This window comes from Microvirga guangxiensis, assembly GCF_900102135.1.
Lineage (GTDB): Bacteria > Pseudomonadota > Alphaproteobacteria > Rhizobiales > Beijerinckiaceae > Microvirga > Microvirga guangxiensis.
This window is the reverse complement of sequence record NZ_FMVJ01000015.1, coordinates 53425-104907: the sequence shown is the minus strand read 5'-3', so window position 1 is coordinate 104907 and position 51483 is coordinate 53425. Positions and strand designations below refer to the sequence as shown.

The 51483-nt window shown below is 62.7% G+C and carries 60 protein-coding genes, 1 other RNA gene and 1 pseudogene (1 of these 62 only partly in view); 33 read left to right on the top strand and 29 right to left on the bottom strand.

The genetic code is table 11. The features are described 5' to 3' along the window. Positions 1-376: 376 nt before the first annotated feature. The 4 genes from ffs to recR all read left to right on the top strand — a co-directional run bounded on the left by ffs (position 377) and on the right by recR (position 3362). Positions 377-473, top strand: an RNA gene (gene ffs, locus BLP10_RS20245) — signal recognition particle sRNA small type. A 115-nt stretch (positions 474-588) separates the two neighbouring features. After that, positions 589-2412 (top strand): DNA polymerase III subunit gamma/tau, encoded by a 1824-nt coding sequence (locus BLP10_RS20240; RefSeq protein WP_091138773.1) that lies wholly within the window; start codon positions 589-591, stop codon positions 2410-2412. A gap of 15 nt (positions 2413-2427) precedes the next feature. Continuing rightward, on the top strand, positions 2428-2748 hold the full coding sequence (locus BLP10_RS20235) for a YbaB/EbfC family nucleoid-associated protein (RefSeq protein WP_091138772.1): 321 nt from the start codon (positions 2428-2430) through the stop codon (positions 2746-2748). An 8-nt stretch (positions 2749-2756) separates the two neighbouring features. After that, positions 2757-3362, top strand: coding sequence for a recombination mediator RecR (gene recR / locus BLP10_RS20230; protein ID WP_091138771.1), 606 nt, complete (start codon positions 2757-2759; stop codon positions 3360-3362). A gap of 7 nt (positions 3363-3369) precedes the next feature. Here recR and BLP10_RS20225 read toward each other — a convergent pair whose 3' ends face one another. Further along, positions 3370-4947, bottom strand: a complete 1578-nt coding sequence (locus BLP10_RS20225) for a sensor histidine kinase (protein WP_091138764.1) — start codon at positions 4945-4947, stop codon at positions 3370-3372. 142 nt (positions 4948-5089) lie between these two features. Here BLP10_RS20225 and dapD point away from each other — a divergent pair, with 142 nt between their 5' ends. The 3 genes from dapD (at position 5090) to BLP10_RS20210 (ending at position 7793) form a co-directional block, all read left to right on the top strand. Next, positions 5090-5935, top strand: coding sequence for a 2,3,4,5-tetrahydropyridine-2,6-dicarboxylate N-succinyltransferase (gene dapD, locus BLP10_RS20220; RefSeq protein WP_091138761.1), 846 nt, complete (start codon positions 5090-5092; stop codon positions 5933-5935). A gap of 3 nt (positions 5936-5938) precedes the next feature. Next, complete coding sequence (gene dapE / locus BLP10_RS20215; protein WP_091138759.1) at positions 5939-7108, top strand: succinyl-diaminopimelate desuccinylase; 1170 nt, start codon at positions 5939-5941, stop codon at positions 7106-7108. Positions 7109-7202: 94 nt separating this feature from the next. Further along, entirely contained in the window at positions 7203-7793 is a 591-nt protein-coding gene (locus BLP10_RS20210; RefSeq protein WP_091138757.1) for a hypothetical protein, read from the top strand. Here the strand turns inward: BLP10_RS20210 and truA are convergent. Genes truA through def form a run of 4 tightly spaced genes read right to left on the bottom strand, consistent with a single transcriptional unit; the run spans position 7790 to position 10486 of the window. Beyond that, positions 7790-8533 (bottom strand): tRNA pseudouridine(38-40) synthase TruA, encoded by a 744-nt coding sequence (gene truA / locus BLP10_RS20205; protein ID WP_091138756.1) that lies wholly within the window; start codon positions 8531-8533, stop codon positions 7790-7792. The genes BLP10_RS20210 and truA overlap by 4 nt on opposite strands. A gap of 1 nt (position 8534) precedes the next feature. Next, positions 8535-9029, bottom strand: a complete 495-nt coding sequence (locus tag BLP10_RS20200) for a GNAT family N-acetyltransferase (RefSeq protein ID WP_091138755.1) — start codon at positions 9027-9029, stop codon at positions 8535-8537. 9 nt (positions 9030-9038) lie between these two features. Beyond that, on the bottom strand, positions 9039-9971 hold the full coding sequence (gene fmt / locus BLP10_RS20195) for a methionyl-tRNA formyltransferase (RefSeq protein ID WP_091138754.1): 933 nt from the start codon (positions 9969-9971) through the stop codon (positions 9039-9041). Further along, positions 9968-10486: a peptide deformylase gene (def, locus tag BLP10_RS20190; protein ID WP_091138753.1), complete on the bottom strand. Its 519-nt coding sequence runs from the start codon at positions 10484-10486 to the stop codon at positions 9968-9970. The genes fmt and def overlap by 4 nt, the downstream gene beginning before the upstream one ends. An 84-nt stretch (positions 10487-10570) precedes the next feature. Here def and BLP10_RS20185 point away from each other — a divergent pair, with 84 nt between their 5' ends. Then, positions 10571-11758: a DNA recombination protein RmuC gene (locus BLP10_RS20185; RefSeq protein ID WP_091138794.1), complete on the top strand. Its 1188-nt coding sequence runs from the start codon at positions 10571-10573 to the stop codon at positions 11756-11758. Between the two features lie 109 nt (positions 11759-11867). Continuing rightward, positions 11868-12371 (top strand): YciE/YciF ferroxidase family protein, encoded by a 504-nt coding sequence (locus BLP10_RS20180; protein ID WP_091138752.1) that lies wholly within the window; start codon positions 11868-11870, stop codon positions 12369-12371. A 64-nt stretch (positions 12372-12435) separates the two neighbouring features. On the opposite strand, the gene BLP10_RS20175 is transcribed toward BLP10_RS20180, so the two are convergent. The 4 genes from BLP10_RS20175 to yihA form a co-directional block, all read right to left on the bottom strand. Then, entirely contained in the window at positions 12436-13167 is a 732-nt protein-coding gene (locus tag BLP10_RS20175) for a pyrimidine 5'-nucleotidase (RefSeq protein WP_091138749.1), read from the bottom strand. A gap of 82 nt (positions 13168-13249) precedes the next feature. Further along, complete coding sequence (gene argB, locus BLP10_RS20170; RefSeq protein WP_091138747.1) at positions 13250-14152, bottom strand: acetylglutamate kinase; 903 nt, start codon at positions 14150-14152, stop codon at positions 13250-13252. A gap of 77 nt (positions 14153-14229) precedes the next feature. After that, positions 14230-14598, bottom strand: a complete 369-nt coding sequence (locus tag BLP10_RS20165) for a DUF423 domain-containing protein (RefSeq protein ID WP_091138744.1) — start codon at positions 14596-14598, stop codon at positions 14230-14232. Further along, positions 14595-15251 carry a ribosome biogenesis GTP-binding protein YihA/YsxC gene (gene yihA, locus BLP10_RS20160; protein ID WP_091138741.1) on the bottom strand — a complete coding sequence of 219 codons (657 nt, stop codon included), beginning with the start codon at positions 15249-15251 and terminating at the stop codon, positions 14595-14597. The genes BLP10_RS20165 and yihA overlap by 4 nt, the downstream gene beginning before the upstream one ends. Before the next feature lie 767 nt (positions 15252-16018). Between yihA and BLP10_RS20155 the strand changes: the two genes are divergently transcribed. The 3 genes from BLP10_RS20155 to BLP10_RS20145 all read left to right on the top strand — a co-directional run bounded on the left by BLP10_RS20155 (position 16019) and on the right by BLP10_RS20145 (position 18213). Next, positions 16019-16897 carry an S-methyl-5'-thioadenosine phosphorylase gene (locus tag BLP10_RS20155; RefSeq protein ID WP_091138738.1) on the top strand — a complete coding sequence of 293 codons (879 nt, stop codon included), beginning with the start codon at positions 16019-16021 and terminating at the stop codon, positions 16895-16897. A 24-nt stretch (positions 16898-16921) separates the two neighbouring features. Beyond that, positions 16922-17467, top strand: a complete 546-nt coding sequence (locus BLP10_RS20150) for an adenine phosphoribosyltransferase (RefSeq protein WP_091138735.1) — start codon at positions 16922-16924, stop codon at positions 17465-17467. Between the two features lie 170 nt (positions 17468-17637). Beyond that, the gene (locus tag BLP10_RS20145; protein ID WP_091138733.1) at positions 17638-18213 is read left to right on the top strand and encodes an HD domain-containing protein; all 576 of its coding nucleotides are present in this window, start codon (positions 17638-17640) and stop codon (positions 18211-18213) included. Here BLP10_RS20145 and BLP10_RS20140 read toward each other — a convergent pair. Further along, positions 18210-19226: a MaoC family dehydratase gene (locus BLP10_RS20140; RefSeq protein ID WP_091138730.1), complete on the bottom strand. Its 1017-nt coding sequence runs from the start codon at positions 19224-19226 to the stop codon at positions 18210-18212. The two genes, BLP10_RS20145 and BLP10_RS20140, sit on opposite strands and share 4 nt — an antisense overlap. A 45-nt stretch (positions 19227-19271) precedes the next feature. Further along, entirely contained in the window at positions 19272-19940 is a 669-nt protein-coding gene (nfi, locus tag BLP10_RS20135) for a deoxyribonuclease V (RefSeq protein WP_091138728.1), read from the bottom strand. Between the two features lie 158 nt (positions 19941-20098). Between nfi and BLP10_RS20130 the strand changes: the two genes are divergently transcribed. After that, entirely contained in the window at positions 20099-20524 is a 426-nt protein-coding gene (locus BLP10_RS20130) for a group III truncated hemoglobin (RefSeq protein WP_091138726.1), read from the top strand. 4 nt (positions 20525-20528) lie between these two features. On the opposite strand, the gene BLP10_RS23290 is transcribed toward BLP10_RS20130, so the two are convergent. The 7 genes from BLP10_RS23290 to BLP10_RS20095 all read right to left on the bottom strand — a co-directional run bounded on the left by BLP10_RS23290 (position 20529) and on the right by BLP10_RS20095 (position 26348). Beyond that, entirely contained in the window at positions 20529-20693 is a 165-nt protein-coding gene (locus BLP10_RS23290; protein WP_175493986.1) for a hypothetical protein, read from the bottom strand. Positions 20694-20783: 90 nt separating this feature from the next. Then, the gene (ychF, locus tag BLP10_RS20120; RefSeq protein WP_091138719.1) at positions 20784-21881 is read right to left on the bottom strand and encodes a redox-regulated ATPase YchF; all 1098 of its coding nucleotides are present in this window, start codon (positions 21879-21881) and stop codon (positions 20784-20786) included. Positions 21882-21885: 4 nt separating this feature from the next. Further along, positions 21886-22509 (bottom strand): aminoacyl-tRNA hydrolase, encoded by a 624-nt coding sequence (gene pth, locus BLP10_RS20115; protein WP_091138716.1) that lies wholly within the window; start codon positions 22507-22509, stop codon positions 21886-21888. A 90-nt stretch (positions 22510-22599) separates the two neighbouring features. Next, positions 22600-23214: a 50S ribosomal protein L25/general stress protein Ctc gene (locus tag BLP10_RS20110; protein WP_091138714.1), complete on the bottom strand. Its 615-nt coding sequence runs from the start codon at positions 23212-23214 to the stop codon at positions 22600-22602. A gap of 316 nt (positions 23215-23530) precedes the next feature. Then, entirely contained in the window at positions 23531-24463 is a 933-nt protein-coding gene (locus BLP10_RS20105; protein WP_091138711.1) for a ribose-phosphate pyrophosphokinase, read from the bottom strand. Between the two features lie 154 nt (positions 24464-24617). Beyond that, complete coding sequence (locus BLP10_RS20100; RefSeq protein ID WP_139165551.1) at positions 24618-25124, bottom strand: hypothetical protein; 507 nt, start codon at positions 25122-25124, stop codon at positions 24618-24620. A gap of 63 nt (positions 25125-25187) precedes the next feature. After that, positions 25188-26348 (bottom strand): benzoate/H(+) symporter BenE family transporter, encoded by a 1161-nt coding sequence (locus BLP10_RS20095; protein WP_091138706.1) that lies wholly within the window; start codon positions 26346-26348, stop codon positions 25188-25190. 109 nt (positions 26349-26457) lie between these two features. Between BLP10_RS20095 and uvrC the strand changes: the two genes are divergently transcribed. From uvrC to BLP10_RS20045, 10 genes are all read left to right on the top strand, one after another. Continuing rightward, on the top strand, positions 26458-28470 hold the full coding sequence (gene uvrC / locus BLP10_RS20090) for an excinuclease ABC subunit UvrC (RefSeq protein WP_091138704.1): 2013 nt from the start codon (positions 26458-26460) through the stop codon (positions 28468-28470). 73 nt (positions 28471-28543) lie between these two features. Then, positions 28544-29140 carry a CDP-diacylglycerol--glycerol-3-phosphate 3-phosphatidyltransferase gene (gene pgsA / locus BLP10_RS20085; RefSeq protein ID WP_091138702.1) on the top strand — a complete coding sequence of 199 codons (597 nt, stop codon included), beginning with the start codon at positions 28544-28546 and terminating at the stop codon, positions 29138-29140. A gap of 4 nt (positions 29141-29144) precedes the next feature. Continuing rightward, positions 29145-29396, top strand: a complete 252-nt coding sequence (gene moaD, locus BLP10_RS20080; protein ID WP_091138699.1) for a molybdopterin converting factor subunit 1 — start codon at positions 29145-29147, stop codon at positions 29394-29396. Between the two features lie 4 nt (positions 29397-29400). Further along, on the top strand, positions 29401-29853 hold the full coding sequence (locus BLP10_RS20075; RefSeq protein WP_091138696.1) for a molybdenum cofactor biosynthesis protein MoaE: 453 nt from the start codon (positions 29401-29403) through the stop codon (positions 29851-29853). Between the two features lie 74 nt (positions 29854-29927). After that, the gene (locus BLP10_RS20070; RefSeq protein ID WP_091138692.1) at positions 29928-30164 is read left to right on the top strand and encodes a hypothetical protein; all 237 of its coding nucleotides are present in this window, start codon (positions 29928-29930) and stop codon (positions 30162-30164) included. Between the two features lie 465 nt (positions 30165-30629). Further along, a complete protein-coding gene (locus BLP10_RS20065; RefSeq protein WP_091138687.1) occupies positions 30630-31676 on the top strand; it encodes an extensin-like domain-containing protein in 1047 nt (348 codons plus the stop codon). A gap of 83 nt (positions 31677-31759) precedes the next feature. Beyond that, a complete protein-coding gene (locus BLP10_RS20060; protein ID WP_091138684.1) occupies positions 31760-32212 on the top strand; it encodes a hypothetical protein in 453 nt (150 codons plus the stop codon). After that, complete coding sequence (locus BLP10_RS20055) at positions 32209-32871, top strand: ribonuclease T2 family protein (protein WP_175493985.1); 663 nt, start codon at positions 32209-32211, stop codon at positions 32869-32871. Before BLP10_RS20060 ends, BLP10_RS20055 begins: the two co-directional genes overlap by 4 nt. A 59-nt stretch (positions 32872-32930) precedes the next feature. After that, entirely contained in the window at positions 32931-33779 is an 849-nt protein-coding gene (locus tag BLP10_RS20050; protein ID WP_091138679.1) for a 23S rRNA (adenine(2030)-N(6))-methyltransferase RlmJ, read from the top strand. 65 nt (positions 33780-33844) lie between these two features. Next, positions 33845-34450 (top strand): glutathione S-transferase family protein, encoded by a 606-nt coding sequence (locus tag BLP10_RS20045; protein ID WP_091138676.1) that lies wholly within the window; start codon positions 33845-33847, stop codon positions 34448-34450. 56 nt (positions 34451-34506) lie between these two features. Here BLP10_RS20045 and BLP10_RS20040 read toward each other — a convergent pair whose 3' ends face one another. Next, positions 34507-35163: an outer membrane protein gene (locus BLP10_RS20040; protein ID WP_091138674.1), complete on the bottom strand. Its 657-nt coding sequence runs from the start codon at positions 35161-35163 to the stop codon at positions 34507-34509. A gap of 295 nt (positions 35164-35458) precedes the next feature. On the opposite strand from BLP10_RS20040, the gene BLP10_RS20035 reads away from it, so the two are divergent. Next, entirely contained in the window at positions 35459-36217 is a 759-nt protein-coding gene (locus BLP10_RS20035) for an SDR family oxidoreductase (RefSeq protein ID WP_091138672.1), read from the top strand. On the opposite strand, the gene pgeF is transcribed toward BLP10_RS20035, so the two are convergent. From pgeF to lgt, 3 genes are read right to left on the bottom strand one after another with little or no spacing between them, the layout of a single operon-like run. Beyond that, on the bottom strand, positions 36207-36974 hold the full coding sequence (gene pgeF / locus BLP10_RS20030) for a peptidoglycan editing factor PgeF (RefSeq protein ID WP_091138670.1): 768 nt from the start codon (positions 36972-36974) through the stop codon (positions 36207-36209). The genes BLP10_RS20035 and pgeF overlap by 11 nt on opposite strands. Before the next feature lie 13 nt (positions 36975-36987). Continuing rightward, positions 36988-38061: a class I SAM-dependent methyltransferase gene (locus BLP10_RS20025; RefSeq protein ID WP_091138668.1), complete on the bottom strand. Its 1074-nt coding sequence runs from the start codon at positions 38059-38061 to the stop codon at positions 36988-36990. After that, positions 38058-38915, bottom strand: coding sequence for a prolipoprotein diacylglyceryl transferase (gene lgt / locus BLP10_RS20020; RefSeq protein WP_091138666.1), 858 nt, complete (start codon positions 38913-38915; stop codon positions 38058-38060). Before lgt ends, BLP10_RS20025 begins: the two co-directional genes overlap by 4 nt. 136 nt (positions 38916-39051) lie before the next feature. On the opposite strand from lgt, the gene BLP10_RS20015 reads away from it, so the two are divergent. From BLP10_RS20015 to BLP10_RS19995, 5 genes are all read left to right on the top strand, one after another. Further along, positions 39052-39330, top strand: coding sequence for an accessory factor UbiK family protein (locus BLP10_RS20015; RefSeq protein ID WP_091138664.1), 279 nt, complete (start codon positions 39052-39054; stop codon positions 39328-39330). A gap of 246 nt (positions 39331-39576) precedes the next feature. Continuing rightward, positions 39577-40077 carry a type III secretion system chaperone family protein gene (locus BLP10_RS20010; RefSeq protein ID WP_091138662.1) on the top strand — a complete coding sequence of 167 codons (501 nt, stop codon included), beginning with the start codon at positions 39577-39579 and terminating at the stop codon, positions 40075-40077. Between the two features lie 87 nt (positions 40078-40164). Beyond that, entirely contained in the window at positions 40165-40992 is an 828-nt protein-coding gene (proC, locus tag BLP10_RS20005) for a pyrroline-5-carboxylate reductase (RefSeq protein WP_091138659.1), read from the top strand. Positions 40993-41047: 55 nt separating this feature from the next. Further along, entirely contained in the window at positions 41048-41749 is a 702-nt protein-coding gene (locus BLP10_RS20000) for a TetR family transcriptional regulator (RefSeq protein WP_091138656.1), read from the top strand. Positions 41750-41765: 16 nt separating this feature from the next. After that, positions 41766-42125, top strand: a complete 360-nt coding sequence (locus BLP10_RS19995) for a tRNA-binding protein (protein WP_091138654.1) — start codon at positions 41766-41768, stop codon at positions 42123-42125. Between the two features lie 190 nt (positions 42126-42315). Here BLP10_RS19995 and BLP10_RS19990 read toward each other — a convergent pair whose 3' ends face one another. Genes BLP10_RS19990 through BLP10_RS19980 form a run of 3 tightly spaced genes read right to left on the bottom strand, consistent with a single transcriptional unit; the run spans position 42316 to position 44964 of the window. Next, positions 42316-43683: an ATP-binding protein gene (locus BLP10_RS19990; RefSeq protein ID WP_091138651.1), complete on the bottom strand. Its 1368-nt coding sequence runs from the start codon at positions 43681-43683 to the stop codon at positions 42316-42318. Continuing rightward, positions 43680-44399, bottom strand: coding sequence for a response regulator (locus tag BLP10_RS19985; protein WP_091138649.1), 720 nt, complete (start codon positions 44397-44399; stop codon positions 43680-43682). Before BLP10_RS19985 ends, BLP10_RS19990 begins: the two co-directional genes overlap by 4 nt. Before the next feature lie 37 nt (positions 44400-44436). Then, a complete protein-coding gene (locus tag BLP10_RS19980; RefSeq protein ID WP_091138647.1) occupies positions 44437-44964 on the bottom strand; it encodes a MarR family winged helix-turn-helix transcriptional regulator in 528 nt (175 codons plus the stop codon). Between the two features lie 152 nt (positions 44965-45116). Between BLP10_RS19980 and BLP10_RS19975 the strand changes: the two genes are divergently transcribed. After that, complete coding sequence (locus BLP10_RS19975) at positions 45117-46004, top strand: branched-chain amino acid aminotransferase (RefSeq protein ID WP_091138644.1); 888 nt, start codon at positions 45117-45119, stop codon at positions 46002-46004. Between the two features lie 123 nt (positions 46005-46127). On the opposite strand, the gene BLP10_RS19970 is transcribed toward BLP10_RS19975, so the two are convergent. Further along, positions 46128-47387: a Y-family DNA polymerase gene (locus tag BLP10_RS19970; RefSeq protein WP_210183646.1), complete on the bottom strand. Its 1260-nt coding sequence runs from the start codon at positions 47385-47387 to the stop codon at positions 46128-46130. Positions 47388-47633: 246 nt separating this feature from the next. Between BLP10_RS19970 and BLP10_RS19965 the strand changes: the two are divergent. After that, a pseudogene (locus BLP10_RS19965) lies at positions 47634-47846 on the top strand (DUF3072 domain-containing protein); the annotation flags it as partial. Positions 47847-47970: 124 nt separating this feature from the next. Further along, positions 47971-49017, top strand: coding sequence for a Tim44 domain-containing protein (locus BLP10_RS19960; RefSeq protein ID WP_091138636.1), 1047 nt, complete (start codon positions 47971-47973; stop codon positions 49015-49017). 75 nt (positions 49018-49092) lie between these two features. Here BLP10_RS19960 and BLP10_RS19955 read toward each other — a convergent pair whose 3' ends face one another. Continuing rightward, positions 49093-49674 carry a type 1 glutamine amidotransferase domain-containing protein gene (locus BLP10_RS19955; RefSeq protein WP_091138791.1) on the bottom strand — a complete coding sequence of 194 codons (582 nt, stop codon included), beginning with the start codon at positions 49672-49674 and terminating at the stop codon, positions 49093-49095. Between the two features lie 138 nt (positions 49675-49812). Here BLP10_RS19955 and BLP10_RS19950 point away from each other — a divergent pair, with 138 nt between their 5' ends. After that, the gene (locus tag BLP10_RS19950; RefSeq protein ID WP_091138788.1) at positions 49813-50034 is read left to right on the top strand and encodes a hypothetical protein; all 222 of its coding nucleotides are present in this window, start codon (positions 49813-49815) and stop codon (positions 50032-50034) included. 3 nt (positions 50035-50037) lie between these two features. On the opposite strand, the gene BLP10_RS19945 is transcribed toward BLP10_RS19950, so the two are convergent. Together BLP10_RS19945 and BLP10_RS19940 are read right to left on the bottom strand one after the other, a co-directional pair. After that, entirely contained in the window at positions 50038-50760 is a 723-nt protein-coding gene (locus BLP10_RS19945) for a metallophosphoesterase family protein (RefSeq protein WP_091138786.1), read from the bottom strand. Beyond that, positions 50753-51483: the 3' portion of a nucleotidyltransferase family protein gene (locus BLP10_RS19940; protein WP_244510723.1), read on the bottom strand. Its footprint extends 85 nt past the window's final position; the window shows 731 of its 816 coding nt (coding positions 86-816); its start codon lies beyond the right edge, outside the window; the stop codon is at positions 50753-50755. The genes BLP10_RS19945 and BLP10_RS19940 overlap by 8 nt, the downstream gene beginning before the upstream one ends.

The following is a 51483-nucleotide window of genomic DNA, read 5'->3' as shown; positions in this document are numbered from 1 at the left end:
CGCGTCTCTGAGGGTTCGTCCCTGATGGCGCCGGAGTGCCGAGGCCGGATGGTGACGAAGCCGCGCGCGGGAGGCGTTGCGCTTTCCGAGCCCGGGCGGGTTTCCCGTCCCGACCCCATCTTCGCGCGCTCCGCCCGAGCCTGCGAAGCCAATGCCTTCCGCGCCATCCCTCGGTCACGACGGATAGCCAGCACCAGCCGGAAGTCACTCGCTCCAAACGGGCGCGAGGAGAAACGTCATGGCCGGAACTCTCAAGACCGAGTTCCGTCTGGCCTTCCCGGCCGAAGGGCCTGAAGAGGCTGTGCAAAGCCGGGATGGTTCGCAGGATGGGCGTTTCCAACTTGCGTTCCCCGTCTGAAACGCCCATATAGCCATTGGGAGGTTGGCGAGGGACGTCTCACTCGCCAACCGGGTCAGGTCCGGAAGGAAGCAGCCCTAACGAGACCGAACGGGTCTTCGTCCAGCCTCCCACCCTAAGTAGCATTTTTGGCGATGTGGACCCGGTTCGACGTCGAAAATGCGACCAGCAAAGAGAGATGCTTCCACGCAGTGGAAACACCTCCAGAGTTTTCCAAAGCCTTGCAGCCCATGGATGATACCACAGCCGGCACGCCCCTGAACGACGAGCCGGCTTTGCCCGGTTTCCCCGCTGCGCCAGCCCCTGCGGCTCAGGCTTCGCCTTACCGTGTCCTTGCCCGCAAATACCGCCCCCGCACCTTCGACGACCTGATCGGTCAGGAGGCGATGGTGCGCACCCTCTCGAATGCCTTCGAGACCGGGCGCATCCCCCAGGCCTGGATGCTCACCGGCGTCCGCGGCGTGGGCAAGACCACCACTGCGCGCATCCTGGCGCGCGGCCTCAACTATCAGAAGCCCGACGGCTCCGGCCAGCCTACCATCCACATGCCGGAACTCGGGGTTCATTGCCAGGCGATCATGGAATCGCGGCACGTGGACGTGCTGGAGATGGACGCCGCGTCCCATACCGGCATCGACGATGTGCGCCAGATCATCGACGGCATCCGCTATTCGCCGGTTTCGGCGCGCTACAAGGTCTACATCATCGACGAGGTTCACATGCTCTCGGAGAAGGCGTTCAACGCCTTCCTGAAGACGCTCGAGGAACCGCCGCCGCATGCGAAGTTCATCTTCGCCACCACCGAAATCCGCAAGGTTCCCGTCACGATCCTGTCCCGCTGCCAGCGCTTCGATCTGCGCCGCATCGAGGCTGACAAGCTCGTCGCCCATCTCGGCCGCATCTGCGAGGCCGAGGGCGTGCAGGCCGATCAGGAAGCGCTCGCGGCGATTGCCCGCGCTGCGGAAGGCTCCGCGCGCGACTCGCTTTCCCTCATGGATCAGGCCATCGCCCACGGCGCGGGCGTGGTCACGCCCGACACCGTGCGCGACATGCTGGGATTGGCCGACCGCACGCAGGTGCTCGACCTATTCGAAGCCGTGATGCGCGGCGACGTGCCCGCTGCTTTCGCAGGCCTTCGTTCGCAATACGACGCAGGCGCCGATCCGGCGGTGATCCTGTCCGATCTCGCTGCCTTCTCGCATGTGGTCACGCGCCTCAAGCTCATTCCCGAAGCGGCGAAGGATCCGGCGCTGTCCGAGATCGAGCGTACGCGCGGCCTCGATTATGCGCAGAAGCTCTCAGTGCGCACGCTCTCTCGCGCCTGGCAGATGCTGTTGAAGGGCATTCCCGAAGTTCAGTCGTCGAACCGTCCGATCTCGGCCGCGGAGATGGTGCTCGTGCGGCTTGCCTATGCCGCCGATCTGCCGACTCCGGACGAGGCGCTGCGTGCGCTGAAGGATGGCGCGCCGTTGCCGGCCGGCGGTCCCGCACCCACACCGTCGCGGCCCACGGGCGGACCGTCGATGTCGGGTAACATGGCGCTTGCGACATCGCAGCCCCAACCGCAGCCGCGTGCTCAACCGACACAGGCGGAGCCGACCATGCGGCTGCGCCGCTTCGAGGATGTTGTGGCGCTCGCGGGCGAGAAGCGCGAGATCGTGCTGAAAGCGGCGCTGGAGCGCGACGTCCGCCTCGTGCGTTTCGAAGAGGGCCACATCGAGTTGAGCCTTGCCGAGTCCGGCAACCGCACCATCGCCAACGATCTGGCGCGGGCGCTCCAGGCATGGACCGGCGAGCGCTGGATGGTGTCGCTGTCCTCCGAGGAGGGCGCTCCCACATTGCGCGCCCAGGCCGAAGCGGCCGAGCGCGAGCGCAAGGAAGGCGCAGCCAGCCATCCGCTCGTGCAGGCTGTTCTCTCCAAATTCCCCGGCGCGCAGATCGTCAACGTGATCGAACGCGCTGAGAAGGCCGGCGAGGATGCCGAGACGGAAATTTTAGGGGAAGCCGATGCGCTGGCCGCGCATGAGGCCGAAGCCGACGACGATCTGTTTTAATTCAAGGATACGGTCATGAAAGACATCATGGGACTGATGAAGCAGGCTCAGGCGATGCAGCAGAAGCTGCAAGATGCTCAGGCCGAGCTGGACACTCTCGAAGTCGAAGGCACTGCCGGCGGCGGTGTCGTTACCGTGAAGGTTTCCGGAAAGGGCAACCTGAAGGCCATCAGCATCGATCCGTCGCTCATGAATCCGGACGAGAAGGAGATCCTCGAGGATCTCATCGTCGCCGCCATGAACGATGCGCGCGGCAAAGCCGACCGCGCAGCGCAGGAGCGCATGGAAAGCCTGACCAAAGGCCTGCCGCTTCCTCCGGGCCTGAAGCTGTTCTGAGAGAGCCCATGGCCCAGCACGTTGCCGGTCCCGAGATCGAGCGCCTGATTCAGCTGCTAGCGCGCCTGCCGGGCCTAGGCCCGCGCTCGGCGCGTCGCGCCGCGCTCCATCTCATCAAGAAGCGCGACACGCTGCTCAATCCGCTGAGCGATGCCATGCGCATCGCCAATGAGCGGATTGTCGTGTGTTCGTCCTGCGGCAACGTGGATACGTCCGACCCCTGCACCATCTGCCGCGATCACAAGCGTGATCCGTCGATCCTCGTGGTGGTGGAGGATGTCTCCGATCTCTGGGCGCTCGAGCGCTCCGGCGCGGTCAGCGCGAAATACCATGTGCTCGGCGGCGTGCTCTCGCCCCTCGACGGGGTGCGTCCCGAGCACCTGAACCTCGACCGTCTCGTCGCGCGCGCGTCCGAGACCGGCGTCACCGAAGTGATCCTCGCGCTCAACGCCACGGTCGACGGACAGACGACGGCCCACTACATCACGGAGCTTCTCGCTCATCTGCCGGTGAAGGTGACGAAACTCGCGCATGGCGTCCCAGTGGGCGGCGAGCTCGATTATCTCGATGAGGGAACGCTCTCCGCAGCCATTCGCCAGCGCACGTCGTTCTGAAACGGCTTCAGGCCGGAAACACGAGACGGCAAGTTGTCCCGCTATTGCTTTCGAGTGTGAAAGTACCATCGAGCTGCGCGGCGAAAGCCCGGATCAATCTCATGCCGAGCGACGATTCGTTTTCCGTCCCGTCCCCGACGCCTCCTCCGTTGTCGCTAACGGATACTTCGATCTGGTCGCCGATGCGTCGTGCAAGCACCTGAATTCGCCCGTGCTGTTCGGGCATGAAAGCATGCTTGAAGGCATTGGTGATCGCCTCGGTGACGGCAAGAGCGAGAGGGGCCGCCCTTTCAAGATCGATGGAGATCGGCTCGGCATCGAGCTCAAGAGCGATGCCCCGCTCATCCGCTCCATAGGTCGATGAAAGCTCTTCGACGAGACGGCTGAGATAGTCCTGTAGATTGATCGTGCCGCCGGTTTCCTTGCGATAGAGAAGATCGTGAATCAGGCCGACGGATTGCAGGCGATCCTGGGTTTCCTGAAATGCAGTTTTCACATTCTGATCCGAAAAGCGCCTCGCCTGCATCTGCAGCAGGCTCGACGTGATCGCCAGGTTGTTTTTCACCCTGTGATGAATTTCCTGAAGCAGAGTGACCTTGTCCTCGAGTGCTTGCGCCAACTCGTCATTGACGGTCCGGAGCTGCTGCTGAGTCTGCTCGGTCTGCCGGCTGAGGCGAATGCCGAGCCATGTGAGCCAGGCGAAGGCAGCCAGGATGATGGCGGAGATCACGGCGCTCCAGTAGAGTCCCTTTGTCCAGGAGGCCAGCGCTGCGCTCATGGGAATGCTGGCCGTTACGGTTACGGGCCAACGCTCCAGCCGACGAAAGGATATGATCCGCGTGATGCCGTCGACAGGATCCTTTTCGCGATAGGTGCCGGCGAGCTGCGACTCTTTCTCGTTGAACAGAGCCGTATGCCCGACGCCGGAATCGATTTGCTCCTGCGTCAGGCCCGTTCGTGCAATCACGCGTCCATCGCGTCCCCAAATGCCCAGGGTCACATGCTCCGTGTCGGCATCAGGTCTGGAGAGGTCCTGAAGGAAGCTGGGTCGCAGCCCGATATGGGCCACCCCATCGAATTCGCCGTTCGTATCGGAGATCTGCTTGGAATACGTATAGAGAAGCTCATGGCTCAGACGCCCGACAATAGCGCCTCCGACATAGGTCTCAGCTCCTGCGCGATGCACCTTGAACCATGTCCTGTCCGCGAAAGACATGGCGCCGCTTACTTGAGCGACTGAACTGGCAACCAATTGACCCTGCCGGTCGACGAGGATGATGATGTGACCTGCCGACGATCGATGCATCACATCGACGAGAAAACCCTGAGCCTCGCTCAGCGCGCCAACGCCACCCTTGGATTGTACATATGCAACCACTTCGCTCAGGAGCAGGTCGCTCGTTTCCAAGGTGCGCTTGGTATACTCCTCCATCAGCAGCGCGAGATCCTGCGTCGCTGCCTCCGCGCGGGCGAGGGCGGTTCGGTACTCGATCCAAAGGAATGCTCCCCGAAGCACCAGCACCGCGAGCGCGAACAGGATCGCCGTCGCGTAGAGAACGCTTCGCATGTCGCGAACGGGAATCATGAGGGGAGGCTCTGTTCCTTTTTCACCTATCGTATTTAGGGCGAGCCAGCCGCTCTGCTAGCCTGTTGCGCGCTTGTGCAGGTGACAGGCTCATATCCCGTTGCTAAGCAGGGCGCGACAACCTTTTGCTCAGAGAGAAACCATGTCCCTGACCGATCTCGCCCGCACCGTCGATGCCGCCTGGGAAGACCGCGCCAATGTCGGCGTCTCTACCCAAGGAGCCGTTCGTGAGGCCGTCGACGAGGCGCTCCAGCTTCTCGATTCCGGCAAGGCTCGTGTGGCCGAGAGACAGGCCAATGGCGAATGGCAGGTTCATCAATGGCTGAAGAAAGCGGTTCTCCTGTCGTTCCGCCTGAACGATATGGGTGTGATCAAGGGCGGCCCGGGCGAGGCGACTTGGTGGGACAAGGTCCCCTCGAAGTTCGATGGCTGGAAGGAGCCTGAGTTCAAGGCGGCAGGCTTCCGTGCTGTTCCGAACTGCACCGTGCGCCGCGGCGCCTATATCGCGCCCGGCGTGGTGCTGATGCCGTCCTTCGTCAACCTTGGCGCCTATGTGGATGAGGGCACCATGGTGGACACCTGGGCCACGGTGGGCTCCTGCGCCCAGATCGGCAAGAACGTGCACTTGTCCGGCGGCGTCGGCATTGGCGGCGTGCTTGAGCCACTGCAGGCCAACCCCACCATCATCGAGGATAACTGCTTCATCGGCGCGCGCTCCGAGGTGGTGGAAGGCGTGATCGTGGGCGAGGGTTCGGTGCTGTCCATGGGCGTGTTCATTTCCGCCTCCACCAAGATCATCGACCGCAACACCGGCGAGGTCTTCGTGGGCCGCGTGCCGCCCTATTCGGTCGTCGTCCCCGGCTCGCTCCCCGGCAAGCCTCTGCCGGATGGCACTCCTGGCCCGTCCCTCTACTGCGCCGTCATCGTCAAGCGCGTGGACGCGCAGACCCGCGCCAAGACTGGCATCAACGAGCTGTTGCGGGATTGATCGATGGACAGCTTGCCCCTTTCCCTTGCCAAGGCGCTCCTCCGTTGCCCCTCCGTGACACCGGAGGAGGGGGGGGCGCTATCCTTCATCGAGAGCGTGTTGAAGGAGGCGGGGTTCGAGGTGCATCGACCGGTCTTTTCCGAGCCCGGTACGCCTGACGTCGAGAATCTCTATGCACGGTACGGGACTGGTAATCCGTACCTGCTCTTTGCAGGCCATACAGATGTGGTTCCCCCTGGCGATTTGAGCCGGTGGCGGCACGAGCCTTTCAGCGGCGAAATCGAGGACGGCGAGCTCTATGGGCGCGGCGCGGTCGACATGAAGGGCGGCATCGCCTGCATGATGGCGGCAGCCCTCGACTTCATCCGCGAGAACCCGGACTTCGATGGCTCCATCGGTTTCCTCATCACAGGCGATGAGGAAGGGCCCGCTGTCAACGGCACGGTCAAGCTGCTCGAATGGGCGAAGGGGCGCGGTGAGCGGTTCGATCATTGCATTCTCGGTGAGCCGACCAATCCCAACCAGCTTGGCGATATGATCAAGATCGGGCGGCGTGGCTCGCTCACAGGCAGGATCGTCGTGGAGGGCAAGCAGGGGCATGTGGCCTACCCGCACCTGGCCGATAACCCGATTCCCGGCATGATGCGTCTGATCGAGGGCCTTCTGCGTGAGCCGCTCGATCATGGCACACACCATTTCGATGCCTCGAATCTCGAAATGACGACAGTGGATGTGGGGAATCCTGCTTCGAATGTGATTCCAGCCGAGGTGCGCGCGACCTTCAACATCCGGTTCAATGACCTCTGGACGCCCGAGAGCCTGGAATCGGAGATCGCCCGCCGCCTGAGCGAGGCCGCCGGCAACAGCGTTCGTTACACGCTGCGGATGGAGCCCACGAACGCAATCGCGTTCCTCACACCGCCCAATGAGTTCGTCGGCTTCATTGCCGATGCCATTGAGGCCGAGACGGGAATCCATCCAAAGCTCTCCACCACGGGCGGCACCTCGGATGCTCGTTTCATCGTGAAGCACTGTCCAGTGGTTGAATTCGGCCTCGTTGGCCAGACCATGCATCAGATCGACGAGCGGGTGGCCATAGCGGACCTCGACCGGCTCGCTGCGATCTATCGCAAAGTGTTGAATACCTACTTCGTGCCATCCCTTAGGGGGTAAGCGCGGCAATATTAAACTAAAGTCTGATCCGGCCGGAACGTTTTCCGACTCATGCCGGTTTCCCGTGAGCACGCACACGCAAGCGAGGCTGCTCATGATCGTCACGGCAGATGAGGTCAATCGTTCGTTCCGAGGAACTCTCGACATGCTCCACAGCAGGAGCGAGGGGCTGAAATCCTTCGATATGAGCGAGAGAGGCTTCTGGCGCTCCTTTGCCGCGATCTGGCTGACGCTGCCCGCCTATATCGTCTCGCTCGCCTTCGAACGCCTGCGCCTCGGTTTGCTGCAGCCAGATCAGCCGCTGCTCGATAATGTCTGGATCGATATCGTGGTTGCCTTGGGGCATGTCGCGAGCTTCGTGGCTCTTCCCCTCGCGATGATCTGGGTCGCGCGGCGCTTCAACCTGACCAAGGCCTACGTACCCTTTGTCATCGTGACGAACTGGATCACGGCCATGGGGCTCCTCGTGCTGTCCGTACCGGCCATGCTTCTGCTGATCGGCTGGGCAACACCATCGCTCGCAGCCATATTCAGCCTGGCCTTCGCCATCATCATCGTGCGGATGCAGTGGTTCGCCACCAAAGCGACGCTCGGTCTTTCCAGCATTCCTGCTCTGGGCGTCGTCCTGCTCGGGATCGTCCTCAATTCCTGCGTGGGCAGCATCACACGGACGATCCTCGGCTAGTCGGGATAATCGACGCCGATCAGGTAGAGCCCTGTCGATGGAGCCATCGGACCGCAGCGGCTGCGCTCGCGCGCCTCGAGCGCCGCGCGGACATCCTCAGCTGACCAGCGACCTGCACCCACACGCTCCAGCGTGCCGGTCATGGAGCGCACCTGATGATGCAGGAACGACCGTGCCGAGGCATAAATTCGGATCTCGTCGCCGATGCGCTCCACATCCAGCCGGTCCAGGGTGCGGATCGGGCTGTTGGCTTGGCATTCCGCTGCCCGGAAGGTGGTGAAGTCATGCTTCCCGATGAGGGTCTGCGCAGCCTCATGCATGGCGGCGGCGTCGAGATGCCATGCCACATGCCATACACGTGAGATGTCCAGTGTCGGTGGAGAACGCCGATTGAGGATGCGATAGACGTAATGACGCTTGATCGCTGAGATGCGTGCGTTGAACGTTTCCGGCACGAGCTGCGCGGAGATAATCGCAACAGGTGCGGGTTTCAGATGTGCGTTGGTGGCGTCTCGAACCGTGTCGGGACGCCATTCTTTCGCCAGATCCACATGCACGACCTGATGTGTCGCATGAACGCCGGAATCCGTGCGGCCTGCGCAATGGATGCGTACCGTCTCGCCGGCAAAGCGCGCGATGGCATCCTCTACCGCCTGCTGCACGGAGAGGCCGTTCGTCTGATGCTGCCAGCCTGTAAAGGGCGTGCCGTCGTATTCTACGACGAGCTTATAGCGGGGCATATCACTTCAATTCTGCGAAGGCGCGGGCATAGGAAACCGGGCCGTGAGCCTCTTTTCCCTTCTCGGACAGAGCAAGGGCTTGGAGATAGGGCCCGTCATAAGGGGTTTTCAGCCGGCTTGCCAGCCTGGGCGTGAAGCCGAAGCGGTTGTAATAATCCGGGTCGCCGAGAACCAAGACCAGATCGTACCCCTCGCTTTTCAGCTGCTCGAGGCTGTGGCGAACGAGAACAGAGCCGACACCTTTTGCCTGAAAGGCTGGCCTGACCGCCAGCGGAGCCAGGGCCGCCCCTTTGATTGTGGGCGTCTCAGGCAGAGCGAGATGTGAGAAGGCGATGTGACCGGCGGGTTTATCCCCATGAGCGATCAAGGAAAGGATGAGATCCCCGTCATCGTGCAGTTGCCGCACAAGCTCGGCTTCGATCAGTTGACCAAAGGCTTCCGCGTAGATGGTGTAGACCGCAGACCAATCGGCCGCTTCCTCCACACGGACATCCATGGATGAACCTCACGAAAAGCGGGCGCCTGGAGCGATCCTCACGCCACGCAGAAACTCGTCGAAGGTGACAGGTCCCTTACCGGCGCGTTGAACCTGAATCAGACGGATAGCCCCATCGCCGCACGATACTGTACCATTGCCGTCGATAAGTGTCCCGGGGGCACCTGAGCCATTTCCCAGCGCCGCCTTCAGAACCTTCACCCGCTCCTCGCCCTTACCGAAATCGGCGGTGAAGAAAGCACCGGGGAAGGGTGACAGGCCGCGGATGTGATCGTGCACGGCCTGCGCCTGCTTCGACCAGTCGATCCGCGCATCCTCGTTCTTCAGCTTGTGGGCGTAAGTGACGCCGTCTTCCGGCTGAGGAGTGAAGCCCAAGCCGCCACGGGAGAGGGCAGCCAGCGCGCGCACCATCAGATCTGCGCCCAGCACCATCAGCCTGTCGTGGAGTTCTCCGGCGTTCATGTCGGGAGCGATCGTCACCTTCTCGACCATGGCGACGGGACCGGTATCGAGGCCCTCTTCCATCTTCATGACGGCGACGCCCGTCTCCTTGTCGCCCGCCATGATGGCGCGCTGAATAGGAGCCGCCCCGCGCCAGCGGGGGAGAAGGGAAGCGTGTAGGTTGAGACAACCGAGTTCAGGCGCCTCTAGTATAGCCTTCGGCAGGATCATGCCATACGCGACGACCACCGCTACATCCGCATCGAGGCTGCGGAATTGCTCCGCCGCCTCTTCGGTACGCAACGTTTTGGGCGTGAAGACCGGGATGCCGAACCGCTCAGCCATCTTGTGAACAGGGGATGGCTTCAGTTCCATGCCGCGCCCGGCAGCGGCCGGCTCGCGTGTATAGACCGCGACGACCTCGTGGCCCTGGCCGACGATTTCCGCAAGCGTCGGCACCGCGAAGTCAGGCGTGCCCATGAAAACGACGCGCAGGCTCATGCTCCGACCTCGCGCTTGGCAGCCTTCTTGAACTTGGTCATCACCCGATCCCGCTTGAGCTTCGAGAGATAGTCGATGAACAGAACGCCATTGAGGTGATCGATCTCATGCTGCACGCAGGTGGCCATGAGCCCATCCGCATCTTGCTCTAAGGTCTCCCCCTGGAGGTTCATGTAGCGGAAGCGCACCCGGTCCGGACGTTCGACCTCCTCATAATATTCGGGGATCGACAGGCAGCCTTCCTCGTAAACCCGCTTCTCCTCGGAAGCCCAAATGACTTCCGGGTTGATCAGCACCATGGGCTGGCGCTCATCCTCGGTCTTGGAAACATCCATGGTCACCATACGGATGGGGACCCCGATCTGGATCGCGGCCAAGCCCACGCCGGGGGCGTCATACATGGTTTCCAGCATGTCCTCGGCCAGCTGGCGGATCTCTTGCGTGATTTCCTTAACGGGCTCGGAAATCAGGCGGAGCTTGGAATCAGGGAGGATGACAAGGGGTCTGATGCTCATGATCGCGGGAGATAAGGGCTTCCAGGAGGATGGTCAAATCGTTCGTGATATGTTCGGATGCTGCCGTCAACCGGAAGCGTGACCATGAACGATATTGTCCTGATCCTCGGCTCCTATGCCCTGACCTGGGGGCATATCGTAATCGGCATGGCGGCCTTGAGCCTTCTTCTCCTGCTTCTCGTCACCGTGCTGCTTTTGAGGACGCGCCGCGAGAAAACCCTCGAGGCTGCGCTCGCGGAGGAACGGGACCGGGAGATGGACGACAAAGTAGCGGAGCTTACCCGCATCCAGGCGGAGATGACCGGACGGATGCAGACCATGGCGGAGGTCTTCGGTTCCCGTCAGAGCGACTTCGTGCGCATGATTTCCGAGCGTATCGATGGGCTCCAGCATCGGGTAGGCCAGGGGCTGGAGGCATCGACGCGTCATCAGAGCGAAAATCTTTCCAAACTTAACGAGCGGCTTGCCGTTATCGATGCGGCCCAGCAGAACCTCAGCAACCTTACCGGCGAACTCGTCGGCCTAAAGGATGTGCTTGCCAACAAGCAGAGCCGAGGCGCCTATGGCCAAGGCCGTATGGAGGCGATCATCCGCGATGGCTTGCCGGCGAATGCTTTCGAGTTCCAGGCGACGCTCTCCAACCGGACGCGTCCCGACTGTCTCGTGCGGCTGCCGGGGGATTCCCGTGGTCTTGTGATCGACGCCAAGTTTCCCTTGGAAGGCTTCACTTCCTTCCGTGAGGCGAAGGGCGACGAAGCGCGCGTTCGGGCTGCTGCGAGAGTGCGCGGCGACATGCTGGTGCATGTGAAGGATATTGCTGAGAAATATCTCATACCCGGCGAAACGCAGGATATCGCCATGCTGTTCGTGCCAGCTGAATCGATTTATGCGGATCTCGCTGAGCATTTCGACGATGTTGTGCAGAAAGCGCATCGCGCCCGCGTCGTCATCGTCTCGCCGTCTCTTCTCACGCTTGCGATCCAAGTCATGCAGGCCCTCGTGCGGGATGCCCGCATCCGCGAGGAGGCTCGTGTAATCCAGGTTGAGGTACAGAAACTTCTCGAAGACGTGAGCCGGCTCGACAGCCGTGTGGCCAAGCTTGATGCGCATTTCCGGCAGGCGCAGGACGACGTTGCCCAGATCCGCGTGTCCACGGAAAAGATCGTCAAACGCAGTGAGCGGATCGAAACCCTCGAGTTTGAGGATGGCGATGCCCAGGCCCGGGCCGAGATGCTGCGGCTTCAAGGGCGGGATCTGCGCATCGTCGAATAGGCTCGGAACCGCCTTTCCCTGACGACGTTCTCCAGGCTCTAGCTGCGCGCCGCGCGGACGCTGGCGCCCGCATCTCGGACGACATCGCAAATCGGGAAGGATTAAGGCTATGGGCCTCCTGTCTAAGGACATCAAGACGCTTGACGATCTCTTCGTTCATACCCTGCAGGACATTTACTACGCCGAGCAGCAGATCACGAAGGCGCTGCCGCAGATGATCGAGAAGGCTTCCGATCCTCAGCTGAAGCAGGCTTTCCAGACGCATCTGGGCGAGACCCAGCAGCAGATCCAGATGGTCGAGCAGGTCTTCCGCATGCACGGCCATGATCCGAAGGGCGTGACCTGCCCGGCCATCGACGGCATCATCGACGAAGCGCAGGAAATCGCCGGCGAGATCGCCGATCCGCAGGTGCTCGATGCTGCGCTTCTCGCCGCTGCTCAGGCTGTGGAGCACTACGAGATCACCCGCTACGGCACGCTCGTCGCCTGGGCCAAGCAGCTCGGCCGCGAGGATTGCGCCGGCGTGCTGCATCAGATTCTCGATCAGGAAAAGTCCACCGATCAGAAGCTCAATCGCATCGCAGAAAGCAAGATCAACACGCAGGCTGCGTAAGATCCTCTGCCTTGGAAAAACGAAATGGCCTCTTTGCGGAGGCCATTTTCATATGTGCGGGAATTTACTTCGCGGGCAGGGCATACTGGCGCAGAAACTCCGCGAGATCGTTGGTGATGTAGTCGATCTCCGGCGTCTTCACCGCTTCCTGCTCGAAGCTCTCGCGGAACGGATCTACCGTCTTCGGCACGATCAGTGTCGTGGTCATGCCGAGTTCGTGCGGCACAGTCAGGTTTTTGGCGATGTCCTCGAACATGGCCGAGCGCGCCGGCTCAACCCCATGCCTCTCGAGAAAGCTCTCATAGGCACGACGCTCAGGCTTCGGCACGAAATTCGACGCGGCGATATCGAACACATCTTCGAAGTGATCGAGAATACCGATCTTGCGGGCTACGTTCTCCGCATGCTTGCGCGACCCGTTCGTCAGGATCAGCTTGCGGCCCGGCAGCTGCTCGATGGCTTGGCCGAGGCTGGCATTGAGCTCGATATCGGTGTGATCGATGTCGTGCGCGAAATCGAGGAAGTCGTGCGGATCGATGCCGTACTCATCGACCAGCGCTTTCAGAGTCGTTCCGTATTTATGGTAGAAATACTTCTGCAGCGCCTTGGATGAGAGGCCATCCAGCCCGAACAGATCCGAAACGTAGAGCGTGATGCGCTCATCGATCTGGGGCCAAACTCGTGATGTGTGCGGATAGAGCGTATTGTCCAGGTCGAAAACCCACGTGTCTACATGAGAGAAAACGCGGGATTCGGGTGACGAGACGTGGTTTTCCAGAGGCGGTTTAGCGTTCATGGGTCCTAGAGACGGCAATGGGGCCGTGCGGCCCCACTGACTTCAATATAGTGATTGAGCGGCCTGCCGGGAAGGGGAGGTCTCAACCCCGGCGGATCAGGGTGCCGGCGCCGTGGTCCGTAAAGAGCTCCAGCAGCACCGCGTGAGGCACCTTGCCGTCCAGGATGACCACCGCCTCGACGCCCTTCTCCAGGGCATAGATGCAGGTCTCGATCTTCGGGATCATGCCATCGGTGATGGTGCCGTCGGCGATCAGGCGGCGGCAATCCTCGATGGTCATCTCGGGGATCAGGTTCTTGTTCTTGTCCAGGACGCCCGGAACGTCCGTCAGGAGCAGGAGGCGCTTGGCCGTCATCGCGCCGGCGATGGCGCCGGCGAAGGTGTCGGCGTTGACGTTGTAGGTCTGGCCATCCTGACCGATCGCCACGGGGGCAAGAACCGGAATCAGCTCGGCGCTGAGCACCTGGTCCAGAACCTCGCGGTTCACCTTTTCAGGCTCACCCACGAATCCGAGGTCCACCACCTTCTCGATGTTGGAATCGGGGTCCACGGCCGTGCGGGTCGCCTTGCGGGCGATCACCATGTTGCCGTCCTTGCCCGAAAGGCCCACGGCCTTGCCGCCTTCGGTGCCGATCCAGCCGACGATCTGCTTGTTGATGGAGCCTGCCAGCACCATCTCCACGACCTCGACCGTAGCCTGGTCCGTAACGCGAAGCCCACCCTTGAACTCGGACTTGATCCCGAGCTTTTCCAGCATCTTGCCGATCTGAGGCCCGCCGCCATGGACGACGATGGGCTTGATCCCCGACTGCTCGAGCAGCACCACGTCCTCGGCGAAATCCTCGGCCGCCGCGCGGTCGCCCATGGCATGGCCGCCGTATTTAATGACCACGACCTGCTGGTCGTAGCGCTGCATGTGCGGCAGGGCCTGCACGAGCACCTCGGCCTGCACATGAACGTCAGGGAGCTGGTTGGGATCGGACATAGGCGGCTCCAGCGGGTGGAAAGAGGACGAAACGGCCTGCGTTCTAGCTGAAGCACAGGCTCATGCAAGCAAGGACTTCAGCTTCGAAGGCGAAGGAGGGCGGATACAGCGACCAGAACCCAGCCGAGCATGAGCAAAATCCCACCCATTGGGGCGGCTCTCGGGAAGAGCGCGACCCCGGCGAAGGCTCGGCGGGAGAGGTCGCCGCAGAACAGGACGAGACCCAAGATCAGCACATAGCCTGCCGTCTGCGCGAGAGCCGGATGGACGGCTCCTGCTGCGATCAGGGCCGCTAAGGCGAGAAGTCCGGGAGCATGAAACAGCAGGAATTGTGCGGCGGTGGTGAGATTGCCGCCGGTGATGTGAGCGGCGGCGGCCGAGAGACCGACACCCAGAGCGCCGGAAAGGCCCGCCAGAGCGATCAGCAAACCGGTGGCTGGGCTCATAGAGCGCCTCGCTCGCTCAACAATCTCGCAATCCCGGCGCGCAGCTCGGGAATGCCGTGGCCCGACCGGCTCGATGTATGTAGGATTTCCGGGAAGGCCGCGGCACGCTTGGCGATCTTCTGCTGGGTGTCGGCGATGCACTTTTCCAGCTCGCCTTTTTTGAGCTCGTCGGCCTTGGTCAGCACGATCTGGTAGGAAACGGCGGCAGTACCCAGGGTTTCGAAGACGCCTTCATCCACCGGCTTGATGCCATGGCGGGCATCGATCAGCACGTAGACGCGGGCAAGGCTCGCGCGACCGCGCAGATAATCGTGGATCAGCTGCGTCCAGGCATGCACCTTCTCCTTGTCCACGGCGGCGTAGCCGTAGCCCGGCATGTCCACGAGGTGGAAGCGGTTGCCGATGTTGAAGAAGTTGAGCTGCTGTGTGCGGCCCGGCGTATGCGAGGTCCGCGCCAGGGTATTGCGGCCGGTCAGAGCGTTGACGAGGCTGGACTTGCCCACGTTCGAGCGCCCGGCAAAGGCGATCTCCACCTTCTCCATGGGCGGGAGCCCCTTGAGGGAATTCGCGGCCCAGATGAAATCCGCTTCGCCCGCAAAGAGCTTGCGGCCGATTTCAAGGAAGGGGTCGGTGTCGGGTGCTGTATCGGTCATGCAGTCCTTATCGCCGCTCTATGCGGGCTGTTCAAGGCCACGACGATGTCTGCGATGAAATGATGAGGCGGTGGGATGAATATCAAAGAGCAAGCGGGAGTGACCTCGCGAGCGTTTGCTCCGAGGTTTGGGGTCGAGGGAGGGCGCGAGGAGGCGTCCGGCTCGTGTGTCTAGTGTGTGAAGAACCCGACGGCTCCTCGCGCACGGTTTGTTTAGGCGGACATCGCATCTTGCAGCGATGGGCCTCCCGTCACAGGCGTGCGAGGCCTGCACAGGACCGTTCCGGCTCCCCTCATTCACGACGCCTCGCGAGCGCGCCCCCTCCTGGAGCCGGATGCCCACAGCTATAGCCCAGCTTAGGACAACAGTCAAGAACAAAGTAAGAACATAACATCCGCTGCCGTGCTTGGATGAGGCGCGTGTTTCCCTCCCCCTTGCGGGGAGGGGCAGGGGTGGGGGTCGATCGACCAGGTAAGACCTCAAACCAGTGAAGCTGTGATCTCCTATCCCGGTGGGGGAGGTCGAGCGCTGTCTGGAGAGGGCGGTCCCTCACCCCTGCCCCTCTCCCACCCAGGAGAGGGGGAAGGCTGTAGGGCTGTCGTGCGTTCTGGATGCCTACTGCGCTCCGACTATCCGCCCCCCAACCTAGTCCCTCCCCGCAAGGGGGCAGCGAACCGCGCATTGCAGCGGGCTTTGATGGGCCGGTTTGGATTTCCCCGCGCAACCGTTATGGTCCCATCCGAATCCCACAAGGGCGAGCAGGAAGCATGACGAAGGCGATCTTGGGCATTATCGGCGGCTCGGGTGTTTATGACCTGCCGGGAATCGAGGATGTGCGCGAGACGCGCATCGATTCTCCCTGGGGCGAGCCCTCCGACGTGCTGCGCATGGGCCGCATCGGTGAGACTGAAGTGGCCTTTCTTCCCCGTCATGGCCGCGGCCATCGCCTCTCGCCGTCCGACATCAATTACCGCGCCAACATCGACGTGATGAAGCGGGCAGGGGTGACCGACCTCATCTCCGTCTCCGCCTGCGGCTCCTTCCGGCAGGAGTATCATCCCGGCTTCTTCGTGCTGGTGGATCAGTATGTGGACCGCACTCACAAGCGCGAGAACTCGTTCTTCGGCAAAGGCTGCGTGGCGCATGTGCCCATGGCGCATCCCGTCGGTCCCTTGCTCCAGAAGAGGATCGCCAGCGCGGCTGAGGCGGAGGGCATCCCGTTTGCGGTCGGCGGCACGCTGGTGTGCATCGAGGGGCCGCAATTCTCGACCTATGCCGAGTCCATCACCTACAAGGAGCTGGGCTACGACGTGATCGGCATGACGGCAATGCCCGAGGCCAAGCTCGCCCGCGAGGCGGAAATCACCTACGCGACCATCGCCATGGTGACCGATTACGATTGCTGGCATCCCGAGCACGACGATGTGGATGTGGCGTCCGTGGTGGCGGTGGCTCATCAGAATGCCACGAAGGTGGCGCGCCTTGTCGCCCGCATCGCCCGCGATTTTCCGGCAGAGCACGAGCCATGCCCTGTGCGCTCCGACCGGGCGCTCGAGGGCGCCATCATGACGGCCTCTTCCGCGCGCGATCCTGAGCTCTTGAAAAAGCTCGATGCCGTCGCGGGCCGTGTGCTACACCCCGCTTGAACCATTATTCACGGCAGGTAATCCATGGACCAGCGCCTCCTCACCGATCTGAAAGCAGCGATCCGCTCGATCCCGGATTATCCGAAGCCCGGCATCGTGTTTCGCGACATCACGACCCTGCTCGGCGATGCGCGCGCTTTCCGCCGCTCGGTGGATGAGCTTGTGCATCCCTTCGCCGGCGGACGCGTGGACAAGGTGGCCGGCATCGAGGCGCGCGGCTTCATCCTCGGCGGCGCCATCGCGCATCAGCTCTCGTCCGGCTTCGTGCCGATCCGCAAGAAGGGCAAGCTGCCGCACGAGACCGTGCGCATTGCCTATTCGCTGGAATATGGCGTGGACGAAATGGAGATCCACACGGATGCCATCGGCCAGGGCGAGCGCGTGATCCTGGTGGACGATCTCATCGCCACCGGCGGCACGGCGGTCGCCGCAACGCAGCTGCTGCGCCAGATGGGCGCGAACATCGTGGCGGCCTGCTTCATCATCGACCTGCCCGATCTCGGCGGCGCACAGAAGCTGCGCGATCTCGGCGTCGAAGTGCGCAGCCTCGTGAGCTTCGAGGGGCATTGAAGTTCGCCGAAAGTGAGTCCTCATCCTGAGGAGCCGCTGCAAGCGGCGTCTCGAAGGAGGCTCCAGTGCGCTCTGAAACATCCTTCGAGACGCCCGCTCCGCAGGCTCCTCAGGATGAGGGCAGAGGGTTGTGGCGCCGGCTTGGGAGCTGAAGAGAAAAGGCTCATGTCATGACGGCTGATCGCATCCTGGGAGCCTTGGATTTTCTGCGTGAAGCGGAAAAGCTGAAATGCACCCTTCGGAGCGGCTTCACATCGGACGGACGGCCCGAGAGCACGGCCGAGCATACATGGCGCCTTTGCCTGATGGCGCTCGTCTTCGCAGACGAGTTCGAGGGCATCGATCATTTACGTTTCATCAAGCTCTGCATCGTCCATGATCTCGGCGAGGCGCTGAGCGGCGATATTCCTGCCGTCATGCAGACGGAAGGTTCCGGCAAGTCCGCTCAGGAAAGGGCGGATCTTGAAGTGCTCACGCGAGCGCTGCATCCTGAAAAGCGCGCTGAAATTCTCACGCTCTGGGAGGAATACGAAGCGGCGCAAACACCGGAAGCCGTGCTCGCCAAGGGCCTCGACAAGTTGGAGACCATTCTCCAGCACAATCAAGGCAAGAACCCTGCCGATTTCGATTACGCGTTCAATCTCGGATATGGGCAGAGACAGACGTCAGCTCATCCGCTGCTCGCGCAGATCCGCACCATTCTCGACGAGGAGACGCGCGCGAGGGCTGACCAGGCGCGCCGTTAACGCCGCCGCTCCCAGAACACCATGCCCTCGAAGCAGAACACTTCCTCGCCGTGCTGGTTGATGCCGCTGTTGTGGTGGAACACCAGTCCCCAGCCGGGCCGCGAGTTCGACACGCGCTTCGCCGTCACGGTGGTGCGATAGGTGATGGTGTCGCCCGCATAGACGGGCTTGAGCCATTTCAGATTCGTGAAGCCGGGGGAGGGGCCGAGCCGCGCCGGGCGCGCGCCGCGAGCAAGCGCCGTCTCGCGGATGCGGTTGCGATAGCCGACCATCTGTTTCATCCAGACGCTCGCCGTGTGCCACCCGGACGCGCAGAGCGCGCCGAACAGGCTGTCCTTCGCGGCCTCCGCATCCACATGGAAACGCTGCGGATCGAATTGTCTGGCGAATGTGATGATGTCGTCCGCCTCGAACCTGTAGGAGCCCAGCACCTCCGTCTCGCCGATCACGAGATCCTCGAAATAGGGATTGGAGGAGATATGCGGCAGCTCCCGCTCCGGCGTGCGATCCGGCATCGCAGAGGCGGCGGCAGCGAGGACGTTCGGTCCGGTGCCTTTCACCGGCTCCGCATCGCGGCGGCCGAACATGATCCAGTTCTTCTGCGTGAAGACGACCTCGTCGGCCTGATTGAGCATCTCGAACTGGAAGCGCACGAGACCGATGGAGGGGCGGCTCTTCGAAGGGCGGCTTTCCAAGATCGTCATGCGCGAGCGCAACGTGTCGCCGGGCCTCACGGGCTTCAGCCACTTCACCTCCTCGATGCCGGGTGAGCCCATGGAGGTGGAATGGAGGATCACATCGTCCGCAAGGAGGCGCATGTTGAGGGAGCACGTGTGCCAACCCGAGGCGATGAGCGTCCCGATGAAGCTGTCCTTGGCGGCTACCTCATCCACGTGGAAGGGCTGCGCGTCGTATTCCTGCGCGAAGGCGAGGAGCGCTTCCTTCGTGACGGTGTAGGGGCCGAGCATCTGCGTGGAGCCGGGCGTGAAGTCTTCAAAGGCGTAACGGGGCATGGCTCGATCTATGCGGTTCAAAGCGCTTCGCGTCAGTTCAGCCGCTCAGGGGCTGAATTGTCCAGCTGCGTTGTGCGCCAGTCGGATCGGTTCGGGCAAGCGATACTTTGGAGAGCACCGCATCACGAGTTCTGCAGCGGTGGGAATATCGGCCAGATGCCCGGGCGAGATGAACATCGGGTTCTTCGCGGTGCGCGTGCGCAGGGCAACCCCGATGGTTTCCTTCCTGTCGACGAGAGGGGCTGCAGATCCTTTCTCCTCGCCGAGGTCCTTGTAGCGCCCGCACAGCAGGGTCTTGCCGCAGCCGATGGTGGGGCGCTGCAGCCACAGGCCCATATGACTGGCGATGCCGATGCGGCGCGGATGCGCGATGCCCATGCCGTCGAACAGGAACACGTCGGGCTCGGATTTGAGCTTCTCGAAGGCCTCTTCCAGTACAGGCCCTTCCCGGAAGCTCAAGAGTCCCGGGACATAGGGAAACGGCGTCGGCCGCTGCGCGAGCACCGTCTCCACCGGCAGGAAGCCCGGATAGGTCACCACGACGATGGCAGCCTGCGACTGCTCGTTCTTCACGCTCACATCGACGCCTGCCACGAGCTTGACCGCATCGAGATCGATGGGCCGGTCGGACACGACCTCCCGTCGCAACTCCTGCTGGAGCGCGATGGCTTCGGAAGGGGAGAGGTCCCAGGAGTGGCGGTGGATCAATTGCATGGAGGATGGTTGAGCTTGGGCATTCGGAAGCTAACGCCCAGGGCGCGGGAACGATCCCATTCCTCCATGCGCCCGGTTCAACTCAGGAATGAACCGGATGGTTTCCGGCCACAACAGGGTGCATATAGCCTTCGAGAAACCGCATCGGGAGACACCCTTTGGCTCAGCACGCTCCTGCAGGCCGCAGCATTCCCATCATCACCCCTGCCGAAGGCGTGACGGAAGAAATGATTCGTGAGCTTGTCGTCACGTTCTACGACCGTGTGCTGAAGGACCCGGAACTCGGCCCCATCTTTCATCAAAAACTCTCAGGCCGGTGGAGCGAGCATCTGGCGATCATGGTGGATTTCTGGTCCTCGATCGCCCTGAGAACGGCGCGTTACAGTGGCAAGCCGCAGGCGGCTCATTTCGGTCTCGATCTCACGGCTGAGCTGTTCGCGCGCTGGCTCGGTCTTTTCGAGAGCACGGCGCGCGAGATTTTCGAGCCGGATGTGGCGGAGTTCTTCATCCTCCGCGCGCAGCGCATCGCGGAGAGCCTGCAGATCGGGCTCGGCATCGGCCCGAAGGCTCTGCGCTTGCCTTGAGAGCTTAACGCTCCCACCACTCCAGCTTGTCGTCGGCGCTTTTCGGCAGCAGGGACGAAATCGCGATCATGGCGAGGCCGCAGGCAACAAGTACGGCGACAAAAAATTCGGCCGTTCCAAGGCCGGGGGCAACAAGCGTGGTCATGGCGTTCTCTAAAATGTCCGGCATGGGTCCTATCTCCATGCGGATCAGCAAAGCAGATTTGTCCTGAACGCACCGAAAAGCATGCGTTCAGGATTCCGACAGATAGATGAATAGTTACGTGTTGAAGCGGAAGTGCATCACATCGCCGTCCTGGACGAGGTATTCCTTGCCCTCAAGGCGCAGCTTGCCCGCATCGCGCGCACCGGCTTCGCCCTTCAGCGACACGTAATCCGCGTATGCGATGGTTTCGGCGCGGATGAAGCCCTTCTCGAAATCCGTATGGATCACGCCGGCGGCGCCGGGAGCCTTGGTGCCCTTGGTGATCGTCCAGGCGCGGGCTTCCTTCGGGCCGACGGTGAAGTAGGTGATGAGGCCGAGCAGCTCGTAGCCCGCGCGGATCACGCGGTTGAGGCCGGGCTCCTCAAGGCCCACGGCCTCGAGATATTCCTTCTGCTCCTCGGGCGGCAGGACGGCGATCTCGCTCTCGATCTTGGCCGAGACGACCACAGCCTTGGCGCCTTCTTCCTTGGCGCGATCGAAGACCTTGGCGGAGAAAGCGTTGCCATTGTCGGCGGAGGATTCCTCCACGTTGCACACGTACAGAACGGGCTTGGAGGAGAGGAGGCCCAGCATCTGGAACAGGCGCTCTTCCTCCGGCTTGCGCTCCACCATGCGGGCGGGCTTGCCGTCGCGCAGCAGGGGCAGGCAGCGATTGACGAGGTCGAGGGTTTCCTTGGCTTCCTTGTCGTTGCCCTTGGCCTTCTTCTCGAGCGCGGTGACGCGCTTCTCGAGGCTGTCGAGATCGGCGAGCATCAGCTCGGTCTCGATGGTCTCGATATCGGCGATGGGGTCGATCTTGCCTTCGACATGGGTGATGTCCGTGTCCTCGAAGCAGCGCACCACGTGAGCGATGGCATCGACTTCGCGGATGTTGGCGAGGAACTGGTTGCCGAGGCCTTCGCCCTTGGACGCGCCGCGCACGAGGCCCGCGATGTCCACGAAGGTGAGGCGGGTCGGGATGATCTGCGCCGAGCCAGCGATGCCCGCAAGCTGATCGAGACGGCTGTCCGGCACGGCCACGTCGCCCACGTTGGGCTCAATGGTGCAGAACGGATAGTTCGCAGCCTGCGCCGCAGCGGTCTGCGTCAGCGCATTGAAGAGGGTGGACTTGCCCACGTTCGGCAGGCCGACGATGCCCATCTTGAAGCCCATGGCCTCACTCCTTGGTTTGGTTGGCCTTTTCTCCGGGCCGTTTCACGTCCGTCCAGCCTCTCGCCTCCATGGCGAGGTGGACCTTGTTCTGGAAGCTGCCGTCCTCACCCTTGGCGAGGAGGGCCGCGTTGTCCGCGATGATGCGGCAGAGGTCTTCGACCCAGGGCTCTTCCGACTTCGCGAAATCGCCCAGCACATGGCTCTGCACGAGCGGCTTGAGGCCGGGATGACCGATGCCGAGACGCACGCGGCGATAATCGTTGCCGCAATGGGCGGAGATCGAGCGCAGACCGTTATGGCCCGCATTGCCACCGCCGATCTTCACGCGCAGCTTGGCCGGCGGCAGATCGAGCTCGTCATAGAAAACCGTCACGTCGGCTAGCGGGATCTTGAAGAAGTTCTGCGCTTCTCCCACCGACTGGCCGGACAGGTTCATGAAGGTCTGCGGCTTGAGGATCAACACCTTCTCGCCGCCGATGATCGCATCGGCAGCTTCGCCCTGAAAGCGCTTGCGCCACGGGCCCGCGTTGTGCACGCGCGCAATCTCGTCCACGGCCATGAAACCGATATTGTGGCGGTTTCTGGCATAGCGGGAGCCGGGATTACCAAGGCCGACGAAAAGGCGCATCGCAAGGTATTCTCATAATGAAACGCTCCGGCCTTGCGGTCGGAGCGTTGAAGCCGGTCAATGGGCTTGAGCGCCCGATGAGGCCGATGATCAGGCAGCAGTGCCTTCAGCGGCAGCCGGAGCGGCTTCCTCTTCCTTCAGGCCGGTCGGGGCCACGATGGTGACGAGGGTAGCGTTTTCCGTTGCGGTCGCCTTGGCGCCCTTCGGCAGCTTGATGTCGTTCAGGTGGATCGTGGAGCCGATATCGAGACCCTCGACCGAAGCCTCGATGAAGTCCGGGATCGCGTCGGGCGAAACCGCGAGTTCAATCGAGTGCTCGACGATCTGTACCGTGCCGCCGCGCTTGACGCCCGGGCTCTTCTCCTGGCCGACCACGTGCAGCGGAACCACGACTTTGATGGTCTGGCCCTTGGAGACGCGCAGGAAGTCGATATGGACCGGGAAGTCGCGCACCGGGTCGAGCTGGTAATCGCGCGGAATGACGCGAACCGACTTGCCGTCCACGTCGATGTCGAAGATCGTGGTCAGGAAGTGGCCGGCGAAGATCAGCTGCTTCGTCTGGTTGAAGTCGAGAGAGATCGCCTGGGCGGGCTGACCGGCGCCGTAGATGACGGCAGGAACTTGGCCTTGGCGACGAACGGCCCGGGCGGCCCCCTTGCCGCTCCGGTCGCGCGCCACGGCCTTGATTTGCTTAATTTCGCTCATGGTCGTGGTCCTTAAAATGGGAGTTAAAAACCGATGGCCGCCGTAAGGCGGCCATGAGGTCCGCGCCCGTGCCTCCAAGGGTGTCGAGCGGGCGCGAGGCGGCTTATAGGGGAAAGTGCCTGAGAATGCAAGAAAGCGGCATGAAGGATCTAACAGAGATCACGCCTGCCTGAGATGCCTGCTCGTCAGACTTTGCCCTCATCCTGAGGAGGTCGCGCAAGCGACCGTCTCGAAGGAGGATCCAGTGGTCTCTGGAGGCGCCTCGCCCTTCGAGACGGACCTTGCGGTCCTCCTCAGGGTGAGGCTTCGGTTGCCTTTAGTCGAACAGGCTCGACACCGAGCTTTCCGTCGCCGTGCGGCCGATGGCCTCGCCCATGAGGGGAGCGATCGAGATGACGCGGATGTTGTGGGCCACCTTCACGGCTTCCGTCGGCATGATGGAATCGGTGATGACCAGTTCCTTCAGGCGGGAGCTTGCGATGCGGGCCACCGCGCCGCCGGAGAGGACGCCGTGGGTGATATAGGCGAAAACCTCCTTCGCGCCCTGCGCGAGGAGGGCGTCGGCGGCGTTCACCAGGGTGCCGCCCGAATCCACGATGTCGTCGACCAGGATGCAGGAGCGGCCATCCACGTCGCCGATGATGTTCATGACCTCGGACTCGCCCGGGCGCTCGCGGCGCTTGTCCACGATGGCGAGCTGGGCGTCGATGCGCTTGGCCAGTGCGCGGGCGCGCACCACGCCGCCCACGTCGGGCGAGACGACCATGCGGTTGCCGCCGTCGAGGCGTTCCTTGATGTCGCGGGCCAGCGTCGGGGCGGCGAAGAGGTTGTCGGTCGGGATGTCGAAGAAGCCCTGGATCTGGCCTGCATGGAGGTCCAGCGTCAGCACCCGGTCGACGCCCGCATGTGCGATGAGGTTCGCGACCAGCTTGGCCGAGATCGGCGTGCGGGCGGCGGGCTTCCGATCCTGGCGGGCATAGCCGAAATAGGGGATCACCGCCGTGATGCGGCGGGCCGAAGCGCGGCGCAGGGCATCGGTGATGATCAGGAGTTCCATCAGGTGGTCGTTCGTGGGGAACGAGGTCGACTGGATGATGAAGACATCCTCGCCGCGCACATTCTCCTGGATTTCCACGAACACTTCCATGTCCGCGAAACGCTTCACCTGCGCCTTGGCAAGCGGAACGTTAAGGTAGGCGGCGATGGCCTCGGCCAGGGGACGGTTGGAATTTCCCGCAACGAGCTTCATGCAAGCAACTTTGAGCTTTGAGTGACCTGTTGAGCCCGCTGCGCATCTTGCGACCGTTGCGCGGCCAGGCGCAAGGCTCTTAGCAGCGATATCAAACCGTCACAATACGAGTCGTGCTGAAGAAGTGCCGCATTATCGAAGTGCGGCCATGCGGTCACTGCAGGGCCACGGCGTTTTCGTCGTCCATGATTTCGGCCGTCTGGACGGATTTCGAGGCGCTCAGGAACTCGGCGATCTCATCCATGCTCGACTGGGCGAGCTTGCCGAGGGTTTCCTTGTCGATGGCCGAAATCGAGCCGGAGGCCAGCGTGACGGCACGGGAGCCCTCGAGCCGCTTGGCGCGGCGCTTCTGAGCATCGAACACGTCCCAGACATAGGAGACCTTGGTCTCTCCATCCTCGGCTGTTGCCGTGGAGAGATAGCCGCGAACCCGGTAGCGGGCCGGGGCGCTGGTGCCGACAAGATCGACCTTCCGGTCGGAAGCGGCGTTCGTCAGCTCGCTGAGAAGGGCGGTCTGAACCGGGGCAGGAGCCCCGTCGATGCTCTCGACGGCCACCGGAACGCCCTCAGGCGAGCCGCTCATAAGGGAGCCTTGGCAGGCGCCCAAAGCCATCGTGATCGCCAATGCGGCAAGCCGCCCCCCGTGTCTCGTCCCGGCCATGAAGGCTCCCGTTCTTCTTCCCGATTAATGTTACATTAACCGTAGCGGGAGCCTCCGTCCAGATCAGCCACGCTTGCGGAGCTGGACGATGAGGGCATCGAGGGCGAGGGCGATCAGGCCCGCGGCCAGGCCCCAGAAGGCGGAGCCGATTCCGTAAAGGGTGATTCCCGAAGCCGTGACCGCCAGCGTCAGCACGGCGGGAAAGCGTTGCGTATCATCGGAAAGCGCCGAGCCGAGGGCCCCGGCGAAGGCTCCCATGAGGGCAAGGCCCGCGACGGTCTTGATGAGTTCCGGCGGTAGGGCGGCGATCAGGCCGATGAGGGCGGCGCTGAAGGCGGCGAAGGTAAGGTAGCTCAGGGTGTAGAACGGCCCGACCATCCAGCGCTTGCCGGGATCGGGATGGGTGTCCGGCCCCGTGCAGATGGCCGCCGAAATGGCTGCGAGATTGCTGGTATGGGCCCCGAACAGGCCGGTCACCATGGAGGCGAGGCCCGTCACGGCGAGAATCGGGCGGGTCGGCGGGGTATAGCCGGAGGCCCGAAGGACCGCGAAGCCCGGCAGGTTCTGGGACGCCATGGTCACCAGAAAGAGTGGCAATCCGAGGCCGAGGAGGGCGGCAGGTTCCCAGGAGGGGGCGATGAAGGTCAGGGACGAGATGCTGAAATCCGAGGAGAGGGGGCGGGCAAGACCGCCGCCGAAGGCGATTCCTAAGCCCACGAACAGGACCGCCAGCACCGCCAGCGCCGGGTTGAACAGCCTGACCACCAGAAACAGCCCGACCAGGGGCAGGACGAGCCCCGGCGCCGCTTGGGCGCTCGCGAAAACCGCCATCACGAACTGGATCAGGACGCCCGCGAGCATGGCGGCGGCAATCGAGGTCGGGATCCTCTCGATCAGGCGGCCGAACGGCTTGACGAAAGCCGCCAGCACGATGAGCAGGCCGGTCATCAGGAAGCATCCAACGGCTGCCTGGATCGAGATGCCGCTGGAGGCAGCGATCAGCGCCGCGCCCGGCGTCGACCAGGCGGTCACCACGGGCATGCGATAACGGACGCTCAAGTACCCGCTCGTGGCTGCCATGGACAGGCACAGGGCCGCGACCCAGGACGTGGTCTGCGCCGCATCCGCGCCCACGGCCTGAGCCGCCGCGATGATGATGGCAATCGTGCTGCCGAAGCCCACAAGGGCCGCGACGACGGCTGATGTGACGATCGACAGGCGCATGACCGGCTCCCGGAGTTCTGCAGGCTTAGCCGTTTAGACCGAACGGGGCCCCCGCGCCAGTTCGTCCGCCATACTTTCCTCGAAGGCTGCCAGCGCTTACATCTCTCTCATGAGTCGCAATACCACCAACGACGTTCCGCCGGATATCCTGGACAATGAGGAGGATGACGACAGTGTAGCCGTCGAGAGCGGCTCTGATGTCGAGTTCGATCTGGAGGCGAACCCGAGTTCCGTCCAGCGCGGCACCGAGGTCATCCGCCGGTTCTGGACGACGCTGCCCAATGCGCCTGGCGTCTACCGCATGATGGATGCGAAGGGCGACGTGCTCTACGTGGGCAAGGCCAAGAGCCTGAAGAACCGCGTGGGGTCCTATGCGCGCGGTCAGGCCCATTCGAACCGTATCGCCCGCATGATCGGCGAGACCTCCTCGATGGAGTTCGTCACCACGGCGACGGAGACCGAGGCGCTGCTGCTCGAGGCCAATCTCATCAAGCAGCTCAAGCCCCGCTACAACGTGCTGCTGCGGGACGACAAGTCTCTGCCCTACATCCTGCTGACGGCCGATCACGCTGCGCCTCAGCTCGTGAAGCATCGCGGCGCGCGCAAGCGCAAGGGGAATTATTACGGGCCTTTCGCGAGCGTGTGGGCCGTCAACCGCACCATCAATGCCCTGCAGCGCGCGTTTCTTCTGCGTTCGTGCAACGACAGCTATTTCGAGAACCGCACGCGCCCCTGCCTTCTGTTTCAAATCAAGCGCTGTTCCGGCCCGTGCACGAACGAGATTTCGCCGGAGGAATACGCGGGCCTCGTCTCGGAGGCGCAGGGCTTTCTGTCGGGCAAGTCCAATGCCGTGAAGCAGCGCATCACGGAAGAGATGCAGCAGGCGGCCGAAGAGCTCGAGTTCGAGCGCGCCGCACGCTGCCGCGACAGGCTCGCCGCGCTTTCCGCCATTCAGGGCGTGCAGGGCATCAACACGCAATCGGTGGAAGAGGCCGATGTGTTCGCTCTCGACGAGCAGGCCGGGCAGTTCTGCGTGGAGGTTTTCTTCTTCCGCAACTGGCAGAACTGGGGCAACCGCGCCTATTTCCCGAAGGCCGACAAGTCGATGACGCCGGACGAGGTGCTCAGCTCCTTCCTGGCGCAGTTCTACGACGACAAGCCCGCGCCGCGCCTGATCCTTCTCTCGCACGAGATCGAGGACGCGGAGCTCATGGCGGCCGCGCTGTCGACGAAGGGTGAGAACCGGGTGGAAATTCACGCGCCTCAGCGCGGCGAGCGGCGCCAGCTGATCGAATATGTGCTGCGCAACGCGAAGGAGGCGCTCGGTCGCCGCCTGGCGGATACGGCTTCGCAGCAGAAGCTGCTTATCTCCCTCGGGCAGGCTTTCGGCATGGAGAAGGCGCCCAAGCGCGTCGAGATCTACGACAACTCGCACATCATGGGCACTAACGCGGTGGGCGCGATGGTGGTGGCCGGTGTGAACGGCTTCATGAAGCAGCATTACCGCACCTTCAACATGAAGTCGGAGGACCTGAAGCCCGGTGACGATTACGGCATGATGCGCGAGATGCTGCAGCGCCGCTTCGCTCGTCTCGTGAAGGAGGAGCCGCGGGCGTCCGAAGAGGATGCGGCCACCCAATCCGGACCGGACGACGGGTTTCCCGCCTGGCCCGATCTCGTCCTCATCGACGGCGGCAAGGGCCAGCTCGAGGCGGCTCGGCAGGCTCTGGCGGATGTGGGCGTGAGCGAGAACGACGTGACCCTCGTCGGCATCGCCAAGGGGCGTGATCGCGACGCGGGGCGCGAGACCTTCTTCAAGGTCGGGCAGCCTGCCTTCAAGCTGCCGCCTCGGGATCCGGCCCTTTATTTCGTGCAACGCCTGCGCGACGAGGCGCACCGCTTCGCCATCGGCACTCACAGGGCCAAGCGCAAGCGCGAGATGGTCAAGAACCCGCTCGACGAGATCGCCGGGATCGGGCCTACTCGCAAGCGGGCGCTTCTGCACCATTTCGGAACCGTCAAAGCCATTCAGCGCGCGGCCCTGGAGGACCTCATGAAGGCGCCCGGGGTGAACGCCGCCACGGCCCGGGCCGTATACGATTTCTTCCACGAGCGGGGGTAGCGGCTTGCGATAACGGCAATGTGGGTTTGCCACAGTTGACGGACCGCGCCGAGGCATGCTTCCTGCCTGACTTATGAGCACTGCACGTTCCATGCGCCGGTCCAAGGCTTTCAATCTTGCCAACCTGCTGACCTACGGCCGACTGGCGGCAGTGCCGGCCGTGGTCGGCCTGCTGTTCTGGCCCGAGGATCACTGGTCGCGCTGGTTCGCGCTCGCCATCTTCGCGGTGGCCGCCATCACCGACTACCTCGACGGTTATGTGGCGCGCACCTATGCCCAAGGCTCGGCTCTGGGCCGCATGCTCGATCCCATCGCGGACAAGCTTCTCGTGGCGGCCTGCCTGCTCATGCTGGTCGCCGACAAGACGATCCAGAGCTGGGACATCTGGGCTGCCATCGTCATCCTCTGCCGCGAGATCCTGGTTTCGGGCCTTCGCGAATTCCTGGCGGAGCTGAAGGTCGGCGTGCCGGTAAGCCGGGTCGCCAAATGGAAGACCACGTTCCAGCTTCTCTCCCTCGGCTTCCTGATCGCGGGACCGGCGGGCGAGACGGTGCTGCCCGGCAACGTCATGATTGGACGCATCCTGCTCTGGGGCTCTGCCCTGCTCACGCTCTATACGGGCTGGGATTATCTCAAGACGGGCCTTAAGCACCTTGTCGACGAGGAGTGAGCCGATGAAGCTCGTCTATTTCGCATGGGTTCGTGAACGGATCGGCAAGACGGACGAGACCATCGCGCTGCCGGAGGGCATCGCCACGATTGCCGATCTGGTGCGCTGGCTGAAGACGAAAGGCGAGGAATACGAATACGCCTTCGAGAACGAGGCCGTGGTTCGCGCCGCCATCGACCATGTGCATGTCAAACCCGACGCCCCGATTGCAGGCGCGCGGGAGATCGCCTTCTTTCCGCCCATGACCGGCGGATAGCCCCATGTCCGTCATCCGCATTCAGGCCGAGCCTTTCGACTCCGCAGCGGAGACGGAGGCTCTCACCGGCGGGCGCGGCGATATCGGCGCGACGGTTGCCTTCACCGGCTTCTGCCGCGACGAGGGCGGACGGCTTTCGGCTCTGGAGCTCGAACATTACCCCGGCATGGCCGAGGCCGAGATCGCCCGCATCGCCGGCGATGCGGAGGAGCGCTGGCCCCTGCTGGGGCTCACCGTGATCCACCGCTTCGGCCTGATCCGGCCCGGCGAGCCCATCGTCCTTGTGCTTGCGGCCAGCGCCCATCGTCAGGCGGCCTTCGAGGCCGCCTCGTTCATGATGGATTACCTGAAAAACCGCGCTCCGTTCTGGAAGCGCGAGCACCTGACGGATGGAACCACCGGCGCCTGGGTCGAGGCGAAAGCCGAGGACGATGCGGCGATGGAGCGGTGGATCTGATCGACAGCCGGCGTTCTTGACCCGATCTGCCGCCGGGAGGATCATGGGGCCGAAGATCGCAAGCGGAGGCGTCCATGCCCAGCGTCCTGGTCTTTCTTGCCCTCATGACCGGCGGTCCGGCCAGCGTCCAGAACGCGCAGGCGCCCGGGCATGATCCCCTCGATTGCTATTGCCGCGCGGAAGGCCGGTTCTATGCGGAAGGTGAAACGATCTGCCTGAAGACCGCGGAGGGGCCCCGCCTTGCCCAATGCGACATGGCGATCAACGTGATGTCCTGGATCATTACGCCCAAGGCATGCCCGGAGGCATGAAAAACGCCGCCTGAGCGAGGCGGCGTTGAGAAGAATGGAATTCGGTTGCGGGCCGGATGGCGGCCGCGTTCGCCTTACACAAGGCCTACGACGATGGCGCAAATGAAAGAGAAAGAAATACAGGCTGCTGCGATGTTGAGCTTGGATGCCCAATCGGAGTTCGACGTCAGGTACATGCGAAATCCCCCTGTCTGAATGAAGGGGAACTTATCAGGATCCGGGGGAACTGGAAAGGGCAGGGCTCGTTCCATAAATACTACTATTACTCTGCAAGGATGGTTAATGAATGGTTAACTCCTTGCACGGACTAAGAAGAAAGCTGCCCCGCCGAAGTAAAAAAATTTTGAGAAATCTTTATTTCCGGACGGTTTCGATCCGCAGGCGTACCCCTTGCCGGCTTGGCGCGCGAATCGAGCGGGGAGGATGTTGACGGGATGTTTACCGCCCCCTGGCTAAGGTCGGCCCATGCGTCGTGGGTTAGTTGCGTTTTTCGCCCTATCGCTTGTTGGGCTCGGTGTGACCGGTTGCGGGTTGTTTCGCTTCGAACAACGCGAGCCCTGGCGCACGCAGGCCGAGGAAGCCTGCCTGTCCCAGCGGATGGTCCAGCCCTCCGCCTACATGTCCATGTCGTCGAAGATCGACGGACCCGGCGTGTGCGGCATGGAATATCCCTTCAAGGTGGCCGCCTTCAACAACGGGGAGGTGGGCCTGAAGTCCAAGGTGACCCTGGCCTGCCCGATCATTCCGCGCATCGACACCTGGCTCGACGAGATCGTGAAGCCCGCCGCCCTCATGTATTTCGGTGTTCCGCTGGTCGACATCAAAGCGGGCTCCTATTCGTGCCGTCCCCGCAACAACCGGCGCGGCGCCAAGCTCTCGGAGCATTCCTTCGGCAACGCCCTCGACGTGATGGCCTTCGTCCTGGCGGACGGCCGTGAGATCACGGTCCTGAAGGGCTGGAGGAGCAACCCCGCCGAGCAGGACTTCCTGCGAGAGGCTTTCGTGGGGGCCTGCCGCTACTTCACCACCGTGCTGGGCCCGGGCTCCGATGCCCATCACGACGATCACTTCCATATTGACCTGGCGCGGCACGATGCGCGCGGCGAGCGCCGCGTCTGCAAGCCGATCATCAAGTTCACGCCGCGAATCGATCCCGAGCGGAGCCGCGAGATTCTTCAGAGCGTAAGCGCCCAGGGCGAGCTGCCTTCCACAGAATTGGAACAGGACGTGCCTGTGGAGAGCGCCGATGGCGGTTATGCTCCGCATGAGCCCATGGGCGCTCCTATGGGCGGCCCGATGGCGCCCGTGGTTTCGGCGCCGGTGCCGCCCCCGATGCCGCGCTATTCCGGCGCTTCCGGCAATGGGGTTCCCGACCTCTACACGCCTCCGCCCCCGCCGGGATATGTCAGCCAGGCGCCCCAGCAGACCTATGCGCCGCCGCGGCCTCCCGCAGCTCCGATGCGTTCCTCCGCAGGGCAACCCCTGGTGCTGAACAGACACGCTGGCTATTAAACCGCAAGCGGAGCCTTGACCTTCTCCGTCATCGCCCACATGGTCGATGTTACATAAATCGGTCTATCCCTTGGAGCAGTAGAATGAAGTGGCTGGCGGCTCTTATCTCTTGCATGGTGTTGAGCGCACCGGCGCTCTCGCGTGAGATAACCCCGGCTGAGCGGCGGGAAAGATCGCACGAGCTCTCCCTGAGAGACTACGATGCCGGTCTGCCGGCCTGCGCGGACCCGGCGGTTCTCAACAACATCGCCATGAATTTCGCGAACAAGGAGCGCCGTTTCTGGAACTCCACCGCTCAGATTCTGAGCTTCGAGCAGGTTCGTCAGGTCGCTTGGCGTCCGTGGGGCCTCGATTATATCCCCCGCCGCTTTTGCACCGGCACCGTCATCGTGTCCGACGGCTATCGGCACAAGGTGAACTTCTCGATCCGGGAGGACCTCGGTTTCCTCGGCATCGGCTGGAGCACTGATTCCTGCGTGGACGGCTTCGACCGCCACTATGCCTATGCGCCCCACTGCAAGCAGGCTGCTCCTTGATCCTGAAACGGGGTCTCGCCCTCGTGGGCGCGTGCCTTCTGCTCTCGCTCCCTGTCGCGGCGCAATCGCCGCGTGAGGCGAGGGGAGCCCCCATGGGGCAATTCGACTTCTACGTCCTTGCCCTGTCCTGGTCGCCCGGCTTCTGCGAAATTAGCGGCCGTAAGAACCGGCAATGCGAGCCCGGCAGCAATCTCGGCTTCGTCGTGCACGGCCTCTGGCCGCAGAACGAGCAGGGCTATCCGAGCTTCTGCGAGCCGAGTGGACGCTTCGTCCCCTCAACGGCGATGAATGAGGCCGAGGGCATATTCCCGGACGGCAATCTGGCCCGCTACCAATGGCGCAAGCACGGAACATGCACCGGGGAGAGCCCCAGCGGCTATTTCAAGGCTGTTCAGCGCGCCCGGGAGAGGGTGCGCGTTCCCGAGAGCTTCAAGGCCATGAGAGATCGCTCGAAGGTTCTGCCGAGCGAGATCGAGCGGGCTTTCATGAGCGTCAATCCCGGCCTCCGGCCCGACATGATTGCCATCTCCTGCGGGCGGCGGATCCTTCGGGAGGTCCGGATCTGCCTCGACAAGGATCTGCGCAATTTCCGCCAATGCCCCGAAGTCGACCGCGATGGATGCCGCTCAGGCGAGATTGCGATTCCGGCGGTGCAGTAAGGCATCCATCGGGCGCAAAACCGGGTCCACTTTTGCGCCCGATGCGCTAGACATGCGGAATGAATTACCGACACGCCTTTCACGCCGGCAATTTCGCCGACGTCATGAAGCACGCGCTCCTCGTGCGTATCCTCGCCTATCTGCAGCGTAAGGACACGCCCCTGCGCGTCATCGACACCCATGCGGGCATCGGGCTCTATGATCTAACGGCTGACGAGGCCGAGCGGACCGGGGAATGGGTAGAGGGCGTCGGACGTCTCGACGAGCCTTTTCCGGCCGAAGTCGAGGACGTGCTCGCCCCTTATCGCAAGGTGATCGCCGATGTGCGCGCCCGGCATGGCGAGACCATCTATCCCGGCTCCCCCGGCATCGTGCGTGAATTGCTGCGGCGTCAGGATCGCGGCGTGCTCGTGGAACTGCATCCAGCCGATTACGAGGTGCTGAGAGAGGCCTTCAACGCGGTGTCGAACCTGAAGGTGATGCATCTGGACGGCTGGACGGCGCTGCATGCGCTCATCCCGCCCAAGGAGAAGCGCGGGCTTGTTCTGATCGATCCACCTTACGAGAAAACCGGGGAACTCGAAAGGCTGGGCAGCGAGCTTCTGACGGCGCTCAGGAAATGGCCGACGGGCGTTTATGCGGGCTGGTATCCGATCAAGGATGTCGACGCGGTCGATGCGGTGGCTGCGCGGCTCAACGAGCAGAGCCCGCGTCCCGGGCTCCGGCTCGAACTCTATGTGGACGATCCCCGCGACCCGTCCCGCCTCAACGGCAGCGGCCTCTTCGTCATCAATCCGCCCTGGTCGCTGAAGGACGAGGCGGAAGTTCTTCTGCCGGCCCTTGCCGAGCGCCTCTCGCGCAGCGGCTACGGCGGCTATCGCTGTGAAGCCTTCGGTCCTCCGGCTTAAGATGCATTGCCGCTTCCGCGGAGAGGGTCCATGAATGCGGCCTCTCTGTTCGTTAGGAAGCGTCCATGCTCGTTCTTCGTTCGTCTCCCGCATCGCCCTTCGGTCGCAAGGTCAAGATCGCGGCTTCCCTCCTCGGTCTTTCCGAACGCATCCAGATCGTGGACGCGGATACCCTGAACCCCGAGGACAATCTGCGGCAGCAGAACCCGCTCGGTAAGATCCCCGCCCTTATTCTGGAGAATGGTGAGGCGCTCTACGATTCCCGCGTGATCGTGGAATATCTCGATTTCCTGGCAGGCGGCGGACGCATCTATCCGGCAGGGGAAGCGCGTTTCATGGCCCTGCGCGAGATGGCGCTCGCTGACGGCATTGCGGATGCAGCTCTGCTGCAGGTCTATGAGGGCCGCTTCCGGAGCGCAGATAAGCACGAGCCCAAATGGGTCGATCATCAGGCCGGCAAGGTGGAGCGGGGGCTCGCCTATGCGGAGGCGCATCTCTCGACGCCCGCAGGCACGCTTCATATCGGTCATATCGCGCTGGCCTGCGCGCTCGGCTATCTCGATCTGCGCTTTGCAGGCAGCTGGCGCGAGACGCACCCGAAGCTCGTGGCGTGGCTTGCCGATTTCGAAGCGCGCGTTCCGGCTTTCGCGAAAACCAAGGTGACGCCGTAAAATAAAAAAGGCCCGGGAAAACCCCGGGCCTTCTTCTATTGCCGAAGCGATGGATCTTAGTAGGTGCCGAAGCGGAAGTTCAGACCAGCGCGGACCACACCGAAGTCGGTCTCGCCGGTGCTGAAGGTCGTGCCGTTGAAGGTCACGTCGTCGTCTTCGAGGTTCACGTACAGACCTTCGACCTTAGCCGAGAGGTTGTTGGTGATGGCGTACTCGAGACCACCGCCGACGGTCCAGCCGCTGCGGTTGTCGGTGAAGGCGAAGCCGCCGGTTGCGTAGAGCAGGGCGCGGTCGAAGGCCACACCGGCGCGAACGCGAGCCGTGCCGAACCAATCGTCGGAATCGGCGGTGTAAACGCCAGCCGGACCGAAGTCGTAGGTGGTGCTGCCGAAGTCGGCCCACTGCAGGTCGCCTTCAACACCGACCACGAACGAACCCATCTGGTAGTTGTAGCCAACCTGGGCGCCGCCGATGAAGCTGGCGTCGTCGTCGCTGTCGCCGAAGAACGTGGTGTCGCCGAACACGATACCGTCGTCGTCATTGGCGTTGAAAGCAGCGCCGGCGTTCACACCGACGTAGAAGCCCGTCCACGTGAAGATCGGGGCAGCTGCCACGATCGGAGCCGGAGGGGCGGAACGCACGGGCAGGTCCGCAGCCGAAGCAACCCCGGCGAAGCCGAACAGAGCAACGCTAGCGAGAAGAATCTTCTTCATAGTTTCTCTTTCCTTATCGATGTCATACTCCGCCGGCTCCAGAGAACTCCTGGTCCCAACGGCGTACTACCCATTTATAGAGCGACAACCTGGCGAGGGCTGTGACATGACAACCACAGCTACCGAAAGGTACTGTGGCGGTAATGTGGCGATGAGCTTTTGCTTTCCCCTTATGGCCTCGCTGGAGTCCACAACGCATAACTAGGCAGTAAGTTCACTTCGACGAGTGAAAAATGTCATTTTCTTGGCAAATGACTCAAGTGACGCCGCATCGTAACGATTCAAGAGGTCGAAAATGAACAAGATTGCACTGGTCACCGGCGGCGCGAAAAGAATCGGCCGGAGCATCGTCGAGCGCCTCGCGCGGGAGGGCTACGGTGTTGCCATTCACTGCCGCCGCTCGACCGATGTGGCCGAAGAGATGGCGGAGCGGATCAAGGCCGCGGGCGGCCGCGCCGGCGTGGTGCGCGGCGACCTTGCCGATGTTTCCGCCGTCGACCGTCTGGTCAGCGATGCCGCAAACGCGCTCAGCGGCCCGCTGACCCTTCTCGTCAACAATGCATCCGAATTCGAGCCGGACGAGGTCGAAACTCTCTCTCTGGATCGCTGGGACCGGCACTTCGCCGTGAATCTGCGCGCGCCGATGTTTCTTGCACGCGATTTCGCAAAACAGCTTCCGCCGGACGGGCAGGGCTCCATCGTCAACATCGTCGATCAGCGCGTGTGGAAGCTCACGCCGCAATTCTTCTCCTACACGCTGACCAAGGCGGCTTTATTCACGGCAACGCAGACCATGGCGCAGGCGCTTGCGCCGCGCATCCGCGTGAACGCTATCGGCCCCGGTCCTACCCTGGCGAACGAGCGTCAGGGCGACGAGGATTTCGGAAAGCAGGCGCGGGCCGTGCTGCTCGGACATGGCGGCACGCCGGAGGAGATTGCAGAGGCTGTCGTGTATCTTGCGAATGCGCGTAGCGTCACGGGCCAGATGATCGCCGTCGATGGCGGCCAGCATCTCGCCTGGGAGACGCCTGACGTCGCCGGCATCAAGGAGTGAGCGCGATCGCCGAAATCAGGCGCCCGTAATCGGGCTCCTTGCGATGGGTGGTGCGGCGATAGCTGAAGAACCGCTCCTCATCGGAATAGGTGCAGAGACCCAGATCGGTGAACCCGCCGATCCCAGCCGCATTCAGGCGTGCGCCGATGAAGCCGGGAAGATCGAACATAGCATGATCCGGCTTCTCGCTGGCTTTGAAGAAGCGCTCGTGCCCCGGTGCTTCCTCCGCGAAGCGCTGCACGAATTCAGGGCCGACTTCGTAGGCCTTCTGGCTGATCGTAGGTCCGAGTACCGCGACGATCCTGCTGCGCTGCGCGCCGAGATTCTCCATGGCGGTGATGGTGGATTCGAGAACGCCCGTCACCGCGCCACGCCAGCCCGCATGAGCCGCGCCGATCACGCCGCTCTCGGCATCGGCGAACAACACGGGCCCGCAATCCGCCGTGGTGATGGCAAGCGCAAGGCCCGGCACTTTCGTCACCATGGCATCGGCCTTCGGGCGCTCAGGTCCCCAGGGACCTTCCACGAGAACCGCATCGGGTGAATGCACCTGATACACGCTGATCAGCGCATCGGGTTTGACGTGCAGAGCCTGCGCCATGCGGCGGCGATTTTCCTTCACGCGCTCGGTCTCGTCCGATGAGCCGATGCCTCCGTTGAGTGACGCATAGATGCCCTCCGACACGCCGCCCTGTCGCGTGAAGAAGGCGTGCCGGATGCCGGAAGATGCGGAGAGGGTAGGGGCTTGAATGAGCATGATGCGAAAAACTTCAGGAAGAGGACAGGGGCAGCAATCCGGGAACGGCTTCGAGACCGTTATGGGTAACGGCTAAAACCTTAAAGAGCTCTCCCATGCCTTTTTCGCCGCGCTCCGTGAGCCGCGCGAGGGCGGCATCGATGTCGGCGCTTTGCGCATGGGTCGCGCGCTTCTTGAGAGAGGTCGCGCGCGCTTCGATGCCGAGCGCCGTGAGGAAGTCGCCTTGCGAGGCAGGGCCATGAGCCTGAAGTCCTTGAGCGGCGGCAGCCTGCGCGAGACGGTGAAAATCCACATGAGTGGTGAGATCGGCTTCGCCCGATTGCGTGAGCGGATCGACATAAAGGTGCTTCTTCAATGCCTGCAGCGTGTCGCCGAAGGCCGGGCCCCAATAGCCGTAATCGATGATGAGGGCCGCACCCATGTTTTGCGCGATCCTGCGCGAGAGTTCCTGCATGATGTCGATGGACATGGCGGGCCATTCGAGCACATCGCCGATGCGCAGGATCTGACCCAGTGCTTGCTCTGCCTCGGCGCGCAGGCCGAAGATCAGGCTCTCGCCCTCGAGCCCCACGAGCCGTTCGCACCAGCCGCGCTCCGTGGCGATGAACTGGCGGACGGGGAGGGCATCGAAGAACTCGTTGGCGACCAGAAGCAGCGACCCTTCCGGCACATCCTCCAAACGCTCATGCCACTGAACCGGCAGGCCCGATGACGCGAGCGTCGCTTGCTGCTTCTGCTTCAGAACGGGGCTTGTCTCCACAAGATGCACCTGCACGGCATTCGCGAAATCGGGCAGCAGCTTCGTGGCGCGGAGAAGATCGGCCATCAGCGTGCCGCGTCCCGGCCCCAGCTCCACGAGATGTACGGGAGCAGGCCGGCCCATGCTGTTCCAGACTTCCAGCATCCAAAGGCCGATCAGCTCTCCGAACATCTGGCTGATCTCGGGCGCGGTGGTGAAGTCGCCGCCCGCGCCCAGCGGATCGCGCGTGGCATAATAATGCTGGAGGCACAGGCCCATGTAGCGTTCGACCGTGATCGGCCCCTCAAAGGCGATCAACTCACGCACATGCCTGTCGAGAGCTGTCATGCAGCCTCGACGGTCTTCGCGGGCCGCGTGTAGCCGCGCACCGCCATGACGATGAAGGCCGCACCGACAAGCGCCATCGGCACCGAGAGCAGCATGCCCATGGTGATGCCGCCGCCCAGGGCCCCAACGGACGAGCCGAAGAGGAAGCCCAACTGCGCATCGGGCTCGCGGAAGAACTCGCAGACGATGCGGGCTATCGCGTAACCCAGCACGAAGATGCCGCCGAGCAGGCCCGGCCGCCTGAAGCCGAACATCCGCACGGCGATCACCATGACGATGAACAGCAGCAGGCCTTCACCGAAGGCTTCATAAAGCTGGCTCGGATGCCGGGGCAGGGGGCCGGCATGCGGGAACACGACCGCATAGGGAAAATCGGGAGCGGGACGGCCCCAGAGTTCGCCATTGATGAAATTGGCGATGCGCCCGAAGAACAGCCCGATGGGCGTCACCACGGCTGCCATGTCGAGCATCGCGAGAGGGTTGAGCGAGCGCGAGCGGGCAAAGAACACGAGGGCGAGCACCGCGCCCAGGAAGCCGCCGTGGAACGACATGCCCCCATGCCAGACGGCCAGCGCTTCGAGCGGGTTCTGGAGATAGGCGCTGAAATTGTAGAACAGCACGTAACCGATGCGGCCGCCGAGAACGACGCCCAGCGCCACCCAGACGATCAGATCGTCGATATCCGTCGGCTTCGGCTGGCGCAGAGGGCCCCACAGCTCGGCCCTGGCGGCCAGGCGCTTGGCATAGAACCAGCCGCCCAGAAGGCCCGCTACATAGGCGAGGGCGTACCATCGGATCGCGAAGGGGCCGATGGAGAAGGCGACGGGATCGAGTATGGGAAATGACAGAGTCATATCGGCCCTTCAGTGAACATCCCGCCATTGGACCCTGTGGGGATGGATCGTCAACCCTGTTGCAGTTTCACGAAAATGCGCCCACATCTGCTTTTCCGGGGCTCTCTGGCCTCTCGAATGGTGTGGACCTCAAAACATGACCCAATCCTCCAATCGGATCTTCGATGAACTCGCCCGCTTCGCCACCGATGCCGCAGGTGCGGCGCAGGGCGTCAGGCGCGAGGTCGAAACCGTCGTCCGCAGCCAATTCGAACGCCTGATCAAGGACATGGACGTCGCCACCCGCGAGGAGGTGGAGGTGCTGCGCGAGATGGTGTTGGCCGCCCGCGCCGAAAACGAGCGTCTGGAGGCCCGCCTGAAGGCTCTGGAGGACAAGCTCGCCCAGGGCGGCGCCGCCGGTTCCACCGCCACCTAAACCTTTTGAGGTAGGCTGCTCTGCTTACAATGCATCCCTCCTGTTGTGGACAGGTCCGGAAGGTGCATTGTGGCGAGAGTCAAAATCTAAGACGGTGATTCATGAGCTGATTCGGGCCTGACGTGACAAGAATCCTGAATTCTGTAATGTATTCGGGAGGTCCTTCTCAAATATTGCCTGAATTATCTAATGTTATTGCCTGGCTATGTTTACCATAATTCAGGCCAATAAGTTTTTTGGATCGCCATGTCTCAGCATCACATCGAAATTGATCGCCTGGAGCACCCTCTCGACGTTCTCGAGAGGCTCGCTTCCTTGCGTCATTGGATCTTCGATCGTGCCGAGGCTGACGAATTGTCGGTTTCTGTGGCCGGGCGCTGGGCCGATTACGATATCGCCTTCACCTGGATTGAGGATGTCGAGGCCCTCCACGTGGCCTGCGCCTTCGACCTGAAGGTGCCCGAGCGCCGCCGGCAGGACGTGCTCCAGCTCATCTCGTTCATCAACGAGCAGCTCTGGGTCGGCCATTTCGACCTGTGGAGCACGGAGAACGTGGTGATGTTCCGCCACTCCCTGCTGCTGGCAGGCGGCGCCGATCCGACGCAGGGCCAATGCGAGACCATGCTGCGCGTGGCGGTGGAGGCCTGCGAGCGCTACTTCCAGGCTTTCCAGTTCGTGATCTGGGCCGGCAAGTCGGCGCGCGAGGCGCTCGACAGCGTGCTCTTCGAGACCGAAGGCGAGGCCTGAGGCTTAACAATATCCGAGCCTCGACAGGGCAGGGTGGCTTGTGAATAGTAGCGGCCCTCGCTTCATTCACACGCCGGATATCTTTTCATGCCCAACGATGCTCAACACCTTCCCTCGTCACTCATTCTTGTCGGGGCCGGCAAGATGGGCGGCTCCATGCTGGAAGGCTGGCTGAAGGTCGGCATGAAGCCTTCCGGCATGACCGTGGTCGATCCGCGCCCTTCCGAAGAGATGACGCGCTTCTGCTCGGAAAAGGGGATTGCGCTCAATCCCGCCCATCCGTCACCTGCCGATGTGCTCGTTCTCGCCATCAAGCCGCAGATGCTGGACGAGGCCGCTTCTGCGCTGAACACCTATCTCGGACCGCACTCGCTCATCATTTCGATTCTCGCCGGCAAGACGATCGGCGATCTGAAAGGCAGGGTGCCTGCTGCATCCGCCATCGTGCGCGCCATGCCGAACCTGCCCGCCAGCATCGGGCGCGGCGCAACGGGTGCTGCGGCGAATGCGGAGGTGAGCGAGACGCAGCGTCTCATGGCCGATGCGCTGCTGGCGAGCAACGGCATCGTCGAATGGCTGCCGTCGGAGGATCTGATCGACGCGGTGACGGCCGTGTCCGGTTCCGGTCCGGCCTACGTGTTCCATCTCGTGGAATGCCTCGCGGAAGCGGGCGCTGCCGCAGGATTGCCGCCGGAACTCGCGCAGCGCCTTGCGCGCGCCACGGTGACGGGAGCAGGCGAATTGCTGTTCCAGAGCGATCTGCCGCCCGCGACCCTGCGGCAGAACGTGACATCGCCCGGCGGCACCACGGCGGCGGCGCTCGAGGTGCTCATGCGCGATCCCGATGGACTCAGGAGCCTGATGCGCGAAGCCGTCGCGGCAGCCAAGCGCCGTGCTGAAGAGCTTGCGGGCTGACAGAAGGGATTTGGCGCCTACATCACTCGGTGGATTGCATGTTCAGGAGAATGCCATGACGCTGGAAGCCCCTTTCGACAAGCGCAAGGCCATCATCGATGCCCTGATGTGGCTTGCCGCCACGCGCGCCTGGAACGAAATCGAGATCAACGATATCGCGCGCGCCGCAGGCGTCACGCTCGCGGAGTTCCGCGATCTCTTTCCCTCCAAGGGCGCGGTGCTCGGCGGCCTTTCGCGCCAGATCGATCGCAAGGTATTGGAAGAGACGACGGACGATCTCGCGGGGGAACCAGCGCGTGAGCGCATCTTCGACGTCATCATGCGCCGCTTCGACGCGCTTGAGCCCTACAAGGAGGCGCTCCGGCGGATCTATCGCGACATGCAGTTCGATCCGCTGTCCTTGGCCGCTCTTCATCAGGTGGCCGTCAACTCGATGCGCTTCATGCTGGCGGCCGCAGGCATCAACACCGAAGGACCGCTCGGGACGCTCAAGCTGCAGGGCGCCGTGGCGGTTTATTCCAAGACCATGCGCACTTGGCTCGACGATGACGATCCGGCGCTTGCCAAGACCATGGCGCGGCTTGATCGCGAATTGCGGCGCGGCGAGCGTGTGATGGAAGGCGCGGAAGACCTGCGCCGCCTCACCGCTCCCCTGCGGGCCGTCGGACGCGCATTCAGGGAAGGCCGCCGCTCAGCGCGGCGCGAGCGCCGGGAAACGGGCGAAGGCGATGCGGATAATCCCGCCGCTGCGATCTGATCAATCGAGGGGCATCATGGATCAGGCACAATCGCTGACGCCGACGATCACGTTCGACGATTTTCTGAAAGTCGATATCCGCGTCGGACGCATCACCGCCGCGGAACCTTTCCCGCAGGCTCGCAAGCCCGCTTACAAGCTCACCATCGATTTCGGATCTGAGATCGGCACCAAGCGCTCATCCGCGCAGATCACGGTGAACCATGCGATGGAAGAACTCGTCGGCACATTGGTGCTCGCGGTCGTGAATTTCCCACCACGCCAGATCGGCCCCTTCATGTCCGAGGTGCTGACGCTCGGCGTGCCGGACGCGAACGGCGACGTGATGCTCATTCGGCCCGATAAGGATGTGCCGGTGGGCGGGCGCTTGTACTGACAAGCGTCATCCCGGACGAAGCGCAGCGAAGATCCGGGATCGGCTTCAGAATATAGCTTCATGCCATTCCCGCGCGGGCGCAAAACCATAGTCCCGACGGTTGAAGGAAGGCGCACGGCTCTCTCGCTTCATCCTGCACACGATCCCGGGTTCTGCTTCGCCGCCCCGGTATGACACTCTTCGAGAAAAGCTAAGCAGGCAGCCGCACCGTTGCGCGCAAGCCGCCGAGCGGGCTCTCAGTGAGCGAGATGTCGCCGCCGTGCGAGCGCGCGATGTCGCGGGCGATTGCAAGGCCCAGGCCCGAGCCGCCTTCATCCTGGTTGCGCGCTTCATCGAGGCGCACGAAGGGCTTGAACACCTCCTCGCGCAAGTCGGCCGGAATGCCCGGTCCGTCATCGTCCACATGCAGGGTGAGCCAGCGCGTTTCGTGATTGGCCGAAATCTCGATCCGGTCGCCATGACGGGCCGCGTTGGAAACGAGATTGAAGAGGAGGCGCCTGAAGGCATCCGGGCGAACCGTAATGATCGGGTCGCCCACGATGTCGAGCTCCGTCACATGGCCCTGACGCTCCGCATCGGACTGCGCTTCTTCCAGAAGCTGGCGCAAATCCGTTTCGCACGCCGTTTCGCCCGCATCACCCCCTTCGCCGCGCGCGAAGGCGAGATAGCCTTCGAGCATGCGGCTCATTTCGTCCACGTCGCGCTTGAGGTCTTCGATCTCAGGGCCCTGCTGCATGAGCGCGAGAGACAGTTTGAAGCGCGTGAGAATGGTGCGCAGATCGTGACTGACGCCGTTGAGCATCGTCGTGCGCTGTTCCATGTTGCGCTCGATGCGCCGCTTCATCTCAAGGAACGCATGACCGGCCTGACGCACTTCGCGCGCACCGCGCGGACGGAACTCGATCTCGCGTCCCTTGCCCAGCGCTTCGGCCGCTTCCGCAAGCCTCAGGATCGGCCGGATCTGGTTGCGCAGAAACAGGATGGCGATGCCGAGCAGCACGAAGGACGAGCCGCCCATCCAGACGAGGAAGATGTGCGAGTTCGACGCGTAAGCCTGACTCCGCCGCGCCAGCACGCGCATGACGGTGTCCTGGTTGAGCTTGATGCGGACTTCCACATAGTTGGAACGTCCCACCGTATCGAGCCAGTAAGGGCGGTCGATCTGGCGGCGCAACTCGTTGGAGAGGGTCTCGTCGAGAACCGAGAAGAACGGTTTGGGGCCCGGCGGCGGCAGGTCCGTGTTGTGCAGGATGTCCACATCGAGCTGCAGGCTCTCGGACGCGATGCGAGTGAGCGTCGTCGCTTCCCTGTCCTGCGGATAGCTTTCGTAGATCTGGATCAAGGCCGCGATGTCCGCCGTCACGGCGGAGGAGAGGCGGCGCGTCACTAATTCGTAATGCCGCTCCATGAACACATAGGCGACGACGGATTGCAGCAGTATGACCGGCGCGATGATGATGATGAGCGCGCGCGCATAAAGCCCCTTCGGCAGGAACCTGCCGAGCCAGCGCATCCCCCGGTCGAGTGGCGTGTAGTGAAGAGCCGCGCCGATTTTCATCGATCAATCACGAGGCGATAGCCGATGCCGCGCACGGTCTGCAGGAGAAGCGGATTGGCAGGATCCACCTCGATCTTGCGGCGCAGGCGGTTGATCTGCACGTCCACGGTACGCTCGTTCGCGGCGGCGCCGTTGCCGGAAAGCGCTTCGCGCGGAACGTTATCGCCGGTGGCCGAGCCGAGGATCGTCAGAATCTCGCGCTCACGCTCCGTGATGCGCACGACTTCATCGCCGCGCCGAAGCTCGCCGCGGTCGAAGCGGAAGGAGAAGGGGCCGAAATGGATAATCTCCGGCGCGTCGCCGGCCGATGCGCCTGCGATGGGAATCGCACGCTTGAGAATGTTGCCGAGGCGAAGCAGAAGCTCCCGCGGCTCGAAAGGCTTGGGGAGATAATCGTCCGCGCCGATCTCGAGGCCGGTGACCCGGTCGGACGTATCCGCGCGCGCGGTCAGCATCAGGATCGGCACCTGCGAAGTGGCGCGGATGCTGCGGGCATAATCGAACCCGGACTCCCCCGGCATCATCACATCGAGCACGAGAGCGTCGAACACGAAGCTCCCGGCGATGGAGCGGGCCTCCGCCGCGCTCGAGGCCGCCGTCACCCGATAGCCGTTCTCTGACAGAAAGCGCGTGAGAAGGTCGCGCAGACGACGGTCGTCATCCACCACGAGGACGTGGGGGGCGTGGTCGGGAATATCGATGCGGGTCGCTTCCATGGGCTCCGGGGCGATTGTTGAACGGCCCCCTGCTTTATCAGGTTTTATCCGGCCCGAATACGAGCTGCTGCACATGCGTGCGGTCATCGGAGTCGATGAGGCACAGGAGGTACCGGCTGATCGCCTCCTTGGCCTCGGGCTCCGCGTCCGCCAGCGCCCGCATGATCCGGCGCGTCTGGAGTTTGGCGAGCTTCAGGGCAAGGTCGCGCCCCTGGGGCGTGGCATGGAGCAGCCGCTGGCGACGGTCGGCCGTGCCCATGCGGCTTTCAATGAAGTCCTTCTCGATCAGCTCCTTGAGGACGCGGTTGAGGCTCTGCTTCGTGATTCTCAGGATGTCGAGCAACTCCGCAATCGTCAGCCCGGGCTGGCGGCTGACGAAGTGCAGCACCCGGTGATGCGCCCGGCCGAAGCCGTACTCGTCGAGAATCCTGTCCGGATCGCTGACGAAGTCGCGATAGGCAAAGAAGAACAACTCGATCAGGTCATAGGCCGGCGTCTCGATCAGGATATCCTTATCGAGGCTCTGCCGTTTGAAAGCCGGGATCGCGTCTGGCACCGTCCTCATCCAATTTTATGTCAGCCTTGTTGACATATCTCAGGACGATTGTTACTCGTCAAGCTGCTTTCGTGAAATGAATGAAATTGAAACGTCACGAATGCGACCGGAAATTACACGGCCCCGGTTTGCCACAAAGGTCGGCAGTTTAGGAGAAAAACATGTCCGCGACCCCCTTCGATCAACGTGATGGATGGATTTGGTACGACGGGCAGCTCGTACCCTGGAAGGATGCGCAGCTCCATGTCCTCTCGCACGGCCTTCATTACGGCTCGAGCGTATTCGAGGGTGAGCGCGCCTATGGGGGCGAGATCTTCAAGTCGACCGAGCATTCCGAGCGTTTGAGAAAGTCCGCCGAGATCCTCGACTTCGAGATTCCCTACAGCGCGGCCGAGATCGACGCCGCCAAGCGCCTCGTTCTGGAAAAGAACGGGATGACGGACGCTTATCTGCGCCCGGTGGCCTGGCGCGGTTCCGAGATGATGGGTGTGGCCGCTCAGACCAATAAGATCCACCTCGCCATCGCCTGTTGGGAATGGCCGTCCTATTTCGATCCGGCCCAGAAGATGAAGGGCATTCGCGTCGACATGGCGGAGTACCGCCGTCCCGATCCGGCCACCGCGCCGTCGGCCGCCAAGGCCGCCGGCCTCTACATGATCTGCACGATCTCGAAGCACAAGGCGGAGCGCAAGGGATATGCCGACGCGCTCATGCTGGATTGGCAGGGCCGCGTGGCCGAATGCACCGGCGCCAACGTGTTCTTCGTGAAGGACGGCGCGATTCATACGCCGATTGCCGACTGCTTCCTTGATGGCATCACGCGCCGCACGGTGATCGACCTCGCCAAGCGCCGCGGCCTCGAAGTCGTCGAGCGCCGGATCATGCCGGAGGAGATGTCAGGTTTCCAGGAATGCTTCATCACCGGAAGCGCGGCGGAAGTGACGCCCGTGGCGGAAATCGGTTCGTATACCTTCACGCCGGGCAACATCTCCAAGATGCTGATGGACGATTATACGGCAGAGGTGCAGCCCAAGGCCAAGGCGGCCTAAGGCTTTCCATCTCTTCGTATCGAACTTGTCATGGCCGGGCTTGTCCCGGCCATTTCCATTTTGAGGGCGCGGCGGTTCGAAGATCCGGATGCCTGCAAAAGTGCGGGCATGACGAGGGCATTTTCAAAAATCCTCTGCGTCGGGAATGCGGTTGAAGGCGATCTTCGCGCCTGCATAGCCGCCGGGGATTTCCACGGAAGGTCCCCAATGCAGAAGCGCATGTCCTTTGAGGGTCTGCCCGTGGTGGGTGTTGAGCCGGTCGGCGATCACGGACAGATATTCCATCCGGCGTTTCGTTTGAGCTTCCGCCGTGTATCCGAACAGATCCTCCTCGATGTCCCTCAGGGGCACCAGGTCGTAGAGCGCCACATGAACGCTGCGGCTGCGGCGCATGTCCTCCCGCTCGGCGTGGAGGAAAAGACGGCTCAAGGATGCGAGGAGTGAAGGGTCGTCCCAGGTTGGTGAAAAGCGATCCTCCCCATACCAGCCGGCGCTGTTCCTGTCGGTCAGCCAGAGAGCGAGAGCGCGAGCGGAGAACCCTGCGCGGCGCATGCGGCGCGAGGCTTTCACCAGCAGGACCCGGGCCGCGGCATAGGCGCCGCCCAGATGCCGCCAGTCGGCGGGCAGCACGCGGCCATGCCCGAACATGCGCCGCTGGGTCTCCGGGCGCTCGACTGTATAGCCGTGCAGTCCCATCCACATCCGCTCGCCTTCCACGCTGCCCCAAAGGCGGCGCATTTCCTTGGGCTGCAGGCGCAGGAGAGTGGCCATGTCGGTGACGCCGGCGCGGGCCAGACGCGCCGCGTTGCCCCGCGCGATGCCGGGAATATCGGTGAGCTCGAGCGAGAGCAGGGGCCCCGGCAGGTCCTCGGGGCGGATGGCGGCGAGCCCGTCCGGCTTGTTGGCCTCGGCTGCGATCTTCGCCAGAAGGTCGTTCGGGCCGAGACCCACCGAGCAGGTGAGCGTCGGGCCGATCCGTGTGGCGATGGCGTCTTTCACGCGCCTGCCGAGAGCCAAGCCTTCCGCCTGTTCGGAGGGAAGAAGAGCGCAGACCACCTCGTCGATCGAGCAAACGGCCTTGATCGGCACGATGCTCTCGATCACCTCGACGATGGTGCGGTGAAGCTCCACGTAACGCTCGTGCCGCGCATTCACGAAGATGAAGTTCGGAAGCTGCCGTCGCACATCGCGCACAGTGGCGCCGCGCTTGATCCCGAGGGCTTTCGCTTCCCGGCTGACGGCGATCAGGCCCGTATGCTCGGATGCAACGGGGATGACGCCCATGGGCTTGCCCCGGAGATGCGGCTGCAGGTGCTGCTCGGCGCTGGCGAAGAAGGAATCGAAATCCACATAAAGCCGCTCCAGGCCAGCCGGCTTGCGCATGATTGCCCACCTGTTTTTCATGAGTGAACAAAATGAGAACATAAGCTGGACTGTGAGTCGAGCGGTCGGCCTGTGGATAATGGGGACGAACCGCTGGGGGTAGCCCGTCTTTCCGTTGAGGAACCAAAGGCATGATTCCGATGTTCTCATTTTCGAACAAACAGAGAACAATAGGAGTCTCACATGGCATCGCACAGCAAGACTGCTAGCGGACACCCTTCAAAGGCGAAGTAGGCAAGCGGAGACGAAAATCCGAAGCTCGCTCCGAACGCAGCGGATAACCGGATCAAGGATCCGGAGGATTGGGTGAGCGGAGACGAGCCCATGACCGGCGCTCAAGCCTCTTATCTGAAGACCCTCTCGGAGCAGGCGCATCAGCCTGAAGCGTATGATCCGAAGCTCGACAAGGCCGAAGCCTCGAAGCGGATCGACAATCTCAAGCAGAACAAAGGCCATTGAGGCCGCTTGGGATCTCTCTTCTCCACAAAGCATTGGTTTCGGATGGCTCAGCCCTTTTGCAAAAGCTGGGCCATCACCACATAAGAGACCGGAGCATCATGCTCCTATGGGATGAAACGAAACGATGATGAAATTTGCTTCTCGCCGAAGTCGCGTCATGGTCGCACTGGCCGCCGCTTTGGTGCTGGCCGGCAGCGCTGCCGAGGCACGCGTCGGCGGAGGCCGAGGCGGCTTCGGCTCGCGCGGCGCGCGCACTTATTCTCCGCCTCCGGCTACCCGGACGGCGCCTGAGGCTGCTGCTCCCATTCAGCGCTCGCAGGTTCCGAACCAGGGCCAGAACCTCAACCGTCCCGGCGCCCCGGCTCCGAACGTCGCACAGCCGCGTCGCTTCGGCTTCGGCACGGGCCTCATGGCGGGCCTCTTCGGCGCTGGCCTTCTCGGCATGCTCATGGGCAACGGCTTCTTCGGCGGTCTCGGCGGCCTCGCTTCGATCATGGGTCTGCTGCTCCAGGTCGGCCTTATCGTCCTGCTGATCTCCTTCGCCATGAAGTGGTTCCGCCGCCGTCAGGAGCCGGCTTATGCGGGTCCGCAGAGCTATAACCGCTCGGCGGCCGGCGGCAGCGTGCCTCCGACGAACGGCACCCGCCCCGCCGCAGGCGGAATGGGCGGGGGCTTGGCAGGGGGCCTGGGCGGCCTCGGCGGTGGTGCTCTCGGCGGAGCGCTCGGTGGCCTGAAGCAGAATCGTCGCCGCACGGACGTGCGCGATGAAGTCGGCATCGGCGAGCAGGATTTTGCCGCCTTCGAGCGCTCGCTCGTGGAGCTGCAGGATGCCTATTCGCGCCAGGATATCGAGAAGATCTGGTCGATGGCCACGCCTGAGATGGCAGGCTACATCCAGGAAGAGCTGAACGATTACTCTGCGCGTGGTGTCGTGAACAAGGTCTCGGATACGCGCCTGCTCCAGGGCGATCTGTCCGAGGCGTGGCGTGAGGGGACGGCCGAGTATGCGACCGTCGCCATGCGCTTCTCGGTGATCGACGTGTTGACCGACAAGGCAACCGGGCGTGTGGTGGAAGGCGATGCCTCGACGCCGCAGGAAGCCACCGAGCTTTGGACGTTCCGCAGGGATCAGGGTAGCTCCTGGAAGATCTCCGCGATCCAGTTGGCTTAAAAACAACACTCCACATCAACAAGAAAGCGGCCGGTGAAAACCGGCCGCTTTTTCCTTGGACGACAGCGCTGAGGATTACTCGGCGGCGTGACGGCGATCCTTGTGCGATCCTTCGCGAACTTCCTCGATGATCTTGCTGACGAAAGCATCGAGGTCACCGGGATTGCGGCTGGTAATCAGGCCTTGATCGGTCACCACCGTCTCATCGCGCCACTCGCCGCCCGCATTTGCCACGTCCGTCTTGATCGATTGATAGGACGTGCATTTCTTGCCCTTGATGATGCCTGCTTCGATCAGCAGCCATGGGGCATGGCAGATGGCCGCAACCACTTTCCCGGACGAGTAGAATGCGCGGATGATCTCGATGGCTTTCTGCTCCATGCGCAACTTATCGGGATTGATCTGGCCGCCGGGCAGCACGAGCGCGTCATAGGCGGAGGGATCAATGCTCTCGATATCCTTGTCGACCTTTACGCTCTTGCCCCAATCCTTTTCGTCCCAGCCGCGGATCTCACCGGGCTTCATGCGCGATTTGGGTGCGGCAACCTCGACCGTTGCGCCGGCCTCGGAAAGCTTCTGCTGCGGCACCATGAGTTCCGACTGCTCGAAACCGTCTGTCGCCATAATGAGGATTTTGGCCTGTTGGATGTCAGGCATGGCATTCTCCATTGTTGTTCAGGGGTTGGCGATGGAACGGATGAAAGGGGCAGGGGTTCCGGAAAACCTCTTATGCGGAACCCGATCTGCATGGGCCTGTTGACCTCGTTCACGGACAATTCAATGAGGATGGAAAGCATGGTGAATCCAGGAGTGCCCACGAACGATCCGGTTCCGGGTGGAAACATTCCGAGCGAAGTGCCTCCGAGCCCCGAGCCGGATGAGATGCCGGATACGGGCCCGACAGGTCCGCGCACGCCTTATCCTGTGAACGATCCCGGTATCACGGATCCGACAGGACCGGGTTCCGAGCCCGATTATCTTCCGGGCACCCCCACGGCGCCGGGCACGCGGTTCTAAGGATCAGATGTCCAAGATCGCGTAGGGTTTGCCGGTCGGCTTCTCGATGTGCTTGGCAACGTTGTAGACCGGCTGCCCGCCGGGCGTGCGCCCCTCGAAGCGGCCACGATGGGCGTGGCCGTGGACGATGGCGTTCACCTTGAACCGGTCTATGGTCTCCGCCAGACGCGAGGAGCCGAGAAAAGGATAGATCTCCAGCGGCTCGCTCTCGATGGTGTCAACGACCGGCGCGTAGTGGAGAATGACCATGGAGCGCTTGGCGCGAACCTGCCTCATGGCGTTCTCGAGCCGCAGCGTCTCGTTCATGGTTTCATTGACGAACTGCTTCATGGCGGGCTCGCCGAAATAGCCCAGCATGCGCCGTCCGAAACCGCCGGCGAAACCTTTCACGCCGACGAAGCCGACGCCGTCGATCTCCACCGATTGCCCGTCAAGAACCTTCATGCCCGCATCGCGCAGAATGTGGGCGACTTCTTCATGCGCGCCGCACTCGTAATCGTGATTGCCGAGCACGCCCACGACAGGGATCGAGCATGCCTTGAGATCCTGCGCGAGAAGCTCCGCCTCCTTCGGCTTGCCAAGGTCTGTCAGATCGCCTGCAAGGACGAGAACATCTGCTTCCTTGGAGATTTCGCCGAACAGCTCGCGATAGGAATCGCTGTTGTCTTCACGCACGTGAAGGTCGCCCATGGCAGCGACCTTCAGGGTCTTCTCAACATCACTCATTCCGCCATTCACCTTCGCCGCCGACATCGGCGAAGCCCCATTGCTTCACATCGATTTCATAATCCACGCGCGAGAACATCCGTCCCCGGCACACTTTCATCTGCGGCGGAGGCAGGTCGCGCTGCTTGGCCAGTCGATCGAGCAACTCGTCCATGACCCAGCTCGGAATCTTGTCGCGCTCGGACGGGTAGATCCAACGGAAGTTGAGCAGGTGCATCAGCAGCACTTCCCAGTGCACTTCCATGTAGGCAAGCAGGCGATGCCAGTCGATCTGATCGTGGGCTTTCAGAAAGGTATGCGCTACATCGGCGCCATCGTAGCGATGGCGGAGCTGGATGAAGCACTTGGACCAGACGAGTTCGGTGGGCCCCACGATGCGCACGGGAGTGCCGAACACCTCGATCTGTCGCGCGTGCTCGAACCACGGATCGCCGATCGGCATGGTGCCGTTCGAGGAAGCAAAAATCACATCGAAGAAATATTGGCCCTTGAAGACTTTGCCGAGCCAGCGCTCGTCCTCGATCTCAATGGAGTACCCGAGGCCTTTGAAATGCGACAAGACCCGCGTGTAGTCACCAGCCTTGCAGAAGATATCGAGATCCTTCGTCGGCCGCGTGATGCCGGTATAGGCCGAGAGAGCATAGGTTCCTGCAAGCAGGAAGGGCAGGCCGAGCTCGTTCAGTTCCCGCAGAGCCTCGGCATAGAACGCCTCGGATTCAGGAT

Bases quoted from the DNA above. Each gene is read 5' to 3' on its own strand.
- BLP10_RS23290 (WP_175493986.1), bottom strand. From the start codon at position 20,693: ATGCCGGACATTTTAGAGAACGCCATGACCACGCTTGTTGCCCCCGGC.
- BLP10_RS20145 (WP_091138733.1), top strand. From the start codon at position 17,638: ATGACGGCTGATCGCATCCTGGGAGCCTTGGATTTTCTGCGTGAAGCG.
- pgsA (WP_091138702.1), top strand. From the start codon at position 28,544: ATGAGCACTGCACGTTCCATGCGCCGGTCCAAGGCTTTCAATCTTGCC.
- nfi (WP_091138728.1), bottom strand. From the start codon at position 19,940: ATGCAATTGATCCACCGCCACTCCTGGGACCTCTCCCCTTCCGAAGCC.
- uvrC (WP_091138704.1), top strand. From the start codon at position 26,458: ATGAGTCGCAATACCACCAACGACGTTCCGCCGGATATCCTGGACAAT.
- BLP10_RS20095 (WP_091138706.1), bottom strand. From the start codon at position 26,348: ATGCGCCTGTCGATCGTCACATCAGCCGTCGTCGCGGCCCTTGTGGGC.
- BLP10_RS20165 (WP_091138744.1), bottom strand. From the start codon at position 14,598: ATGAGCCCAGCCACCGGTTTGCTGATCGCTCTGGCGGGCCTTTCCGGC.
- BLP10_RS20050 (WP_091138679.1), top strand. From the start codon at position 32,931: ATGAATTACCGACACGCCTTTCACGCCGGCAATTTCGCCGACGTCATG.
- ychF (WP_091138719.1), bottom strand. From the start codon at position 21,881: ATGGGCTTCAAGATGGGCATCGTCGGCCTGCCGAACGTGGGCAAGTCC.
- dapE (WP_091138759.1), top strand. From the start codon at position 5,939: ATGGACAGCTTGCCCCTTTCCCTTGCCAAGGCGCTCCTCCGTTGCCCC.
- BLP10_RS20150 (WP_091138735.1), top strand. From the start codon at position 16,922: ATGGACCAGCGCCTCCTCACCGATCTGAAAGCAGCGATCCGCTCGATC.
- yihA (WP_091138741.1), bottom strand. From the start codon at position 15,251: ATGACCGATACAGCACCCGACACCGACCCCTTCCTTGAAATCGGCCGC.
- pgeF (WP_091138670.1), bottom strand. From the start codon at position 36,974: ATGCTCATTCAAGCCCCTACCCTCTCCGCATCTTCCGGCATCCGGCAC.
- BLP10_RS20235 (WP_091138772.1), top strand. From the start codon at position 2,428: ATGAAAGACATCATGGGACTGATGAAGCAGGCTCAGGCGATGCAGCAG.
- BLP10_RS19975 (WP_091138644.1), top strand. From the start codon at position 45,117: ATGTCCGCGACCCCCTTCGATCAACGTGATGGATGGATTTGGTACGAC.
- BLP10_RS20040 (WP_091138674.1), bottom strand. From the start codon at position 35,163: ATGAAGAAGATTCTTCTCGCTAGCGTTGCTCTGTTCGGCTTCGCCGGG.
- BLP10_RS20025 (WP_091138668.1), bottom strand. From the start codon at position 38,061: ATGACAGCTCTCGACAGGCATGTGCGTGAGTTGATCGCCTTTGAGGGG.
- BLP10_RS19995 (WP_091138654.1), top strand. From the start codon at position 41,766: ATGGATCAGGCACAATCGCTGACGCCGACGATCACGTTCGACGATTTT.
- BLP10_RS20060 (WP_091138684.1), top strand. From the start codon at position 31,760: ATGAAGTGGCTGGCGGCTCTTATCTCTTGCATGGTGTTGAGCGCACCG.
- argB (WP_091138747.1), bottom strand. From the start codon at position 14,152: ATGTCCGATCCCAACCAGCTCCCTGACGTTCATGTGCAGGCCGAGGTG.
- BLP10_RS19945 (WP_091138786.1), bottom strand. From the start codon at position 50,760: ATGAGTGATGTTGAGAAGACCCTGAAGGTCGCTGCCATGGGCGACCTT.
- def (WP_091138753.1), bottom strand. From the start codon at position 10,486: ATGAGCATCAGACCCCTTGTCATCCTCCCTGATTCCAAGCTCCGCCTG.
- BLP10_RS19950 (WP_091138788.1), top strand. From the start codon at position 49,813: ATGGTGAATCCAGGAGTGCCCACGAACGATCCGGTTCCGGGTGGAAAC.
- BLP10_RS20015 (WP_091138664.1), top strand. From the start codon at position 39,052: ATGACCCAATCCTCCAATCGGATCTTCGATGAACTCGCCCGCTTCGCC.
- BLP10_RS20225 (WP_091138764.1), bottom strand. From the start codon at position 4,947: ATGATTCCCGTTCGCGACATGCGAAGCGTTCTCTACGCGACGGCGATC.
- BLP10_RS20045 (WP_091138676.1), top strand. From the start codon at position 33,845: ATGCTCGTTCTTCGTTCGTCTCCCGCATCGCCCTTCGGTCGCAAGGTC.
- BLP10_RS20185 (WP_091138794.1), top strand. From the start codon at position 10,571: ATGAACGATATTGTCCTGATCCTCGGCTCCTATGCCCTGACCTGGGGG.
- proC (WP_091138659.1), top strand. From the start codon at position 40,165: ATGCCCAACGATGCTCAACACCTTCCCTCGTCACTCATTCTTGTCGGG.
- BLP10_RS20140 (WP_091138730.1), bottom strand. From the start codon at position 19,226: ATGCCCCGTTACGCCTTTGAAGACTTCACGCCCGGCTCCACGCAGATG.
- BLP10_RS20175 (WP_091138749.1), bottom strand. From the start codon at position 13,167: ATGAACGCTAAACCGCCTCTGGAAAACCACGTCTCGTCACCCGAATCC.
- BLP10_RS19960 (WP_091138636.1), top strand. From the start codon at position 47,971: ATGATGAAATTTGCTTCTCGCCGAAGTCGCGTCATGGTCGCACTGGCC.
- truA (WP_091138756.1), bottom strand. From the start codon at position 8,533: ATGCCCCGCTATAAGCTCGTCGTAGAATACGACGGCACGCCCTTTACA.
- BLP10_RS19985 (WP_091138649.1), bottom strand. From the start codon at position 44,399: ATGGAAGCGACCCGCATCGATATTCCCGACCACGCCCCCCACGTCCTC.
- BLP10_RS19970 (WP_210183646.1), bottom strand. From the start codon at position 47,387: ATGCGCAAGCCGGCTGGCCTGGAGCGGCTTTATGTGGATTTCGATTCC.
- BLP10_RS20240 (WP_091138773.1), top strand. From the start codon at position 589: ATGGATGATACCACAGCCGGCACGCCCCTGAACGACGAGCCGGCTTTG.
- BLP10_RS20000 (WP_091138656.1), top strand. From the start codon at position 41,048: ATGACGCTGGAAGCCCCTTTCGACAAGCGCAAGGCCATCATCGATGCC.
- dapD (WP_091138761.1), top strand. From the start codon at position 5,090: ATGTCCCTGACCGATCTCGCCCGCACCGTCGATGCCGCCTGGGAAGAC.
- BLP10_RS20070 (WP_091138692.1), top strand. From the start codon at position 29,928: ATGCCCAGCGTCCTGGTCTTTCTTGCCCTCATGACCGGCGGTCCGGCC.
- fmt (WP_091138754.1), bottom strand. From the start codon at position 9,971: ATGAGCCTGCGCGTCGTTTTCATGGGCACGCCTGACTTCGCGGTGCCG.
- BLP10_RS19955 (WP_091138791.1), bottom strand. From the start codon at position 49,674: ATGCCTGACATCCAACAGGCCAAAATCCTCATTATGGCGACAGACGGT.
- pth (WP_091138716.1), bottom strand. From the start codon at position 22,509: ATGCGCCTTTTCGTCGGCCTTGGTAATCCCGGCTCCCGCTATGCCAGA.
- BLP10_RS20110 (WP_091138714.1), bottom strand. From the start codon at position 23,214: ATGAGCGAAATTAAGCAAATCAAGGCCGTGGCGCGCGACCGGAGCGGC.
- BLP10_RS19990 (WP_091138651.1), bottom strand. From the start codon at position 43,683: ATGAAAATCGGCGCGGCTCTTCACTACACGCCACTCGACCGGGGGATG.
- BLP10_RS20065 (WP_091138687.1), top strand. From the start codon at position 30,630: ATGCGTCGTGGGTTAGTTGCGTTTTTCGCCCTATCGCTTGTTGGGCTC.
- BLP10_RS20105 (WP_091138711.1), bottom strand. From the start codon at position 24,463: ATGAAGCTCGTTGCGGGAAATTCCAACCGTCCCCTGGCCGAGGCCATC.
- BLP10_RS20210 (WP_091138757.1), top strand. From the start codon at position 7,203: ATGATCGTCACGGCAGATGAGGTCAATCGTTCGTTCCGAGGAACTCTC.
- BLP10_RS20010 (WP_091138662.1), top strand. From the start codon at position 39,577: ATGTCTCAGCATCACATCGAAATTGATCGCCTGGAGCACCCTCTCGAC.
- BLP10_RS20180 (WP_091138752.1), top strand. From the start codon at position 11,868: ATGGGCCTCCTGTCTAAGGACATCAAGACGCTTGACGATCTCTTCGTT.
- moaD (WP_091138699.1), top strand. From the start codon at position 29,145: ATGAAGCTCGTCTATTTCGCATGGGTTCGTGAACGGATCGGCAAGACG.
- BLP10_RS20075 (WP_091138696.1), top strand. From the start codon at position 29,401: ATGTCCGTCATCCGCATTCAGGCCGAGCCTTTCGACTCCGCAGCGGAG.
- BLP10_RS20035 (WP_091138672.1), top strand. From the start codon at position 35,459: ATGAACAAGATTGCACTGGTCACCGGCGGCGCGAAAAGAATCGGCCGG.
- BLP10_RS19980 (WP_091138647.1), bottom strand. From the start codon at position 44,964: ATGAGGACGGTGCCAGACGCGATCCCGGCTTTCAAACGGCAGAGCCTC.
- BLP10_RS20100 (WP_139165551.1), bottom strand. From the start codon at position 25,124: ATGGCCGGGACGAGACACGGGGGGCGGCTTGCCGCATTGGCGATCACG.
- BLP10_RS20200 (WP_091138755.1), bottom strand. From the start codon at position 9,029: ATGGATGTCCGTGTGGAGGAAGCGGCCGATTGGTCTGCGGTCTACACC.
- recR (WP_091138771.1), top strand. From the start codon at position 2,757: ATGGCCCAGCACGTTGCCGGTCCCGAGATCGAGCGCCTGATTCAGCTG.
- BLP10_RS20155 (WP_091138738.1), top strand. From the start codon at position 16,019: ATGACGAAGGCGATCTTGGGCATTATCGGCGGCTCGGGTGTTTATGAC.
- lgt (WP_091138666.1), bottom strand. From the start codon at position 38,915: ATGACTCTGTCATTTCCCATACTCGATCCCGTCGCCTTCTCCATCGGC.